We start from the raw sequence: 55,659 nt of genomic DNA on the forward strand, positions 1-55,659 counted from the left end.
CCGAGGCGACCCTGTTCGACGGCCGCCACCCCGGACGCGGCAACCCGGGCCCGCTCTACATGCCGCAAATCATGCACAACGCGCCGGCCGCCGCGATCAGCATCCGCTTCCAGGCCGCGGGCCCCAGCCTGTCCGTGGCGACGGCCTGTGCCTCCGGCGCCGACGCCATCGGAGCGGGAGCCCGGCTCATCCGCGACGGCTCCGCCGACCTGGTGATCGCCGGTGGGACCGAGGCCTGCGTCACCGCGACCGTGCTGATGGCCTTCGATCGGTGCGGCGCGTTGTCGCGGCGCAACGACGCGCCCGAGCGGGCCGGCCGGCCGTTCGACGTGGAGCGCGATGGGTTCGTGCTCGCTGAGGGCGCCGCCTTCGCCATCCTGGAGAGCCTGGAGCACGCCCTGCGCCGGGACGCCCGCGTCCACGCCGAGCTCGCCGGTTACGGCGCCTGCTCCGACGCCTACCACCTGACCGCGCCGTCCGCCCAGGGCGAGGGCGCCTATCGCTGTATGCGTGCGGCGCTGTCCGACGCCGGGCTGGCGGCGGACGAGATCGCTCACGTCAGCGCGCACGGCACCGGTACGCGGCTCAACGACCTGGGCGAGGCGCAGGCGATCGGCCGGTTGTTCGGCTCCGTACGGGTGCCGGTGACCGCCGCCAAAGGGGTCACCGGTCACGCCATCGGCGCGACGGGCGCCATCGAGGCCGTGGCCGCCGTCCTGGCGATGGGCGAGCTGACCATCCCGCCCATCGCCAACCTGGAAACCCCTGACCCGAAGTGCGACATCAACGTCGTGCGCAAGGTTCGCTCCATGCCGCCCGGGCCGGTGATGTCGAACTCCTTCGGCTTCGGCGGCCACAACGCCAGCCTGATCTTCGCACCGATCTGACACAAGGAACTCGCCGTGTACAAGTACGCCCTGGTTACGACCGCCATCTGCGCCGCCCTGCTGGCCGGCTCCACCGCCGCCTCCGCCGACGCGGCGCCCAACGCCGTGCCCAACGCCGTGCCCGTGCCCAACGCAGTGCCCAGCACTGCGCCCGTGCCCAGCGCGACCGCGGACCCCGCCGCCGAGTCCCTCGCCACCGATGCGCTGGGCAAGTTCTGCATGCGGATCCCGGTACGGGCCCTCGCCCAGGCCTTCGCGGACTTCGTCGGCGCGACCGGCCTGGGGAAGGGCCTGGCCGCGATGGTCCCGGCGAAGGCCGAGGCGCCGTCCCTGACGCAGCTCTTCAGCACCGGGCTGCCGAAGGACGTCCCCATCCTGGAGGCCACGCCCTGCTAGACGCCGTCAGATGCCACCGACCGGGCGGCCGTTGTAGGTGCCGAAGCGGCAGGCCAGCCGGGTCGGGCTGGCCGGGTCCAGGACGATCAGGCCGACTCCGGCCAGGCAGTCCAGCATCGAGACGGTCCGTGGGGCCGGCGTGGCGACGGCCGGTCCCGCGGTGACGATCGGAAGTGCGGTGGCCGCGGCTCCGACGGCGAGTACGGCGATAAGACGGCGCATGGTCGTGCTCCATTCACGTAAAGGCACATTTTCGCTACGGAGAGTTACCATGCGGATGTTGTCCAAAACGCGCCGGACGTAGCGTGGTGAAACATTTGACCGCCCGGCGCGGCGCGTACCGAATGACCAGTGTCCGAATTGCCCCCTGCGGACGGCTTACGACACCTAAGGGGACGACACAGGTGAGCACCCAGCTCTTCGACGTGGCGACGATGGCCGGGCGATGGGCCAGAGATCGTCCGGACGACGTGGCCTACCGCATCGACGGGCGGCGGGGGGCCAGGACGCTGACGTACGCGGAACTGGACCAGCTGATCGACCGGACGGCGACCGCCCTGGCGCGGGCCGGGCTGACGGCGGGGACGCGTACCGCGGTCATGGTGCCGCCGGGACGGGAGCTGGTCGCACTGATCTTCGCCCTGCTCCGGCTGCGGGCCGTGCCGGTGCTGATCGACCCGGGGCTGGGCGTGCGTTCGATGAGCGCCTGCTTCGCGGAGGCCGCGCCCGGAGCGTTCGTCGGGGTCGTCCGCGCGCAGGTGGCGCGGGCCGTGCTCGGCTGGGGACGCGGCAGCGTCCGCCTCAGGCTCACGGTCGGGCCGCGCCCCCTGTGGTTCGGCCGCCTGAGCACCGCCCTGTCCACCAGGCCGTCCACCGAGAGGCCCGTCGGGTCGCCCGGCGTCGCGCCCGTCGGATCGCCCGGCGTCGCGCACGCCGGAGCACCTGCCGGAGCGCTCTCCAGCGCGCCCGACGGAGTGCCCTCCAGCGCGGCCGATGGGATGGGGGGTCTTGCCGGGGCGCGGTGGCCGCGGGCGGATGCCGACGATCCGGCGCTGATCGTCTTCACCTCCGGCTCCACCGGCGCGCCCAAGGGGGTGCCGCTGCGGCAGCGGCACCTGGCAGCACAGATCGAGCTGCTGGGTCTCCTCGGCTCCCTGGAACCGGGCTGCACCCTCTACTCGACCTTCCTGCCGTTCGCGGTGGCCGCGCCCGCCATCGGCTGCGGCGCGGTGCTCCCCCGCGTGAACCTGCGTCATCCCGAACGCACCGATCCCGCCGCCATGGCGGCCTCGATCAGACGTCACGGGGTGTCCGGCCTGTTCGCCGCGCCCGCGTTGCTGGACCGGCTGGCCCGCCACTGCGCCGACCGGAACGAGGTGCTGGACACGATCAGGGTCGTGCTCACGGCCGGCGCGCCGCTGCCCGCAGGGGTGCTGCGGCGGGCCCTGCGCTGCCTGCCCGCTGAAGCCGATCTCCGGTCGGTGTACGGGGCGACGGAATCGCTGCTGGTGAGCGTGGCGGACCGGGCCGGGCTGACCGAGACGGCCGAGGCCACCGCGCGCGGCGCGGGCACGTGCCTGGGCGCGCCGCTGCCGGGGAACCGGGTGCGCATCATCGCGATCACCGACGAGCCGATCCCCGCCTGGTCGGACGACCTGCTGGTGCCGCCCGGCACCGTCGGGGAGATCACGGTGGCCGGCCCGGCCGTCAGCGACCCGTACCTCGACCGGCCCCGGGACACCCGGCTCGCCCGCATCGACGAGGACGGCGCGGCGGTGCACCGGATGGGCGATCTGGGCTGGCAGGACGAGAGCGGACGGCTGTGGTTCGCCGGGCGGAAGAGCGAACGCGTGCGCACCCCGGACGGCGACCTCTACACCGACCAGGTCGAGCCGATCTTCAACGAGCTGCCGGGGGTGCGCCGCACCGCGCTGGTCGGCGTGGGGCCCCCGGGCGGCCAGCGGCCGGTGCTGTGCGTGGAGCCCGAGCCCGGCCGGCCCAGGCGCGAGCGCCGCGAGATCGCCGGACAGGTCCGCGCGCTGGCCCCGGAGCTGGGCGAGGTGCTGTTCCATCGGGGGTTTCCGATGGACGTGCGGCACGCCAGCAAGATCCGTCGTGCGGTGCTGGCCCGCTGGGCGGCGCGCGAGCTCGGGGCTGGTGAGCGATGAGGGTTCCTGTGACCGGTGGCCGAGGATTCCTGGGCGGTGGGCGATGAAGGCTCTGGTGACCGGTGGTGGGGGATTCCTGGGCGGGGCGGTGTGCCGGCAGCTGTCCGCACGCGGTGACGAGGTCCGTACGCTGAACCGCGGCCGCTACCCGGCGCTGGACGCGTACGGCGTCGTCCAGATCACCGGCGACCTGCGCGACGCGCGGGCCGTGCGCGAGGCGGCGGCCGGATGCGACGCCGTGGTCCACTGCGCGGCCCTGGCCGGGCTGTGGGGGCCCGCCCGCGACTACCGGACGATCAACGTGGACGGCACGGCCAACGTGCTGGACGCCTGCGTACGCGCGGGCGTCGGCCGGCTCGTGCACGCCTCCTCGCCCAGCGTCGTGCACGACGGCCGCGACCTGGAGGGCGTGGACGAGTCCGTCCCGTACGCCCGCCGTTTCCTGGCCTGCTACCCCGCCACCAAGGCGGCCGCGGAGCGTCTCGTGCTGGCCGCGAACGGCGACCGCCTGGCCACCGTCGCCCTGCGCCCCCATCTCATCTGGGGGCCGGGGGATCCGCACTTCCTGCCGCGGTTCGCCGCAAGGGCGCGGCGCGGCACGCTCGTGCTGCCCAGCGCGCCGGGCAAACGCATCGACACCGTCTACATCGACAACGCCGCCGAGGCCTGCCTGCTGGCGCTGGACCGGCTGGCCCCGGGCGCGAACGTGGCGGGCCGCGCGTACTTCATCGGCCAGGACGAGCCGTGCGGCCTGGCGGAGTGGGTCAACGGCCTGCTCGGCGCGGCCGGGCTGCCGCCCGTGACCCGGCGGGCCCCCGCGCGGCTGGCCTACCTGGCGGCCTGCGTGCTGGAGGCCGGTTGCCGAGTCACCGGGACGACGCCGCCGTTCACCCGGCTCGCCGTCCGGCAGGCCACGACCAGCCACTGGTTCGACCTGTCGGCGGCCCGCCGCGACCTGGGGTACGTGCCGCGCGTCCGCATGGCGGACGGCCTGGCCAGGCTCGCCGCCCACCTCACCGAGCGACAGGAGGCACGGCTGCCATGACCGGCCAGCTGCCCGGATACCCGTTCCGTCCCCGCTGGTTCACCCGGGACGGGCTGAGCCAGCACTACGTGGACGAAGGCGCGGGCGCACCCGTGCTGATGCTGCACGGCAACCCGTCATGGAGCTACCTGTGGCGCCGGCTGATCCTCGCGTTGCGCGGCGAGCACCGCTGCATCGCCCCGGACCACATCGGCATGGGCCGTTCGGACAAGCCGGGCGAGGACCGTTACGCCTTCACGCTCGGCTCCCGCGTCGACGACCTGGACGCGCTCACCGGCCACCTCATCGACACCGGCCGGGCTCCGGAGCACGGCTGGACCCTGGTGATGCACGACTGGGGCGGCCCGATCGGCATGGCCTGGGCCCGGCGCCACCCCGAACGCGTCGCCCGCCTGGTGGTGCTGAACACCGCCGCCTTTCCCAACCCGCACGGCGACCGGGTCAGGCCCGCGCTGCGGCTGCCGTTCTGGCTGTTGCGCGAGACCCGCCTGGGGACGCGCCTGTTCCTGCGGCACCACGCCTTCGCCCGCGTCGCCACGCTGCCGCCCTTCGGCGTGCGCCGTCGCCTGCCCGCCGACGTCCGCGCGGCATTCCTGTCCCCGGACGGCCACACCGGCGGCTTCACCGACGACCGGACCGAGGCGAGGGCCGGCAGCCGCGCCGAAGACCGGCCCGAAGACCGGCCCGAAGACCGGCCCGAAGACCGGCCCGAAGACCGGCCCGAAGACCGGCCCGAAGACCGGCCCCAAGACCGGGCTGGGGCGAGGGCCGGGCATCGGCTGGCGGTTCAGCGGTTCGTGCAGGACATTCCGCTCGGGCCCGCCGACCGCGCCTGGGCGGAGCTGCGGCGGACCGGGGAGTGCCTGGGCGGGTTCGCCGACCGGCCGGTCCTGATCGGCTGGGGCCTGCGCGACCCCGTCCTGGATCCCGCCATGCTCGCCGAGTGGCGGCGCCGCTTCCCCGCCGCACAGGTGCACGCCTACCGCGACGCCGGACACTACGTGCTGGAGGACGCCCACGAGCGGCTGGTGCCCGCCATCGCGGACTTCCTGCGCCCCTGATCCACGTACGCGCCCGCAGGTCAGCGAGGTGGCAGCAGCCGGGACAGCGGGCGCGGCAGCCACCAGTTCCGTTGCCCGAGCAGCCGCATCAGCGCGGGCACCAGGACCATGCGGATGAGCGTGGCGTCGATGACGATGGCCACCGCCACGGCGAACCCGGCCTGCTGGAAGTCCAGCCGCCGGGTGAACATCAGGCCCGCGAACGTCATGGCCATGACGGCGGCGGCCAGTGTGATGGGACGGGCCGTGTGCCGCAGCCCGTGCAGCACGGCGGCGGTGTTGTCACCGGTCTGCCGGTAGTGCTCGGCGATGCGGTGGACCAGGAACACCTCGTAGTCCAGTGACAGCCCGAAGACGATGGTGAAGATGATCAGCGGCAGCAGCACGTTGACGTCGGCCGCCACCGGACGTACGTGCTGGAACCACAGCGTGAGCAGCCCGAACGTGGCGCAGAGGCACAGCACGTTCATGACCACCGCCTTGAGCGGGATCAGCAGGCTGCGGAAGGTGATCAGCAGCAGCACGAACGACGAGAGCAGCACCAGCCCGAGCACCCGCCACAGCCCGGACAGCACGCCCGCGGACAGGTCGCCCAATCGAGCCGCCGGACCGACGGCCAGCACCTGCTGACCCGCGGGCAGCAGCCGGGCCGCCAGCGCGTGCACGTCCCGCAGGAACGCCGCGGACTCGGCGCCGTCCGGGGCGGCCCGGTCGGCGATCAGCACCAGGGTCAGGTCGCGGCCGTTGTCGAGCGCGCTGACCAGCGTGACGCGGTCGTCATTCCGCAGGGCCGCGGTCAGCGCGCTGGTGTCCACCGGGCCGCCGCCCGCCGGATGGGGCAGGGCCACGCTGGTCAGGCTGGCCACCCGGTCGGCCTCCAGCCTGGCCAGCGCGCCGCCGATGTCGGTGCCGGCCAGCGTGTCGCGGTCGTAGTGCAGGCCCAGCCGCATGTCCAGCACCGGCAGCGCGGCCACGAGCAGCAGCGCGGTCGCGGCGAGCGCGTACCGGACAGGATGCCGCATCAGATGCCCGGCCCCCCGCACGGAAACAGGCAGCCGCGCAGGCCGCGCAGGCTGCGCGGCCCGCGCCGCCAAACCGGCCGCGCGCCGCCAGAACGGCATGCCACCCGCGCGCAGCCAAGGCAGCATGCCGCCCGCGCGCAGCCAGGGCAGCGTGCCCCACTCCAGCCGGGCGTCCAGCCTGAGCAGCAGCGCGGGCGTCAGCGTCAGCGCGGCCAGCATGGTCACGAACGCGGCCAGCAGCCCGGCCAGCGCCATCGAGTGCGCCCACGGCACACCGACGAGCAGCAGCCCGCCAGAGGTGATCATGATGGCCAGCGCGCACCAGCACACCGTGCTGCCCGCGGTGGCGACGGCATGTCCGGCGCCGTCCAGGGGCGGGCGTCCCGCGCGGCGGGCCTGGCGGTAGCGCAGCAGGACGAGCAGCGCGTAGTCCAGGCCGAGGCCCAGCGACACGGTGACGGTGAAGGTCAGCATGGTCGAGTCGACGTGCCAGAGCGCGCCGGCCAGCGTCAGCGCCCCCGTACCGGTCAGGATCGCCGCGCCCCCCACCAGCAGCGGTACGGCCGCCGCGCCCACCGCCCCGAGCCCGAGCACGAGCAGCAGCACGGCCAGCGGGACGACCCTGAGCTCCATCGACCGCAGATCGCCCATGTCGGTGTGGGCGAGCTGGGCGAACGCCCGGCTGAGCCCGATGATCGTGACCGTGACCTGGCCGGCGGAGGCGCGGTACGCGGCCTGCTGGGCGGTCGCGAGCTGGCCGGGCAGCCGCCCCTGGCGGGTCAGCTCGTCGCCGTGCACCCCGGCCAGGACGTAGACGTGATGCGGATGCTGCCTTTCGACCGCGGGCAGCGGGAGCAGCGCGCCGATGTCGGGACGGGCGTCCAGGGTCCGCACGGTGGCGTCCAGCGCCCGCTGGTACGGCGGCGCGGAGGAGTCCAGCCGCGCCGAGTCGAAGGCCAGCAGCATCTGCTCGGCCCCCAGCTCGGGGAACCCGCGGGCGATCGCCGCGGCGGCCCTGGCGGACTCGGAGCCGGGCACCTCCATCGAGGGCGGCGCCAGCCGGCTCGCCAGCCCGGGCAGCAGCGCCGCCGAGGCCGCGGCGAGCAGCAGCCACACCGCGATGACGAGCCGCCCGCGCCTGGCCATGGCCCGGCCGAGCCGGCCGAGCGCGCATGCCTCATCGCCCGGGTGTCCGGCCGCGACGACGGCGCGGCCGGACCGGCCGCGGGCGGCGCGGCCGGCGCGGCCGTACCGGCCCGGGGCGATGCCGAGCGGCATGAGCGCTCCTTTCCTGTGTTCACGTTCTGCCAGGTCTGCGGGGCCGCGACAACAGCGGCCGGGAGCAGGCGCGTCACCAGCGCAGCAGCACCGTTCCCACGCTGAGCCCGCTCGCCAGGCCGACCAGGGCGACGAGGTCGCCGCGCCGGACGCGCCCGGCTTGAGTGGCCAGGTGGAGCTGCATCGGGATCGTGGAGGCGGCGAGGTTGCCGTGGTCGACGATGGTGACCTCGGCCTTGTCCTGCGGAGCGCCCATCAGCTCGCAGACCCACCGCAGGGCCGCGAGCGAGGGCTGGTGCGCGCAGACCGTGGCCATGTCCTCCCAGCCGAAGCCGTGCTCGGCCAGCGGCTGTCGCAGCATGCTCAGATCCAGCTTCTTCACCCCGACGGCCAGCCCCACCGAGTCGATGGTGAAGGCCCCGGTGCGGAGGGTGCCCGTGCCGTCGTTGATGAACGGCATCACCGAGGCGTCCCAGTGCGCCGAGCTCGCGAAGAACCGGTGTCCCAGCACCCCCGGAACGTCGCTGGCCTGCATCAGCAGCGCGGTGCCCGAGTCGGAGACGGTGTAGGAGGGGATCGCGGCCACGAAGTCCTTCTCCGACGCCGTCCGCATCGGCATCGTGCAGGTGAGGAACTCGCCGCACGCGATGAGGACGGTCCGATGCCGGCCCGAGGTGATGAACAGGTCCGCGATCTCGATCGCGTTCAGCACGCTGTTGCAGGCGTTGCGCACGTCGAACACCGGGCAGTCGGCGCCCAGCTTGGCGGCCACCATGTGCCCGGTGGCGGGCTCGACCGCGTCGGCCGACACCCCGGCGTAGATGATCAGGTCGATCGAGGGCGGCGTGTGCCCGGTCTGCCGCAGTACGTCGCGGGCCGCGGCCACCGCCAGGTCGGAGGGCAGTTCGCCGGCCGGTGCGACATGCCGTCGCCGTACCCCGCTGAGGCGTTCGATGAGGCCGCGCGGAATGTCCATGCCCGGATTGCGCTCGGCCAGCAGCTCTTCGAGCTGCGGGGTGGTGAGGCTGTCGGCGGGCAGATGCGCCGCCACGGCGGTCACCTGGGAGTAGCGCGGCGCGCTCATGCCGCCCCGCCCGGTGTTCTGTCCTCTGCCTGCAGCTTTGGCATGTATAGCCGCCTTTCCGGGATCAATTGGTGATCACGTTAAGGGCGGGCTGATCGCGTGCAATGCGGGAAACACCCGGGCTTTGAGCAAGTTGCCGGGCTTTTGACCTCCGGCATCCGTCGCGGAGCCGGGGCGGACGACGCGCGGGCATGGTAGATCAGGTGCAGGAGTTCGGCTCGATCCGGGGGATGCCATGGCTGTGACGGAAGTCGGGGAGTGGCTCGCCGGGCGGGCGGTGGCGTTGAGCGGCCTGGCGCCGGGCACGCCCACCGATGACCTGGAGCCGCTGCGGCCGGCGCTGGCCGGGGTCCGCGTGGTGGGGCTGGGCGAGTCCACCCACGGCACCAGGGAGTTCTTCCTGCTGAAGCATCGCCTGCTGGAGTTCCTCGTCGGGCGGCTCGGCTTCACCACCCTGGCGATGGAGGCCAGCGCCTCGGCGTCGCGCGCGCTCAACGACTACGTCCTGCACGGCACGGGGGACGCCGGGGAGACGCTGACCGGTCTGGGTTTCTGGACCTGGAACACCGCGGAGATGCTGGCGGTCGTCGAGTGGCTGCGCGAGCACAACAGGACGGCTGAGGAGTCGCGCAAGGTGCGGTTCGCCGGCATCGATCCCCAGCACGCCGCCGGGTCGCTGCGCGAGGTGCGCGCCTTCCTCCAGGAGGCGGCGCCCGGCCGCGTCGCGGAGCTCACCGGCCCGCTCGCCGGGATCGACGGCTTCCGCCTGGGCTTCGACCGGCCGGTGGCGGGCGGCCTCGACGCGGCGCGCCGCCTGGAGGACTTCCTCGCCGGCGAGGCCGAGACGCTGACCGGTGAATACGGCGCCGGTCGCGTGGACGACGTCCGCTGGCACGCCCGGATCGTGCGGCAGAGCGCCGACCTGGCCGGCCGGCCGTTCCGGCACCACGACGCGGAGCAAACCGTCTCGGCCGCGCGCGACGCCTACCTCGCCGACAACGTGGACCTCCTCCTGCGGGACCCCGGGGCGAAGGTCGCGGTGTGGGCGCACAACGGCCACGTGGGCAAGAGCCGCTACGGCCGCGACGCCGTCATGAAGGGGTCGCACGCAGGCATCATCCCGATGGGGCAGCACCTGGCCCAGCGGCACGGCGCCGCCTACTACGCGCTCGGCCTGCTGTTCGGGCAGGGCGAGTTCCGGGCCCGCCGCAAGCTCTTCGGCCGGATCAGCACCCGCAGGCCGCCGGCCAGGCACCGGGTGCCCGCCGCCGGCACCCCGGCGGCCGTCGAGACGCACCTGGCCGCCGCCCACGACGGCGACCACGTGGTGGACCTGCGCGGCGGCCCGCACCCGGAGGCCGTACGCGAGTGGCTGGACGCAATCCAGCACACGCGGAGCTACGGCGCGGTGGTGGGCGCCTTCAGCTACAAGCTCGCCTTCATGCCCACGGTGCCGGCCGAGGCGTACGACGGCCTCGCCTTCGTGGCCCGCGGCACCTGCTCCACCCGTCTCTGAAGGCCCAGCTCTAGCGATCCTCGGGCGCCGGCTGGACGTGGGTCAGCTCCACGCCCAGGAGGTCGGCCGTCGCCCGCAGGTCGGCCGCGCGCCGGCCGGTGCCGAGCGCCCAGTGGTGCGAGATGCCGCTGGCGCTCCAGGCGTCGGTCCACTCTCCGGGGTCGCAGCCGAAGTCCACCCTGGACGTGGTGTTGCCGATCTGCAGCAGCGGCCCCTCCACGACCTCGCCCTCCGAGACGACGAAGCCGTAGCTGCCGTCCCTGGCCTGCCGCAGCCCGAACGCGGTCACCGGCCCCGGCTTCACGTCGAACTCGACCGACACGCCCCAGCCGCGCTTGCCGTGGTAGACGCCCAGGCCGCGCAGCAGGGGCCGCCGGGCGCTGATGGCCAGGTGGGCCGGGCCGTCGTGGCCCATCTCGACGTGACCGAGACGGAAGTCGAGCGCCTGCAACTCGGTGAAGGAGCCGCCCGCGCCGAGGCGGTCCATGATGAGCATGGCCAGGCTGGTGCGCAGCTCGTACTCACCGGCGGCCGGGATGCCGCGGGCGGTGAGCAGCGACGCGCCGAGGATCATGCCGGCGCCCAGCCGCTCGTGGATCTCGCCGTCCAGCCCCCGGTGGTAGTACGCGAGGCTGTCCAGCTCGAACTCCTCGACCAGCCGGTCCAGCCCGACCGACACGCGGGCCGCCCACGCCAGGTCCTCCTCCTTCACCGAGTCGGCCAGCTCGAACACCTCGCGGGCCAGCGCGATCCGCTCGCCGGTCTCGGCGTCGGAGACCTTCTCCACGCGGACCCGCAGGTCGTCGAACTCCAGCACCTCGACGTGCCCGCCGAAGTTCGCCGACACCAGCGTGAGGTCCGTGGCCACGTCCAGCATGCCCGGATAGAGGTGGCCCATCAGGCCGTGCCGCCCACGGCGCAGCGCGGCGCGCACGCCCGCCGCCCGCACCCACCGGCCGATCCGCGCCCACGCCCGCTCGTCCTCCAGGTACCCCGACACCGAGCGGAACGGGATGCCGAGCCGGGTGAACGCGTTGGCCATCTCGGGCAGCGGGCAGGCCCCGCAGTAGGCCAGCCACTGCCCGGTGTCGAAGGTGGCGTGATCCATCGACTCGGTCGGCTGCAGGTTGATCAGCAGCACCGGCGCGCCGCTGCGCTGCGCGATCGGCACGAGCATGGTCGCGGTCATGTACGTCGTGAGGAACCCGACGATGAGATCGCAGCCCGCGGCGCGCAGCTTCTCGGCCGCGGCCGCGCCCTCCTGGGCGTCGGAGATGAACCCGACGTCCACGATCTCCGCGTCCAGGTCCCGCATCCGCTCCGACACGCGCGCGGCCGAGCGCTGGAGCTGGGGCAGCAGGTCGGGGAACTGCGGCCAGTACGCCCCCAGCCCTCCTGCCACCAGCCCCACCTTGATGCGGGGCGGCGTGCTGCGAGTGAACGTGCTCATCCGGGTTTCCCTTTCGATCAGCGAACTTCGACCTCGATGATGCGGGTGTAGTCGTTCGCGCCGTTCGAGGCCAGGGCGACGATGCGGACCGCGTCCGCGCTCACCGGCGCGAAGTCGGAGCGCACAGTGCCCGCGGTGTTGCCGCGTACCTGCGCGACCGTCTGCCACTGGCCGCCGACCTGCGCCTGGACGTCCCAGTCGCGCAGCCCGACCGACGCGGCGGGATAGCGTTCGGTGTCCAGCGTGTACAGGTCCACCCGCGAGATCTGCCTGGCCGAGCCGAGCGCGACGGAGATGGTGTCCGGCCAGACCCGGCCGGTGGCGTCGTTCCAGCCGTTGCCGCCGGCCCACCCGTTGGACGAGCGGTCGCCGTCGACGATGCTGCAGCCCGGGTAGTTGGCGTTGACGTGCTGGGACGACGCGGTGACGGGGCGGCGCAGCGCGAGGTTGCCGCCGTTGTCGAGGCGGTCCACGGGGACGACCTCGATCGGCACGGACAGCGTCTTGGACGAGGTGCGCAGGCGCAGGCCGTACTCGCCTTCCGCGGTGCCCGGCGGGACGGCGATCAGCAGCTTCGCCCCGAGCTCGTAGCCGGGCGGCAGGTAGCTGGTCAGCATGGAGCGCGAGGCGGTCAGCGGCGGGTCGAGCTCCACCTGCATGGTGGCGTAGAGGGGCTTCTTCGCGTCGCTGCGCATGCCGATCTCGATCTTGGCGGGACAGGCGGGGTCCACGCCGAGCGGGGCGAACAGCCGGTCGGCGCCGGCGATCGGCGTGAGCGCGCCGGTGCCCTTGGAGGTGCCCGGCTTGACCTTGACGGACACGGCCGGCGGGGGAGTGGGCTGGGGATCCCAGGCCGCGGCGGTGGTGGTGAGCGTGACGGCGGCGACTGCGAGCGCTGCGGTGAGGTGACGCATGATCGTTCCTTCCTAGAGCGCGTGCAGGCCGGGGGCGCCGTCGAGGGTGACCAGGCTGGCCCTGGTGGAGACCGGGGCGCCGGGCCGGTCCACGTACGGGACGACCTTGAAGTCGGCCCGCCACTGGCTGCGGGTCAGCTCGCAGGAGACGTAGCCGCGCTGGTAGCTGGAGAACTTCAGATGCGGGTTGGCCGGGTCGGTGCCGCCGGGCGGCAGGCCCGTGCTCGCGCTGCCGTTGCCGCCGCTGCTGACGGACGTGCCGACGAACTCGACGCCGACCGTGGCCGAGGCCGGGTCGTCGAAGTTCGCCTTCAGCTCGCCCGCCATGTTGTAGTGGATGTCGCCGGTGAGCACCACGGGGTTGCTCACCTGGCGCTCGACCATGCCGTTGAGCACGCGGTCCTTGGCGGCCTTGTAGCCGTCCCACAGGTCCATGCTGAGCCGCTGCGCCGGGCCCGGGTCGTAGTCGAGCTGCATCATGGCGATCTGCTGGGCCAGCACGTTCCACTTGGCGCGGCTGGCGTCCAGGCCGTCGAGCAGCCACTTCTCCTGCTCGGCGCCGAGCATCTGCCTGGCGGGGTCGAGGCGCTCGGCGCAGTTCACCTGCTGCCCGTCGCCGCAGACCTGGTCGTCGCGGTACTGCCGGGTGTCGAGCACGTTGAACTCGGCCAGGTCCCCGAAGGCGAACCTGCGGTAGATGCGCGCGTCCGGGCCCTGCACGGCGGGCACCCTGACGGGCATGTTCTCCCAGAAGGCGCGGAAGGCGTTGGCCCGGATGACCAGGTAGTCCTGCTCGCTCACCTCGCCGCCTGGGCCGTAGGGGCCGGCCCAGTTGTCCAGCACCTCGTGGTCGTCCCAGGTCACGATCCACGGCGCCCGGTGGTGCGCGGCCTGCAGGTCGGGGTCGCTCTTGTAGAGGCCGTACTGGACGCGGTAGCGGTCGAGCGTGTCGCACTGCACCCGGAACTGCTCGGGCACGGGCGTGCTCCGGTTGCCGCCGGTCGGGACGATGCCGTACTCGTAGATGTAGTCCCCGAGGTGGAAGACCACGTCGGGGTTCTCGTCGGCGAGGTGGCGGTAGGCGCTGTAGAAGCCGTCCTGCCAGGACGCGCACGAGGCGAAGGCCACCCGCAGCGACTCCGGGCTGCTCCGGAGGGCGGGCGCGGTCTTGGTGCGGCCGACCGGGCTGATCTGGCCGCCGGTGCGGAAGCGGTAGAAGTACTCGCGGCCCGGCCGCAGCCCCGTGGCGTCCACGTGGACCGAGTGGCCGTACTCGGGGGTGGCCCAGGCCGAGCCGTGCCGGGCGCGCCGCGTGAACGCCTCGTCCTCGGCGATCTCCCAATCAACCTTGATCTTGTTGTACGGCATCCCGCCGAGCGGCTCCAGCGGCTTGGCCGCCAGCCGCGTCCAGAGGATCACCCGGTCGGGCAGCGGATCACCCGAGGCGACGCCGAGCTGGAAGGGATAGTCACCCTTCACAGCGGCGTGCGCGGTCCATGGATCGGCCAGGCCGGTCGTGAAGGCCACGGCGAGCGCGCTGCTGCCGAGCCCGAGAAACGAGCGTCGCGAAGGACGATGCATGCTTGCTTCCTCAGCTGGGGGGCCAAAGCCCTCACTTTCTAGCAAGCAGGCAGACTCTTAACAAGATGCAAGTTACAAATAACACCTCTCCGCGTTACATCTCGGCCACCTCGACCTGCGGATGGCGGTCGCGGAGCCGCTGAAGCAGATCGGCGGGCGCGTTCGCGTCGACCACGACGACGTCGAAATCGGCGAGCGGCGCCACCCGGTGCAGCGCCACCCTGGCCAGCTTGGAGCCGTCCACGGCCAGGATGCGCCGGGCGCCAGACCGCAGCATCGCCCGTTTGACCAGCACGATCTCCTGCTCCTGGTGGAAGGCGTAGGTGTCGGAGATGGCCGAGGTGGAGACCACGACCACGTCCGTGCTGACCGCCTCGACCGCGTCCACACATCCCAGGCCGAGAAAAGAATCATGCGTGGCGTGATATTCGCCGCCGAGCGCGATGAGCCTGATGTCGGGATGCCCGGCGAGCAGCCTGATCGCCTCCAGGAAGTTCGTCACCACCGTCAGCGGCGCCAGGTCGCCGAGCTGGCGGGCGACGGCCAGCGCCGTCGTGGAGTCGTCCAGCATGATCGAGCTGCCCGGCTCGATCAGGCCCGTCACCACCCGGGCGATCGCGTCCTTCTCCGCCGTGTGCGCCTTGAGGCGGTAGGCGATGTTGCTCTCCCACACGTTGCTGGCCTGGGCGGTGGCGCCGCCGCGGACCTTGCGCACCATGCCCTGGCGCTCCAGCTCGTCGAGGTCGCGGTGGACGGTCATCACGCTCACGCCGAAGCCTTCCGCGAGCTCGGTCACGGACGCCGAGCCCTGGCGCACGATGTGCTCGGCCATGCCGTGCCAGCGTGCTGACCTGCTGGAGGTGTGCTGCCGCGGATTCACTCTGGATCTCCACCTTCTCGGACGGCTGCGGATCCTACACTTGACACCCAACTTGGGCGACTCATACTCTCCCGGCATCCATCACTTTTAACAATCGTCGGTGTTAAGTTCACAGCCGTTAAAACGTTCGCATAGATGTTCTCTCGGGGGACCACATCTTCCGTATGGACCGAGGAGACAGAACATGTCCGATCTTCTGCACGACGCCAAGGTGAGCCGCGGCCAGTTCTTCCGCCTGATGGGCGGCCTGGCCGTGGCCGCCGCCGCCACCGCGTGCTCGACCCGCCCCGAGACCACCGCGACGGCCGGCGGCGGCCAGGCCACGACCGAGCTGAAATTCATCGGCGTGGCCGACCAGAAGGCGCCGATGGACGAGCTGGTGGCCGCGTACCAGAAGGTCAAGCCGGCCGTACGGCTCAACGTCTCGTACGCGCCCACCGACCAGGTGCAGACCTCCATCCGCACCCAGCTCGGCGCCGGCAACGCCCCCGACCTGCACGTCGTCTACCCCGGCAACGGGAGCGCGATGTCGATGTCCCAGATCGCCAAGGCCGGGCTGCTGGCGGACCTGTCGGCCCAGGCATGGACCCAGACGATCCCCGCCGGGTTCAAGCCCGCCTTCCAGCTCGACGGCAAGACCTACATCTACTCGGCCGGCTCGTCGGTCATCGGAGCGATCTACAACAAGAAGGCCTTCGCGAAGGCGGGCATCGACGCGCCGCCCACGACGTGGACCGAGTTCCTCGCGGTCTGCGACAAGCTCAAGAAGGCCGGGGTGGTGCCGATCGCGCTCGGCGCCCAGACGCCGTGGGTCACCCAGCTCATCACGTACGCGCTGGTGCCCTCGACCGTCTACGCCAAGGATCCGACGTTCGACGACAAGCAGCTCGCCGGGCAGACCACGTTCGCCCAGTCCGGCTGGCGCCAGGCCATGGAGATGTACCTGGAGCTGCAGAAGCGCGGCTTCTTCAACGACAAGCCCAACGGGACCACGTTCGAGCAGCAGACGTCGATGGTGGCCACCGGCAAGGCCGCGATGGCGATCCAGGTGTCGGCCGTGCTGCCGGACTTCCGCAAGGCCGCCTCCACGCCCGACGACCTGTCGATGTTCCCCCTGCCCGGGGCGGACGACGCGGCGTCGGTGTGGATCCCGGCCGGCGTCGTCGTCGGTCTCGGCGCCGCCGCCAAGGGCGCGCACGCCGAGGAGGCCAAGGCGTTCATCGACTTCCTCGGCAAGCAGGAGAGCATCAACGCCTGGGCCAAGGCCATCGCCGCCATCCCGCTCACCCAGGACGCCTCCTCCTCCATCGACCCGGCCGTCCAGTCGTTCCTGCCGTTCACCAAGGACCGCGCGGTGCCGTTCATGGACCAGCGCTGGCCCAACGCCGAGGTCCAGCCGGTGCACTTCGCGGTGATCCAGGAGCTGCTGGCCGGCAAGTCCACGATCGACGAGGCCCTGAAGAAGATGGACGAGGCGTACCAGAAGTGACTCCCCTGACCGCATTCCGACCCAGGCACGTCCGCGCAGGGCGGCGGCGCTTCAACGCCGGCGCCCCGCCCTGGCTGTTCGCCGCGCCCGCCCTCGTGGTGTACGCGCTGGTGGTGCTCTATCCCGCGGTCAGCGGCATGTTCTACGCGTTCACGGACTGGAGCGGAATCGGCCAGGACAAGTCCTTCGTCGGCTTGGCCAACTTCCGCACCCTGTTCGGCGACGAGCAGGCCATGGGCTCGATCGGCAACACGTTGCTGCTCACCGTGGCCATCGTGCTCGTCCAGAACGGCGTCGGCCTGCTGCTGGCGCTCGGGGTGCACGCGAAGCTGAAGAGCCGGGCGCTGCTGCGGGTGATCTTCTTCGCGCCCGTCGTGGTCAGCCCGGTCATGGTGGCCTTCCTGTGGAAGTACATCTACAACCCCGACCCGTCCGCCGGGCTGAACGGCCTGCTCGGGCTGGAGGTGGACTGGCTGGGCGACCCGTCGGTGGCGCTGTGGTCGATCGCCGGCATGGTCGTGTGGCAGTACGCCGGTTACTCCATGGTCATCTTCCTGGCCGGGCTGGAGGGCGTGCCCAAGGAGCTGCACGAGGCCGCCATGATCGACGGCGCGGGCACCTGGCAGCGCTTCCGCTACGTCACCTGGCCGCTGCTGGCCCCCGCCGTGACGATCAACCTGATGCTGTCCACGATCGGCGGACTCAAGCTCTTCGACCAGGTCTTCGCCGCCACGAACGGCGGACCGGGCTACGCCACGGAGACGCTGTCCACGGTGCTGTACAAGCAGGCGTTCGTGTTCGGCAAGTTCGGCTACAGCACCGCGATCGCCCTCGTGCTCGCCCTGTTCGTGGCCGCCGTCTCCCTCGTCCAGGTCTACTACCTGCGCAGCCGGGAGGTGACCGCATGAGAAGGACCTTCCTGCTGGAAATCGTCATGATCGCGGCAGCGGTGGCGTTCATGTTCCCCGTCTACACCCTGATCTCGCTGGCGCTGAAGGACCCCGCGCAGATCTCCCAGTCGCCGCTGGCCCTGCCGAACCCGCCCACGTTCGGCAACTTCACCAGCGCCTGGTCGTCGGCGGCGCTCGGCCCGTCCCTGATGAACAGCACGGTGATCACCGTGGTCAGCCTCATCGCGCTCATCGCGCTCGGCTCGTTCGCCGCCTACTTCCTGGCCCGGGTGCAGACCCGGCTCGGGTACGGGCTGTACATCCTCTTCCTGCTGGGCATCGTCCTGCCGTTCCAGCTCGGCATGATCCCGCTCTACCAGCTCGTGACCGAGCTCGGGCTGATCGGCACGCATGCCGGGATGATCCTCTTCTACACCGGCATCCAGCTCCCGTTCACCGTCTTCCTCTACACCGGCTTCATCCGGGCGCTGCCCCGCGAGTACGCCAGCGCCGCCCAGATCGACGGCGCCTCGCACCTGGTGGCGTTCACCCGCGTCGTCTTCCCGCTGCTGCGGCCCATCACCGGCACGGTGCTGATCCTCAACGCCGTCTTCATCTGGAACGACTTCTTCACCCCGCTGATCTACCTCGGCGGCTCCGGCTTCGAGACGGTCCCGGTCAGCGTGTTCGCCTACGTCGGCCAGTACGTCTCCCAGCACGGCCTCGTCTTCGCCGGCCTGGTGCTCGGCGCGCTGCCGATCGTGCTGGTCTTCCTGGCGTTGCAGCGTTACGTCATCAAGGGCTTCTCGAGCGGGCTCAAAGGATGAACGTCTTCGAGCTGCTCAAGGAGCCGCCCCGCGAGTACTCCCCGGCCGCCATCTGGTGGTGGAGCGGCGATCCGCTGCGCGCGGACCGGCTGCGCTGGCAGATGGAGCGGCTGGTGGCCGGGGGAGTGCGCAACCTCGTCATCCTGAACCTGGCGCCCTCGGGGCCGACGTTCGGGGCCGACGCCGACGACCCGCCGTTCCTGTCCGAGGCGTGGTGGGAGCTGCTCGACGGGGTGTGCGCCGACGCCCACGAGCTGGGCGCGTACCTGTGGTTCTACGACCAGCTCGGCTTCTCGGGCGCCGACCTGCAGGCCCGGCTGGTCGTGGAACGCCCCGAGTTCGCCGGGCAGTGGCTGGCCCCCGACGGGTCGGTGTCGCTGCGCGGCTTCGACTACCTGTCGCCCGAGGCGTGCGCGGTGCTGCTCGACCGGGTCCACGGCGAGTTCGAGCGGCGGGTGGGGCACTGGTTCGGCCGGGTCATCGCCGGGTCGTTCCAGGACGAGCTGCCGACCCTGCCCACCTGGTCGGCCCGGTTCGCCGAGGAGCACCTGGCCCGCCGCGGCACGGCGTTCACGCTCGGCGACCCGGACTGGCAGGCGTACCAGCGGACCAGGGCCGAGCTGGCGGAAGAGGCGTTCTTCCGGCCGCTGGCGCGCTGGCACGAGCGCCACGGCCTGCTGAGCGGCTGCGACCAGCAGGACCCGGCCCGCGCCGGGCACCCGGTGGAGGGCGTGCAGCTCTACGCCGACTACGCGAGCACGCACCGCTGGTTCAGCGCGCCCGGCTCCGACCACCACGGCGACGCCCGCCTGCACTCCTCGCTCGCCCACCTGTACGGCCGGCCGCGCACCTGGATCGAGGCGTTCCACTCCAGCGGCTGGGGCGGCACCCTGGAGGAGACCTTCGACTGGCTGCTGCCCTGGCTGCGGGCCGGCGCCACCCTGTACAACCCGCATGCGGTCTACTACACGACCAGGCGCGGGTGGTGGGAGTGGGCGCCGCCGTCGACCGACTGGCGCCAGCCGTACTGGCGGCACCACCGCGTCTTCGCCGACGCCGTCACCCGGCTGTGCGCGGCCCTGTCGCAGGGCCGCCACGCCTGCGACGTCGCGGTCCTCCTGCCCACCACCACCGCCCAGACGGGCACCGCCCTGGACGGCGCCTCGGTGTCGGCGGGTCCGGGGCCGGACGGGGCTTCCGCGTCGGCGGGCGCGGGGCTGCCCGAGGCTTCCGCGTCGGCGGGTCCGGAGCCGGACAGCGCTTCCGCGTCGGCGGCGCGGGCTCAGCGGGTCTACCGGGAGATCGTGGGCGACATGGCCTGGTTCGCCACCGAGCCCGGTGAGCTCGACCGGCTCTGCCTCGACGCCGACGTGATCGACGACGACTCGGTGCGCCGCGCGACCGTGGACGACGGCCGCCTGTCCGTGTCCACCGAGGCCTACCGCGCGATCATCCTGCCCGCTGCCACGGAGATCGGCGCGGAGGTCGCCGCCCGGCTCGGCGAGTTCGCCGCCGCCGGCGGGCTGCTCGTCGCCGTCGGCACCATCCCCGACGCCCTGCGCGCCGGTCCAGGCGCGGACCGGATCCAGTACGCGGAGTCCGTAGCCGATCTGGGCGCGGCGCTGGCCGGGCTGCCCCGGCGCGTCGAGGCCCCGGTGCCCGCGCTGGTGCGCGAGGCGGGGGACAGCACGCTGGTGTTCCTGACGGCGGCGGCGCCGATGGCCAGCAGGATCAGCGTGGGGCGCCCCGGCGAACGCGGTGTGGACCTCGGCTGGCTGGACGCCGTCATCGACTTCGACCCCGCCAGGTACGCCCGCGACATGCGGATCACCGTCCGGGGCGTCTCCGGCACGCCGCTGCTGGCCCGCCTCTTCGACGGGGGCGAGCCGCGCGCGCTGCCGCACACGCGCGACGGCGACGACGTGGAGGTGGTCGTGCCGTTCGACGACGGGCCGGCCGCGCTGCTGGTGTTCGACGGTACGCACGCCGAGCCCGCACCGCCGCGCGTCCCCTACCCGGTCGAGGTCGACCTCGGGGACGAATGGGACGTCGAGCTGGTCCCCACCCTGGACGACACCTGGTCCGACTTCGGCGGGGGCCCCGGTACAGGTACGGCCGTCGAGTGCTGGACGCTGCGCACGCCGGACGGGGAGCCGGTGGACGTGACGTTCGGGCCGCGAGGGGAGCAGCGGACCGGCGACGGCCCGTGGACACCCTCGGTGTGGTCGGTCTCCCGCGGGCTGCGCAAGGACCCCGTGCACCGGGAGACGCTCGGGCCGAAGGGGCACGTGCCGATGGAGTTCCTGGCGTTCGGCCGGGTCGGGGCGGGGGCGGAGGCGCGCTTCCGCAGCGTGCTCACCGTGCCGCCGGGCCCGGCCGCCTGGCTCTCCGTGGGCGCGGGGGCCGCCAAGACCCTGTGGCTCGACGGCGTGGAACGCCCGCTCGACGACGCCGGGTACGCCGCCGTCACGCGGACGCCCGTCGAGCCCGGCGAGTATCTGCTGGAGCTGCTGCTGGTGCCCGACGAGGAGCTCGACCTGCGGGCCTACGCCTGTCTGGTGACCGCACCCGCCGACGCCGTCCGCCCCGAGTGGATCGCCGGCGCGGCGCTGGAGACGACCGTGCGCGCCACGGCCGGGCCGTACGAGGTGCTGCAGGTGGCCTCGACGGCATCCTGCCGAGTGCTGGTCAACGGCACGGAAGTGGGCAGGCAGGGCGGCTTCGACCCCTACGCCGAGGCTGACATCCCCCGGGTGCGCCGATACGACGTGTCCGGGCTGCTGCGCGCGGGCGACAACACGATAAGGATCGAGTCCGGCGGCTGGGTCCTGGCGGACGGCCTGGCCGTCTCGGGCCCCGGCTGGGTCCTGGCGGACCGCGCCGCCGGCCCCGGCGGGCCGCGTTCGCCCAGGGTGCGCCGACGCCAGCAGGGCGACCCGGCCGCGCTCTACCTGCGGCCCCGCCCGCACCCCCTGCCGGAGGCGGACTGGCTCGACGGCCGCCCCACCGCGCTCCCCGCCACCTTCGCCGTGCCGGACGCCGTGCCGAGTGCCGGGCCGGTGGCGGTGCCGACCACCGGGCCGACCACCGGGCCGACCACCGGGCCGACCACCGGGCCGACCACCGGGCCGACCACCGGGCCGACCACCGGGCCGACCACCGGCTCGGGCGCTGGGCCGGGTGCCGGGGTGCGGACCGAGGTGTTCCTGGTGGATCCGCCGCCCGGCGCGACCGCCGTCGAGGTGAGCGCGCCGGGCCCCGTCGAGGTGCGCGGCCGGCTCGGCGACGGGACCGTCGAGCTGCACGCCACCACGGCCCCCGGCGCGCAAGGGGGAGCGGCGTTCGACGGGCCTGTCCGCTTCACCTGCGGTCCCGGCCGGATGCGGCTGGGCGACTGGGAGGAGCAGGGCCTGGCCGGGTACAGCGGCGGCGTCCGCTACCGCACCACCGTCACGGCCGCCGCCGGACCTGCCCTGCTGGACCTGGGCCGGGTCAGGGGCACGGCGGAGGTGACGGTGAACGGGCGGCCGGGCGGCGTGCGGGTGTGCTCGCCGTACACGTTCGACGTCCGGCTGGACGAAGGCGTCAACACCGTCGAGATCCTGGTGCTCGGGACACTGGGGCCGTACCTGGACGAGATCAGCCCCACGCACTTCGTCTTCCCCGGCCAGCGCAGCACCGGCCTGTTCGGTCCCGTACGCCTGCGTTAGCCCCGGCCGGCGCCGCTCAGCGTGTTCGAGGAAGCGTTCCTCGAACACGGCGGCGCCGGCCGCGGTCCCGGTGCTAGATGGTCACGAAGCCGGTGGCCAGCCCGATGATGCCGACGACGGCTCCCGCGGCGACGATCAGGAACAGGACGAGCTCGGCGGGGGAGAACAGGCGCCTGCCGTGCTCGCGGCGGGTGATGGCGAACAGGATCGCGCCGGGCGCGTAGACGACGCATGACAGCAGCAGGAACTCCAGCCCAGCGGCGAAGACGAGGAACGCCGTGTAGAGGACGGCGAGGGCGGCCACCAGCACCTGCGTGCCGCTGCCGCCGAGCTTGAGCGCGTATCCCGCGGCCAGCAGGTACGGCACCAGCGACAGCGCGCTGGTCAGCTTGAGCGTGAAGGTGAACGCGTCGTCGGAGAACAACGTCACGACCAGCACGGCGGTGATCAGCGCACTGGTCAGCACGAGGGCCGCCGCCGGGGTGCCGTGCCGGTTCTCGCGCCGCAGGAAGGCCGGCATGTCGTCGTCCCTGGCCGCCACGAACAGCACCTCGGCCGCCATCAGTGTCCAGGCCAGGTAGGCGCCGAGCACCGAGACGATGAGGCCGACGCTGATGAGGACCGCGCCCCACGTGCCCACCACCGCTTCCAGCACCCCGGCCATGGACGGCTGGCGCAGCCCCTCCATCCGCGCCTTGGGCAGGGCGGCGTACGACAGGAGCGTGACCGAGGCGAACAGCGCCAGCACGCCGAGGAAGCCGAGCACGGTCGCCCGGCCCACGTCCTCGCGCCTGCGCGCGTAGCGCGAGTAGACGCTGGCGCCCTCGACGCCCAGGAAGACGAAGACGGTGACCAGCATCGTCGCCCTGATCTGCTCCCACAGCGGCCCGTCGCCCCACAGGTTGGCGTGGAAAGCGCCCGACTTGAAGGTGATGGCGAGGATCACCACGAACAGCACGATCGGCACCAGCTTGGCCACGGTCACGATCCTGTTGATCGCGGCCGCCTCCTTGACCCCGCGCAGGATCATGAAGTGGAAGCCCCACACGCACACGATGGACACCGCGACGGCCAGCAGCGTGTTCCCCTCGCCGAAGCCCGGGACGAGCGCGCCCAGCGTGGACTTGATGAGCACCCAGTAGGAGACGTTGCCGACGCAGGCGCTGGCCCAGTAGCCGAAGGCGGAGAAGAACCCGGGGAACTCGCCGAATCCCGCCTTGGCGTAGGCGTAGACGCCGGCGTTCAGGTCGGGTTTGCGCACGGCGAGCGACTGGAAGACGAAGGCCAGCATCAGCATGCCCGCACCGGCGATCACCCACGCGACCACGGCCCCGAGCACGCCGGTGGCCTGGGCGAAGTTGCGTGGCAGCGAGAAGACCCCGGCGCCGACCATCGATCCGACGACCATGGCGGTCATGGTCGTCAGGGACAGTTTCTGGGTCGTGGTGGTGGCGCTGGTGTCAGCGGCGCTCATCGGCTGGCTCCCGCCCGGCGTGGATCTTGGATCGTTCTCCACGATAGGTAGGCGGAGTTCTTTTCACCCCGGATCGTCGCCGCAATTTTCGTTGGGAATTGCGTTTGACGCTCTTTGCCAGAGACGCTGACCTGCGGAAACGCTGGCGGGCGAGTGACATGCCGGGCGGCCTGTGCCGCCTGCGGTCACGTCACTCTCGCCGGCTCGGCGACCCGCTCAGCGGTGACGCCGGCGACGACGGTTGCTCCGGTTGGTGTCGGAGCCGCCGCTCCCTGATCCCGGCAGCGGGTACGGCTCGTACGGCGCCCGGACGCGTAGTAGCACGCCTGGGAAATAGTGCTTGATCGACATGACATCCCCCCGTTCGATCACTCCCTATTCGGACATTCATCCATCTCCAACCCCCGGTATATACCGATGCTTCCCCGAAAAACCGACATAAGGGATATTTCGACCAGGGGTTTACCGTCCGCCGCCCCCGCGGTTGCCTGCGGCGGCCATCCGGCCGCTGCGGGGTCCCAGGGGGTCTCAGGGGGATGCCGGGCCGGGCTGCACGCTCACCTGCCGGCCCACGTCCTCGTCCTCGGCCGCGGCCAGCACCACGTCCATCAGCCCGGGAAAGCGGGCCTGCAGATCCTCCCGCCGCAGGACGACGAAGCACCGCGTCCCCTCCTGCCGGGTGCGCGTCAGCCCCGCATCGCGCAGCACCCGCAGATGGTGGCTGAGCGTCGACTTCGCCACCGGCGCCCGCAGCTCCCCCCACCCGTGCTCACGCCCGTCGGCCAGCACGCGGATCAGCCCGACCCGGATCGGATCGCTCAGCGCGGCCATGACCCCCGTCAATGCGATCTCGCCCACTTCGGGGTGATGTGCCTGCTTCATTCCCCCATGGTAGCTTGTTCGATGTTTCACGAACATCGAATGAGAGGGGTGGGTCATGCCCGACAGCAGGCTGCACGACCGCGTAGTGATCGTGACCGGAGCCGGATCAGGCATCGGCCGCGCCGCCGCGCTCGCCTTCGCCCGCGCGGGAGCGCACGTCCTCGGCGTCGGCCGCCGCCCTGACGCCCTCCAGCAGACCGCCGACCAGCACCCGGGCATCGCCGTCCTGGCCGCCGACCTCACCGCGGCGGACGCGCCCCAGGCGGTGATCGACGCGGCGGCCGGCCGCTGGGGGCGGCTGGACGTCCTGGTCAACAACGCCGGCGTCACCGCCGTCATGCCCCTGGCCGACACCGACGCCACCCGCGTCAACGACCTGCTGGCGCTCAACGTCACCGCGCCGAGCCTGCTCGCCCAGGCCGCGCTCCCGTACCTGCGCGCCCATCGGGGCACGATCGTCAACGTCTCCAGCACGTACGGTCACCGCCCCCTGCCCGGCGCCGCCCACTACGCCGCCTCCAAGGCCGCGATCGAGCAGCTGACCAGGAGCTGGGCGCTGGAGCTTGCCGCCGACGGCATCCGCGTCAACGCCGTGGCCCCCGGCCCCACCGCCAGCGAGGCCCTGACCGCGGCAGGACTGTCCGAGGCCGTCGTCCAGCAGATCGAACAGGACGAGGCCGCCCGCATCCCGCTCGGCCGCCGCGGCACGCCCGAGGAGGTGGCCGCCTGGCTCGTCCACCTCGCGGACCCCGCCGCGACCTGGATCACCGGCCAGATCCTCACCGTCGACGGCGGCCTGGAGCTCACCTGATCCACGCCGCCGCCGACAGCAGGCTGATAGCGGTGTAAGCGCTGGTCAAACGTCCAGTCGAGGATGAGTCAGCACTTGTCACGCCGGTGATGAGCCACCCCGGCGTTTCCTGGGCCGATGGTTATAAACGGAGCTGTCTTGATCTTCGTTTCAACGCGCCGGGGGACAGATTGATGAGCCACGTAGGACGAATGGCGACGGGCACGGGCCTGCTGGCCGCCCTGCTCGTACCGGGACCCGCGGTCGCCGAGCCCGGCCTGCCGCGGCTCGGCCCCACGCCCGCCGTGCCGCAGCAGGCGCTGAACCTGACGCTGGACGGCGCCTCGCTGTCCGTCAGGGACGCGTTCGCGATCCTCGACGGCCGCCCCGTCGCGGCCCGCCTCGCGCCACGGGCGCGGGCGAACATGGTGGAGGCGCGCAGGGGAGCGCTCGCCGCCCTGAGCGGTCAGCGGGTCTACGGCTGGAACCAGGCGCTCGGCCCGCTGAAGGACCGGCCGCTCTCGCCCGAGCAGGCCGAGCAGTTCCAGCGCAACGTCCTGCGTTCGCACTCGTCGGGCATCGGCGAGCCGCTGCCCGACAACGTCGTCAGGCTGGCCCTCGTGCTCAAGGCGAACCAGATGGCCAGGGGCAAGGTCGGGGTACGGCCGGAGGTGCCCGAACGCCTGCTGGCCATGGTCAACGCGGGCGTCGTGCCCCGGATGCCGCAGATCGGCTCGCTGGGCACCGGCGACCTGCAGCCGCAGGCGGCGGCGGGCCTGGCGGCGATCGGCGAGAACGCGCCCGTGCGCTACCAGGGCGCCGAGGGGCCCGCGTCCGCGATCCTGCCGCAGGCCGGGCTCGCACAGAGCTTCACCCTCCAGGCGGGGGAGGCGTTGCCGATCATCAGCGGCAGCACCGTCCTGGCCGCCACGCTGATGGACGCCGTGCGCCGCGCCTCCGTGCTCGCCGACCAGGCGGAAGGGGCCTTCGCCCTGTTCATGGAGGCGACCAGGGCCGAGCGGAGCTCGCTCGACGCGCGTACCCACAGGGAACGGCACATCCCCGAGCAGGACGCCGTCGCCGCGCGGCTGCGCGCGATGGTCGCGGGCTCCGGCTGGATGACGGAAGAGGGCCGCAAGCGGCTGGACCCGGTCAACTACCACCCGCGGGTCCAGGACGCGGTGTCGGTACGCGCGGCCCCGCACATCATGGCCGGCCTGCGGCAGGTGCTCGCCGACGCCCGCAGGACGCTGGTGCGCGAGGCGAACGCCTCCACCTCCAACCCGCTGGTCTTCAAGCGCAAGAACGGCAACGGGTACGAGTTCGTCATGGGCGGCAACTGGGACGGCTCCGTCATGGGCCACGTCGCCGACTCGCTGAACGCCGAGATCACCGACGTCGGAGTGCTCTCGCAGGAGCTGTCCGGGCGGCTGCTGTCGCCCACGTGGAGCTACGGCCTGCCCGCCAACCTCGCCGGCGGGACGGTCGGCATGAACTCCGGGATGGTCCAGATGCAGACCGTCGCGGCCGCGCTGGTCCCGGAGATGCAGGTACGGGCCACACCGGCGGGCACGCTGTCCCGCCCGGTCAAGGACGGCCAGGAGGACCACAACACGATGGCCATGGCCTCGGTCCGCAACCTGCACGAGAACCTCGACCGGCTCGAAGCCGTGCTGGCCGTCCAGTACCTCATGTCGGCCCAGGGCATCGACCTCATCGCGCAGAAGATGTCCGGCCTGTCGCTCGGCACCGTCACGCGCAGCCTGCTGACCGAGATCAGGAGGTACGTCCCGCCGCTGGGCGAGGACCGTTACCTGACCCCCGACCTGGAGCGGGCCGTCACCCTGGTGCACGACCGGCGCCTCGTGCCGGTCACCGGAGGGGCGGCGCGGCGCGCGGCGGTCACCGGACGGCCTTGATCGAGTACATCAGCGGGATGCGCGGCCGTCCCGCGGGCAGCCGGAAGCCCCCGTCGCGGTGCTCCAGGCTCGCGAAGCGCTGGAAGAGCGTGTGGTCGTGCTCGTGCAGGAAGTCGATCCGCAGCCCGGCCGCGGCCAGCGCGGAGACCACCTCGCCCACCGGGTGCTGGAACTGCACGGAGGTGCTGTTCGCCAGCTCGCCGGGGCCGGTGTAGGTGTGCGGCTCGTCCCAGACCTGCGGGCCGGGGGCGAAGTAGTCGTAGGTGACGGTCGACGCGGTGGCTTCGTCCAGCGTGTCGGCGAAGGGGTGGAACTCCGACAGATACAGGAAGCCGCCCGGCTTGAGCAGGGCGGCGACCACCTCGGCCCAGCGCCGCATGTCGGGCAGCCAGACGAGCGCGCCGATGCCGGTGTAGACGATGTCGTAGGCGCCGCCCAGCGCGGCGGGCGCGTCGTAGACGTCGGCGGCGACGAAGCGCGCGTCGAGCCCGCACTCCTGCGCCAGCTCGGTGGCGGTCTCGACGGCGCGCTCCGACAGGTCCAGGCCGCTGACCTGCGCGCCGCGCCTGGCCCAGGCCAGGGTGTCGAGCCCGAAGTGGCACTGCAGATGAGCCAGCGACTTGCCCGTGACGTCGCCGACCTCGTCGATCTCGAAGTCCCGCAGCGGCTCCCGGCCCGCCTTGAAGCCGGGGACGTCGTAGAAGTCGCTGGCGACGTGGATGGGCACGCGGTCGTTCCAGTTGGCGCGGTTGACGGCCAGGTAGTCGATCTCGCTCATGACCGTCGAGCTTAGGGTCCCGCCTGGGTGCGGCCCAACCATATTTCCGGTGCGGCCGCAGCGGGTCAGGAGGCCATGACCTGCGCGGGCGTCCGGGAGGCCGGGTTCGTTCAGGCGCCGGGGATGCGCGCGTCGATCTGCTCGCGGGCGTGCGGGCAGTCGTCGAAGCTGAGCGGGCAGGCCAGGGCGTGCTCGATCAGCTCCTTGGCCGCCTGTGCCAGCGCGATGCGCTGCTCCAGCGCCCGGACATGGCTGGCGAGCAGGTCGGCGTGGTCCATCGGGTCCGGCGTGGACAGCAGGTGGCGGAGCGCGGTCAGGCCCAGCCCGGCCTCCTTGCCCATCCGGATCATCGCGACCCGCCGCAGGTCGGCCGGGCCGTAGCGGCGGTGCCCGCTCCCGTCCCTGGCCGGGGCCAGCAGGCCGGCGCTCTCCCAGTGGCGCAGCACGTGCGCGGGCAGCCCGAACCGGGCGGCCAGCTCACCGATGGTCAGGCCCGCGTTCATGCTGCTCTCGGCCACGCACAGACTCTCCCACAGCCCGGCCTGCCCGGATCAGCCCCGATCAGCCTTCCGCCTGCCAGCGCTCGCCGGTCGGCAGGCTCACCACCCGCAGGTCCGGTCCGGCCAGGGCCACGGCGTCCGCGGCGGTGCCGTTCGTACGGAACAGCGCCGAGAGCGGATCGTGCCCATGAGCATCGTGTACGGGCACCAGCACCCGCGCCCCGAGAGCGGCCGCCCCGGCCACGGCACGGGCGGGGTCCATCACCAGACGCGGGCCGAGACGCGCCTGCAGGCCGTTGACCGGCAGCAGCGTCAGGTCCACCGGCGAGTGCTCGGCCCGGTACCGCTCCAGCGGGGCCACCTCGCCCATCTCCCCGCCGAAGAACACCCGGCCGCCGGCCGTGGCGAAGACGTAGGCGTTGTTGGGCCACATCAGCGTCCGCCCCGAAGGCACCACGCGCATCGACAGGCCGGCCGCGATCTCGCGAGCGTCCCCCCAGCGCACCCGCTCGGCGCGCTGGAAGCCCAGCGCTCTGGCCCGGCGGGCCATCCCCGCCGTGGGCACGTACAGGGGGGTGTGCTCCTTGCCGGGGAACGCGCGCAGCGCGCGCAGGTCCCAATGGTTGGTCGCCAGGTTGGTGACGACGATGGCGGTCAGCGGGCCCAGCTCGGCGATCCGCAGGCCCAGAGGCTCGCCGCGGCGCAGCCACCATCGTTCGGTGAACCAGGGGTCGGTGAGCACCGCGTGCCCGTCCAGTTCGAGAAGGACGCAGGAGTTGACGACTCGGGTGACGGCGATCGTTGCGTTGATCATGTCCTCGACGATGAGGGTTCACGTACACATGAAGTCAAGCGTGCGCCCGGCTCCCGGAGCGGTCCGGGAGCCGGGCGCGGCCGGCGGTCACGTGCGGGTGGTGACGCTCTCCTCGGCGCGGGCCGGCGTGCGAGCGCGCAGCGTCAGCGCGGCGAGCAGCGCGCCGGCGACGGCGATGCCCGCGGCGCCGGCGAACGCCGAGGAGAAGCCGCTGGTCAGCGCGGGCAGGTCGCCGAGCCGCCCGGCGCCGTTGGCGGTGGCGACGGCGGTCATCGCGGCCAGGCCGAGCGCGCTGCCGACCTGGTAGCCGGTGTTGACGATGCCGGAGGCGAGGCCGCCCTCCTCGGGCCGGGCGGAGGAGATCGCCGTGCCGAGTGACGGGATGAAGGCCAGCGACATGCCCAGGGCGGCGACCAGGCTGGCGGGCAGGACGTCGGCGGCGAAGCTGCCGTCCGGGCTGATCAGCGACAGCCAGCCCATCCCCGCGGCGAGCAGCACCAGCCCGGCGACCGTGACGGCCTTCGGGCCGAACCGGCCGATGGCGCGCGGGGCGAGCACGACCATGCCGATCATGATGAGCACGGTCATCGGCACCAGGGCGGCCCCGCTGGGGAAGGCGCTGAAGCCGAGCACCTGCTGCAGGTACAGGTTCAGGAAGAACCACATCGGGATCCACGCGCCGCCGAGCAGCAGCTGGGTGAGGTTGGCGGCGGCGAGGTCCGGGGTGCGGAAGATCGACAGCCGCATCAGCGGCTCACGGCGACGGGCCTGGACGACGACGAACGCGCCGAGCAGCGCCGCCGCCCCGGCCAGCACGAGCCAGGTCTCGGCGGAGCCCCAGCCGGTCTCGGGCGCCCGGACGATCGCGTAGACGGCGGCGCCGAGTCCGCCGGTGACGGTGAGCGCGCCGGCGACGTCGACGGAGCCGCGCCGCGCCCGGGCGGCGGGCATCAGGGGACCGGTGGCCAGCAGCGCGGCGAGCGCGATGGGGATGTTGATGTAGAAGACCCAGGGCCAGCTCAGGTATTCGGTGATGACGCCGCCGAGGAACACGCCGGCGGTGCCGCCCGCCGGGGCCGCGGCGCCGTACAGGGCGAGGGCCTTGGTGAGCTCCTTCGGGTCGTGGCCGAAGAGCATCATCAGCAGGGTGAGGGCGGACGGCGCGATCAGGGCGGCGCCGACGCCCTGTACGGCGCGGCCGGCGAGCTCGATCCACACCTCGGGGGCGATGCCGGCGACGAGCGAGCCGGCGAGCAGGATGAGCCAGCCCGCGCCGAACAGCCGGCGTGCGCCGAACAGGTCGGACAGGCGTCCGCCGAGCAGCAGGAGCCCGCCGAACGCGACGACATAGGCGTTGAAGACCCAGGACAGGCTCTCCTGGGAGAAGCCGAGGTCTTCCTGGATGCGGGGGAGGGCCACGCCGATGATCGACGTGTCCATGATGACGATGAACTGGGCGGTGGCGATCAGGGCCAGGGCGGCCCATCGCCGGGGGGATGGTGCGGACATGAGCACTCTCCAAGCTTTATGCCATACCCGGGTAGGGTATATGGCGCTTTCGCGAAGCCCCCTGCCGGTGCGCTGGAGGGGGTACGGGGCGAGACCATACATACGGGCGGGGGGTATCTGTCAAATCCGACTTGGATACCCCTATGGGGTATGGTACGTTCCCAAGGAAACGACGATCCAATACCGCCTGGGGGCACCAGATGTCCGACTACGCGCTCAACCCGCTGACCACCGTCGAGGCCGGCCAGGCCACCGACTTCCGCTTCACCGTGACGGGCCCCGGCGGCGCGCCGGTGACCGGTTACCAGGTTCAGCACGACAAGAAGCTGCACTTCATCGTCGTCTCGCGGGACCTGACGACGTTCCAGCACCTGCACCCGGAGCTCGGCGGCGACGGTGTCTGGTCGGTACGGCTGACCCTGGGCGACCCGGGCGCCTACCGGGCCTTCGCCGACTTCGCCCCGATCGGGGGCGGCGGCCTGACGCTGGGCGCCGACCTGCTGGTCGCCGGCGACCACGCGCCGAAGGCCCTGCCGGAGGTCCGGCGTACGGCCGAGGTGGACGGCTACACCGTCTCCCTGGCCGGTGACCTGGTGGCCGGACAGGCCGGGCCGCTCACGCTCACCGTGGGCAAGGACGGCCGGCCGGTCGCGGACCTGCAGCCGTACCTGGGCGCGTACGGGCATCTGGTCGCCCTGCGCGCCGGCGACCTCGCCTACCTGCACGTGCACCCGGAAGAGAGCGACCAGGCGGGGCCGGAGATCACCTTCCACGCGGAGGTGCCGAGCGGCGGCGACTACCGGCTGTTCCTGGACTTCCAGCACGCGGGCAAGGTCCGCACCGCGGCCTTCACCGCCCAGGCCGGTGCCGGGCGGCCGGGCGGCGGCGCGGCCCACGCGCACTGATCGCCGCCCGCCTGGAGCGGGTCAGTGGCCGTGGTGATACTGATGCGTCACCGCATGCCCCTTGCCCCGGGAGATCAGCCACTTGTTCACCGGCGTCGTCAGCACGAACGCCACCAGCAGCGACCCGGCCAGCGCGGACCAGAACAGCCAGCTCGTCAGCCCGGCGTCCATCGCTCCTGGCACGGTCAGCATCACCGCGTTGTCCAGGATCTCCATCACCGCGATGGACACGGTGTCGGCGGCCAGCGCGACCTTCAACGCGGTGCGGAAGTCCACACCGGCGCGCAGCACCCCGCGCATCGTCAGCGCATAGCCGAACACGAAGGCCAGCGCCACGGCCAGCACCACCGTGGCGACGCTGGACAGCCCGGCGGCCGTCCCGATGACCATGCCCAGCACCTCGCCGATGGCACATCCGGTCAGGCAGTGCAGGGTCGCCTGCGCCGCCGTCCGCCAGGTGGCGTGGTGACTGCTGTGATCCATGATGACGCTCCTCAGAAACATTATACGGGTACGGGGTATCAAGCATAGACGAGTCCGCGCTGGATACTATAAGCAGTAGTAGGTCAGAAGGTGAAGAGCGAGTGGCAGTGGTGGGCCAGGAACGAGCTGAGGCCCGGCACCAGGGCGACCGCGGCCGGGCCGCTCAGCAGCGCGGCGACCGCCAGCAGCCCGGTCAGCCGCTCGCGCCGCCCGAGCGGGGCCTCCGGGTTGAGCATTCGCCGCACGCGGGAGAGCGCCGTCTCCCCGCCCGCGCCGAGCGTGAACGCGGGCGCGTGCCCGGTGGCCAGCCGGACCAGCGCGGCGGCGATCTGCACGCGCGGATGGCGGCGGGCTGCCACGTCGTCGGCCAGCAGCTCGACCAGCCGGGCGATCTCCGTCCTGGCCTGCCCGAACAGTGGCACCCCAGGAAACGCCCTGGCCAGGGCCTCGGCGGCGGCGAGCACGAGGTGATGGCGGCCGCGGAGATGGGCCTGCTCGTGCGCCAGCACCGCGGCGACCTGCTCGGGAGCCAGCGTGCTCAGCGCGCCCGTGGTGATGACCGTCTGGGCGTGCCGGCCCGGCACGCAGTAGGCCAGCCGCTCGTGGTGGTCGATCACGACCGCGCCCAGCTCGGTGTCACGCCGGCCGAGCAGGCTGAGCAGCGCGGCGTGCGCGCGTCGCTCGCGGCCGGCCCTGAACAGCACGGCCGCGCCGCAGTAGACCGCTCTGGCCGCCACCGAGCCGGCCGCCAGCAGCGCTGCCGCACCCGCCGGAGTCAGCCCCGAGCCGTCGCTCAGCATGTCGGCGCAGACCTCGAACAACCCGGCCAGGCCGTGTCCCACGACCTCGGCGGGCACGGCGAAGGCCAGCGCGGCCAGCACGGCGGAGGCGACCACCGAGGCGGCCGCCGCCTGCCAGACGGCGATCGCCAGCCGTGGCGCCCGGTCGGCCCGGTGCGCGGCCCGCCGCCCGAGCGCGGGCAGCCAGATCGCGGCCACGATCGTGTAGAGCACCAGCACGAGGGCGGCGATCATGCCGCGCCGCCCTTGTGCGGGAACACCTGCAACGCCGCCTCCAGGGCCGTGGCCTCCTCCGGCGTGAGCCGTTCGATGAAGTGGACGAGCGTGGCGGCCTGGTTGCCGCTGCCCGCCAGCGCGCTGCGCATCAGGTCGGCGGTGTAGGCCTCCTTCGAGGCCACCGGCTCGTAGACGTAGGCCCTGCCGACCGGCTGACGCTTGAGCAGGCCCTTGGTGTGTAGCTTGTCCATGACGGTCATCACCGTGGTGTAGGCGATCGCCCGCTCCTGCCGGAGGTCCTCGAACACGTCACGGACGGAGGCCGGGCGCCGCCTGGCCCACATCCGGTCCATGATCGTGGATTCGAGCTCGCCGAGACCGCGCATCATGGCGGCAATCCTACCGGCGATCGTAGATGCCTCGACTGGCCCGTCCAGGCGGCGGGGCCGCGCTGGTCGCCAGGTGCCTCACCGCGGAGGTCGGATCCTCAACGCCGGAGCCGGGCGGCCGTACGGACAGCACGACGACCAGGAGGGGGATGAGCAGCCACGCGTGGCCCCACAGCCCGATCCACGCGGCTTCCGGCGCCGTCACGCCGGACCAGGTCACCAGCGCCACGCAGAGCAGCGTCTCCTGCGCGGCCAGGCGTCTCCTGCGCGGCCAGGATCACCACGGTCAGCGCCAGGACCGTCCTCAGGCGCGTCATCCGGCCGCGCGGCTTCACGGTGTGGCCGGTGGGTCGCCGAGCGCGGCCAGCCGGTCGAGGGCGTCCTGTCGCGGCAGCTCCGCGCCCGCGCGATAGGCCGCACGGTAGCCGTCCTCGCCGAGCCGTTCCGTCAGAACGGCGATCAGCGTACGCAGCTCGGGGTCGCCCTCGTCGAGCAGGCCGCGCACCACCGCGCTCATCCCCAGCGCCGCGGCCGCGCCGGCCGGATCGTCCTCCAGCGCCAGCAGCCCGGCCAGCAGCTCCGCCGTCCAGGCCAGGCCGTCCGCATCGCCTTGGGCGAACGTCACCCGGACGACGTGCGGCAGCAGCGCGCGAGCCGCCCCCGCCGCCCCCGCGGCCAGCCGGTTGGCCATCCTGAAGCCGGCGATCGCGTCGCTGGGCAGCCCTTCGGCGGACGGCAGCCGCCGGGCCAGCGCCTCCATCCTGTCCAGCTCCTCGTCGGCCCGCTCCAGGTCCTTCGCGAGGCGGTGCGCGACGGACAGGGACGCCCGCATGTTCGTCTCGATCCGCCGGTGACCCCGCTGCTTGGCCAGGTGCAGGGCGGCGTGGATGTCGCGCAGGGCGCCCTCCAGGTCCCCGGCGTTCATCCGCTCCCTGGCGAGCCTGGTCTTGGTCCAGTAGAGGTGCATCTCCGTGCCGAGCTCGGAGCCGACCGCGACGGCCCGCTCCGCGACGGCGACGGCCTGGTCGTGCTCGGCCCGCAGGGAGTGGTCGCGGCTGATGCGGAGCAGGCTCATCACCAGGCCCCAGCGGTCGCCGACCGTCTCGAAGCCGCGCAGCGCCTCCTGGCGGGCCTCGGTGCCGGTCAGCAGGTCGCCCTGTTCCACCCGTACGTGGTCCCGTGTCCAGAGCACGCTGGCCCGCACCCACGGATCGGGGGAGCTCAACGCCTGCCGCACCTCGGCCTGGACGAGGTCGGAATCGGCCGCCTCGGACGCCAGTTGCACCATCCGCAGCATCGGCACCGACGGATGGTAGGCCAGCGTCGCCGCCGAGCTCTCCTCCATGCTCCGGTCGCCGGCCAGCAGCGGGCCGGCCGCGCCCTGCACCACGCCGAAGGCGGCGCGCACGTGCCGGGGGAGCGCGTCGCCGAACGCGAGGACCTCGGCCACCGCGCTCGCGTACTGGGTGGTCATGCCTCTGAGCCCCCAGTGCCAGAGCAGCGACCTGACGAACCTGGCCGCCGTCGGCGCGTCCCCGGCGTCCATGGCCGTCCGCAGCCCCAGGGCCAGGTTGTCGTACTCGGCGTCGAAGACGTCCAGCGCGCGGAGCTGGTCTCTGGTACGCAGCAGCGGCTCGTGCTCCTCGGCCAGCGCCAGGAAATAGCCGGTGAAACGCGCGGAGACGTCGTCGCCCGACGCGGTGAGCCGGGCGGCCGCGTACGCCCTGATGGTCTCCAGCATGCGGTAGCGGTCGCCGGCCTGCTGGACGATGGACTTCTCGACGAGGGCGCCGGCCACGTACAGGACGTCGTCCGCCGGAAGGGATTCATCCGCGCAGACCGCCTCCAACGCGGCCAGACTCGCCCCTCCCGGGAACGCCGACAGCCGGCGCGCCAGCACCCGCTCCGGCTCGTCCAGCAGATCCCAGCTCCACTCGACCATGGCCAGCAGCGTGCGCTGACGCGGCAACGCGTTCCTGCTCCCCGAGGTCAGCAACCGGAACCGGTCGTCCAGCCGGCGCGCGATCTGCGCCACGCTCATCGAGCGCAGCTTGGCCGCGGCCAGCTCCAGGGCCAGCGGCATGCCGTCGAGCCCCCGGCAGATCTCCACCACGGCCTCCACCGTGGAGTCGTCGAGCGTGAAACCCGGCCGGACGCTCGCCGCCCGGTCGGCGAACAGGCGCACCGCGCCCGCCGCGGCCGCCTCCGCGAGCTCCGGCTCGCCCGCGGGCACCTCCAGCGGGCCGAGGTGGCACAGCGACTCCCCGGTGATCGCCAGCGGCTCCCTGCTGGTGGCCAGGATCCTGAGCTGCGGCAGCCGTTCCAGCAACCGGCCGGCCAGCTCCGCCGCCGCCTCGACCAGGTGCTCGCAGTTGTCCAGCACCAGGACGGCGTCGCCGACGTCGAGCCGCTCGGCCATCAGCTCCACGGGATCGGCCTGCGGCTGCCCGCCGAACCGGCCGCCGAGCGCGCCGAGCACCGCGTCGGCGAGCTGGTCCGGCGCGCCGGCGCCGGCCAGCGGCACGAACCAGACCCGGCCGCGCTGATAGGCCCGGTCGCGGGTCGCCGCCTCCAGCGACAGCCGCGTCTTGCCCGCGCCGCCCGGCCCGACGATCGTGACCAGCCGGGCGGCGGCCAGCAGCCCGGCGAGCTGGTCCAGCTCGTTCTCCCTGCCGATGAAGCTGGTCAGCCGCGCGGGGAGCCGGCTCGCCGCCGCCTCCGGCTGCGCGACCGGCCGGTCGAGCTCGCCGCGGAGCAGCGCGAGATGGACCTCTCGCAGCTCGGGTGACGGGTCGACGCCGAGCTCCTCGCTCAGTCTGCCGCGGATCTCCTCGTACGCCGCCAGCGCCTCCGACTGGCGGCCCGCCGCGGAGAGGGCGCGCATCCGCAGCTCGGCCAGCCGCTCGCGGAGCGGATGCGCGGCGGCCGCCTGGCCGAGATCCGCCAGCGCCTCGGCGTGCCGGCCCAGCCGCAGCTCGGCGTCGAACCGGTCTTCCGTCGCCGCCACCCGCAGCTCGTCCAGCCGCGTGGCGGCGTTGCGCGCGAACGGCGCCTCCAGCACGTCCGCCAGCGCCGAGCCCTGCCACAGGTCGAGGGCCGCAGCGCTCAGCGCGGCCGCCTCCTGGAACCGGCCCGCCGCCAGCTCCCGCCTGCCCCGCCCGGCGAGCTCCTCGAACCGGTGGACGTCCACGTCCCCGGGCCCCACCGGCACCCGGTAGCCGCCCGCCACCAGCTCCACCGTCCCGGCCCCTGCCAGGGATTTGCGCAGCCGCGACACCAGCCCCTGCAACGCGGCCGCCGCCCCGGACGGCGCCTCCGCGCCCCACAGGTCGTCGAAGAGGGCGTCGGCGGACACCGGACGGCCCGCCTCCAGGGCGAGCCTGGCCAGCAGCATCCGCAACCGGGCGCCGGCGATGCCGACCGGCCGCGCGTCGTCGCCGTAGACCTGAACCGGGCCGAGCAAGACAATTCGCACGCTGACAGCGTGCCATGCCCGCCACCGACGATCTAACGTTCCTACGGCCTGGTGGCGTGGACGTAGTACAGCAGGTAGGGCAGCTCGCCTTCGGACTCCACCTGGAAACCGGCGTCGGGGATCATGGTGCCGAGCAGGTCGCGGGGGCTGTGCCGCATGGCGGGGCCGGTGAACAGCCCGATGAGGCCCTGGGCCAGGTGGTTGCGCGGCGGGCGGAACTCGCCGATGAGCAGCCGGCCGCCGGGACGCAGCACCCGGAACATCTGGCGCAGCGCCTCAGGCCGGGCATCGGCCGGGATGTGGTGCACGGCGAGGCTGGAGACCACCAGGTCGAACGAGCCGTCGGGAAACGGCGGCGCCTGGCCCTCGCTGAGCACGTACGTGCAGTTGGACGGGGCGTGCCGGGTGGCATAACCGATCATCGCCGGGGACGGGTCGAGGCCCGTGACGTGGCCGTCGGCGGTGACGGCCCTGGAGAGGATGCGGCTGAGGTAGCCGGTGCCGCAGCCGACGTCCAGCACGCGGTCGCCCGCTCGCGGCCGGCCGGCGGCGGCCAGGCGGGTGAAGGCGGCGCGACGGCCTCCGGCGAAGGCGATGGAGACGAAGAGCTCGTAGGCCCGGGGGTAGTCGATGGTGCCGCCCGCGTCGGCATGGTCGTGTTCCGCGTGATCGGCGTGGTTGTGCAGCAGCTTTCCGAGTCCCATGGATCTCTCCTCTGATGCTGAACAAGGTGTTCGTTAACGAATAATCCGTTCATAATGGAGAGGGAGTCAACGGGCAGTACGGCCACGCTGTGCCGAACTGAACAGAAAGCGGGAAAGTGTCCGGAGACAGGCGGGTGCGACGTACGCGGCGGATCGTCCAGGAGGCGCTGGTGGCGCTGATCCTGGAGAAGGGCTACGACGCGGTGAGCGTCACCGACATCATCGAGCGCGCCGACGTGGGCCGGTCCACGTTCTACTCGCACTTCACCGACAAGCAGGACGTGCTGTTCAGCAACCTCGACGAGCTCGGCTTCCTCCACCCTGAGCCATCCACTGGGCCGGGGGAGCTTTTCGCGTTCAGCCTGCCGATGTTCGAGCACGTACGCGAGCAGCGTCAGCTCGTACGGGCGCTGCTGGGCCGGCGCAGCGGCGGGCTGGTGCTCGCGCGCGGCGAGCAGTTGCTCGCCGCCGTCGTCAGGCACGAGCTCAGCGCCCCGGGCGGCCGGGCGCCGGACTCGCTCGACCTGCTGGTGACGTGCGTGGTCGGGGCGTTCATGGGGCTGCTGCGGTCGTGGGTGGACGGCGAGACCAGCGCCTCGCCCGCCGAGCTGGACGCCGCCTTCCGCGCGGCCGTCGGGCCTGGTGTGCGAGCGGCGCTGGACCAGCGGTGACGAGTTATGGGCGGATCGCGCCGAGGGGCGGTTGCTTATGGGCGGATCGCGCCGAGGAGGCGGTTGCGCCAGTAGCCGTCGAGAGCGACCACCTTGACGACGTCCCCGGTCTGCGGGGCGTGGACCATCTTCCCGTTGCCCGCGTACATGCCCATGTGCCCGAGCCCCTTGCTGAACAGCAGGTCGCCGGGCTGCAGCGCGTTCAGGGGGACGCGGCGGGCGGCGCCCCAGCTCCACTGCGTCCAGGTGGTGCGGGGTAACGAGACCCCCGCGGAGCGCCAGGCGGCCTGGGTCAGGCCCGAGCAGTCGAAGGAGCCCGGGCCCGTGCCGCCGTACCGGTAGGGCTTGCCGACCTGGGCGAAGGCGAACTGGAGTGCCGCCCGGGCGTTGCCCGAGGCGGAGCCGGTGTACGTGATGCCCGTGCTGCGGGGATTGCCCGTCTGGAACGCGCCCAGCCTGCGCAGGATCCGGGTCTGCTCGGCGACCAGCTTGTCGACCTTGGCCTTCTGGCCGCGTACCTTGTCGCGGGCCGCGTCGGCCTCCGCCAGCACCGTCCGGGCCGCGTCGCGCCTGTCGCGCAGATCCTTGGTGGCCGCCTCGAAAGCGCGCAGCTTCGCCGCCCTGCTCTGCGCCATCTGGTCGAGCGAGGCCATGCCGCCCAGGATCGCCTCCGGGCTGCCCTGGGCGACGAACCGCTCCCAGCCCTGGTAGCCCGCCTGGTAGTCGCTGACCGCCGCCGTGACGAGATCGCGCCGCAGGGCCTCCGCCTGCGCGTCCTTCTGCCCGACCTCGGCATTGAGCACGTCGTACTTCGTCTTGGCGGTCTTGTGCGTCTCGGTGGCCTGGTTGTACTGCTCGACCACCTTGTCGGCCTGTTCGTTCAGCTTGACCAGCTTGGCCCTGGCCTGGGCGGGCGACGGATCGGCCGCGGCCGCGCCGGGGTTGGCGAGCAACGTGGCCGATGCCAGGGTGATGGCCACTGCTGTTCGTCCAAGCCTTTTCGGCACGGTCACTACGATGTCTCCTCGTAAGTCATCAGATCTGGGGCGAGATCGTACAGCAGATCGGGGTGCCTTCGTCCTGGCCGGAGCGGTTCTTCGGGGCGGGCATTGCTTACTAAGCCGGGTAGCGGATGGTGCGGGCGGCTCATGTGTAGATACGCGCATCGGACCGGGTGCGTTCACTTGTTTTCGGTCAGGTGGTGATGGGCAGGCCGGCGGCGGCCGCCGCGTCGAACGCGTCGTCGATGAGCACGACGCTCCGGCCGGCCCTGGCCAGCAGCGAGGCCGCGACGGTGGCGCGGTAACCGCTGCCGCAGTGCACCCAGATCGCGCCCTGCGGGATCTCCTCGATGCGTCGTTCGAGGTCGGGGAGCGGGATGTGGGTCGCGCCGCCGATGTGGCCGGCCCGCCACTCGTTGCCCAGACGCACGTCCAGAACCACCTCAGGCGCAGGTACGGCCGGGCTCGCCCCGGGCGCTCGCGTGGCCGGGCTCAGCTGGGGCGCTCGCGTGGCCGGGCTCGCGCCAGGTGCTTGTGCGGCCGGGCTCGCGTCAGAGTCGTGTGCGGTGTCGGGGAGAGCGTTCGCCAGGTCCGCGAAGGTCGCGGTGGGGAGGCTGCGGAGCTGCGCCGGGTCGGCGGCGAGGTCGCGGGGCCGGCCCGTCGCGGCCGAGGCGACCCGGTCGATGCCGATGCGGGCCAGCTCACGCTGGGCGGCGGCGATCTCCTCCGGCCTCTCGCCGATCAGGGTGACGGGGGAGCCCCAGGCGGCGAGCCAGCCCAGCCAGGTGGACAGCGACCCGTCCAGGCCGAGCCCGATCGTCCCGGCCAGGTGGGAGGCCGCGTACGCCGTACGGTGCCGCAGGTCGATCACCCATTCGCCGGCGTCGAGCCGTTCGCGCAGGTCATGGGCGTCGGGGCGCGCGGGAGGGCGGAGGTCCACCGGCTCAGGGCCGGTCAGGTTGACGGCGCCCACGTGGGCGTAATAGGCGGGGTACGCGTCCAGCCCCGCCAGCGTCTCGGTCACGAAGTCGTCCTCGGCCAGGCGCAGTGCCGGGTTGCTCCGGCTTTCGCGTTCGATGGTGGAGGCGTCGCCCGAGGGCTGGCCGCCCGAGGCTCGGCCGGCCGAGCAGAAGCTGCCGAACCCATGCGTGGGCCAGATCGCCGCACCGCCGGGCAGCAGGCCGGCGAGCTTGCGCGCGGAGGCGTGCTGCTCCCTGGCCAGGGCCTCGGTGTGCTGGTCGCCGAGCAGGTCGGTACGGCCGGTCGCGCCGATCAGCAGGGACCCGCCGGTGAAGACGCCTTCGGCCCCGGCCGGGCGGTCCAGGACGTAGGAGAGGTGGTGGAAGGTGTGGCCGGGCGTGGCCACCACGCGCAGCCGCAGCGCCGGTGACACCTCGACGGTGTCGCCGTCGGCGAGCGGCGTGTGGTCGAACGTCGCCTTGTCCGCCGCCGCGATCCCGTACCGGGCGCCGGTGAGCCTGGCCAGCTCCAGGCCGCCGGAGACGTAGTCGTTGTGCAGGTGCGTTTCGACGATGTGCGTGATGCGGACGCCGAGGCGGCCCGCCAGGGCCAGGACGCGGTCGACGTCGCGTTGCGGGTCGGCCACGACCGCCGTCCGGCCGTCGGTGGCCAGATAGCTGTGATCCCCCAGAGACGAGGTCTCGATGACGTGTACGCCGTTGCCGCTCACACCTGCTCCACTCGCTCGCCTGAACCCCCGGTCGTCCTGCTGCCCGGATATCGCATTACTATCATGCATAGTTGATACTTGGCGCAGGGGGCCAGGAGACGGTTCGGCTCGCTCGGGGTCCAGTACTAGCGGGGTATGCATGAGTGCGCCGGTGGCGTCACTTGGTCAGCTCGTAGAGCTGCGACACCCGGCTGCCTTGCCTGGCGTACACCCACACCCGGGTGGTTCCGGGCACCGGCGCGATATCCATGATCTCGGTCGGCCCCTCGGGCAGCGGATGCTCGCTCCACCGCCCGTCCTTGACATGCAGCAGGTACGGCCGGCGACCCTGGACGGGGTTGGCCGCGATCCACACCCCTCCCTCTGCGTCCGCCCGCGCAACGGTCAGCGCGGTCCCGGGCAGCGGGCGCTCCACCCGTCTCCACTGCCCGCCCTCCCAGTGCAGGACCACGCCCTCCTTCGCCACGTGGTGCATGCACGCCCAGGCTTCTCCACCAGGACCGAACCCACGGCCCAGGCGTCATCACGAGCGGGTACGGCCAGGGCCTGGATCGAGAACCGCGGCCACCCCGTACTGACGCAGCCCGCGGTGGCGGGGCTGGGGGACGGAGCCGAGACCTGGGGCAACGGGTGAACGCTCCACCGCGAACCTTCCCACCGGATGGCCTGGGTCGCGCCGTCCGCCTGCTGGATCGCCCAGACCTGTCCCGGCCCGGAAGCGGCGACCCGCTCCAGCCACGCCGACCCCACCTCACCCTCGGGGTTCCGCATCGGCTTCCACTCGGCCCCATCCCACCGGTGCAGGTACCACCCGCCGACCTCGGCCAGCCACGCCTCTCAGCTCCCCGTACTTGTGCTGTCCGGTGGCGATCCACACGAACGTCAAACGCTCGTGGTAGGGGATCGGCCCCAGGTCCAGTGATTCCATCGGCGAGCCCCCGATAGCACGGCAGTCCCGACGTCGTGGTCGAGTGTGTCATGGTACCTGCCGCTTCCGTGGCCGCACCCGCTGCCCGCCGGCCCTGACGCCGGTGGGCAGTGGCATGCCTGCTCCTGGCCCTTTCGCGGTCGGTCAGGCGGCGCGGCCGATCTTGAGTGCGGCCGCGGTGTCCACGACGCGGCGGGCCTGGTGGCGGGCCGCCTGCAGGATCACCTCGCTGGGCGGGCCGTCGCCGACGACGTGGGAGGTGCCGTACGGGTTGCCCGACTGAAACTGGATGGGGTCGGTGTAGCCGGGAGGCACGATGATGCCGCCCCAGTGGTAGAACGTGTTCCCGAGCGCCAGGAGGGTGGACTCCTGTCCGCCGTGGGCGGTGTTGGAGGCGGTGAAGGCCGAGTACACCTTGTCCGCGAGCTTGCCCTGGAACCACAGGGGGCCGGTGGTGTCGATGAACGCCCTGAGCGGACTGGCCGGGTTGCCGAAGCGGGTGGGGGTGCCGAACAGCACCGCGTCGGCCCAGTCCAGGTCGTCGAGCCCGGCCTCGGGGACGCCGGCGGTGTCCTGGAGGTGCTGGGCCCACTCCGGCCTGGTGCTGATCGCCTCCGGCGGGGCGAGCTCGGCGACCTTGCGCAGCCGCACGTTCGCGCCGGCCTTCTCCGCGCCCTCGGCTACGGCCTGCGCCAGGGTGTGCACGGTGCCTGTGGCACTGTAGTAAATGATCGCGACGTTCACGGGTTCCATGTCCGGGTTTCCTTCCTCAGGATTCGTGGCAGCAGTACGACGACATGGCTCCGCGGAGTGTGAGGTGACGCGCAGACCTCACAGTTCGGCGCGATGTCTCGTCGAACGGGAGTGAGGGACGATCCGACCAAGAAAGCCGGCGACACCGTGAGCAACTCAACCGACGACCATCCCGATCCGGGCCTGAGCGCGATCATGAGCGAGCGACGTCAGCTGATCAACCTCGCCTACCGGCTCCTCGGCTCCCTGGCCGACGCCGAGGACGTCGTACAGGAGACGTATGTCCGCTGGTACGCCATGTCCCGGCAGCAGCAGGAGGACATCGTGTCCCCCGGCGGCTGGCTGACGACCGTCGCCAGCCGCATCTGCCTCGACCTGCTCGGCTCCGCACGGGCCAGGCGCGAGCGCTACGTCGGTGAATGGATCCCCGAGCCGCTGCCCGGCCGTACGGAATGGGTCAGCGGCACCCCGGCCGACCCGGCCGACCGGGTCACCCTCGACGAGTCGGTCAACATGGCCTTCCTCGTCGTGCTCGAATCGATGACCCCGGCCGAGCGCGTCACGTTCGTCCTGCACGACGTCTTCCGCTACACGTTCGTGGAAGTGGCCGAGATCGTCGGCCGCACGCCGGCGGCCTGCCGCCAGCTCGCCTCCTCGGCCCGCCGTCGCATCCGCGCGTCAGAAGGTCCCTCCGCGGCCTCCGCGACCCCCGCCGCCCAGCGCGCCGGGATCGTCAGGGCCTTCAAGCAGGCCTGGGAGGCCAAGGACATCGACGCTCTCATCGGCCTGCTGGCCCCCGACGCGTCGGCGACCGGCGACGGCGGCGGGCGCGTCAGTGCCGAGCTCCGCCCGGTCGTGGGCGCCGAGCAGATCGCGCGCTTCTACGCCGATCGGGCCGGCGCGGCGTTCGACATGACGATCCTGGAGACCACGGTCAACGGTCAGCCCGGTCTGATGGCTCAGGTGGACGGCGTCACCATGTCGGTGCTGGCGTTCGACATCGCGGGCGACCGGATCCAGCGCATCTGGGCGGTGCTCAACCCCGACAAGCTCCGGCCTTGGACGGCGAACTGACGCCCGTGCCCTGTCCTCGTCCGCCCAGCGCCCGGACCGTCACGACACCGAACGCGCCGGGCCTGCCGGACGGTGTCCGCGCGTGGAGCGGCTCTCGAACGCGCCGGGCCTGCCGGCGGGTCAGCGCTTGGAGCGGCTCTCGACCGCACGGCTCCGGAACGTCTGCGCTCCCGCCCGTTGCACCGCCGCCTTGACCAGGCCGAAGATCGCGCCTTGGATCGTGGCCGCGACGAGGATCTCCGTCCAGCCGCGCCCGAGGTCATCGGCGTCCGGCGCGTCGTCCTGGCCCGACGCCTGCTTCCACACCCGTTTGAAGAGCGCGGCCGCGAGCGTGGCGCTCAGCAGGCTCATTCCCAGCGACAGGGCTTTCTCCACCGGGGCCATGTTCGTTCCTTCCGTACGAGTGGTGTGTGCCAATGCCCCGTGTCACGCTCCTAAACACGCGGTTCGGACAGGTCGCGTGCCTACGATGGCCTCGTGGATCTCCAGCAACGGGCGGTGCCTGCATGGACGTGCTGAGCAGCCGCGTGCTGCTGCGGCCCGTCGATCCCGGGCGCAGCCGCCGCTTCTACGCCGAGACGCTCGGCCTGGCCGTGTACCGGGAGTTCGGGCCGCCGGACGCGCCCGGCACGGTGTTCTTCCTGGGCCAGGGATTTCTGGAGGTCTCCGGGAAGGCCGAGTCCCCGGTCAGTGGCGGGCCGTCGATCTGGCTCCAGGTACGCGACGTCCGGCGCGAGGAGGAGCGGCTGCGGCGGGAGGGCGTCCCGATACTCCGCGAGGCTTCGGTGGAGCCCTGGGGGCTGATCGAGATGTGGATCGCCGACCCCGACGGCCACCGGATCGTCCTGGTGGAGATCCCGTCCGATCATCCGCTGCGGCGCGACACCCGGGCGATGTGACCCACGTCATACCGTGACCGGTTGAATCTCACATCTGTGGCAGGTCCTATGTTCGAGGCATGAACGACACGAAAACCCCCATCGCTCTCTACGGTTTCCTCCGCCCCAAGCCCGAGCGCGCAGCCGAGGTCAAGGACCTGCTCGCCGCCCTCGTGGAGCCCACCCGGCAGGAGGCGGGCAACCTCGCGTACCACCTGCACGAGCAGCAGGACGGCCGCCTCTTCCTGTACGAGGTGTGGCGCTCGCAGGAAGACCTGGACCGGCACAACACCCTCTACCCGTCGCTGCGCGACTTCCTGGACAACGTGCTCGACTACCTCGAAGACCTCCCCGAGGGCTATTTCGACACCATGATCAGCCCCTATCCGAGCTCGGACGGCACCCGCTGAAGATTCTTTCCGCCGCCATGTAGAGAACGCGCAGACGGCTCCGACTCCCCGATGAAAGAACGAGAAGCAGCCCACGGCAGGAGTCAGTAAATGAGCAAGGTCACCTGTGACATGGCGATGTCCCTCGACGGATTCGCCGCCGGTCTCAACCAGAGCCTGGAGAACCCGTTCGGCGAAGGGGTCGGTGACAGCCTCACCCGGTGGATGTTCGAGGAGCCGGAGGCCAATGCGGAGGTCATCGAGGCGATCACGGCGGCGGGGGCGTTCATCATGGGCCGCAACATGTTCAGCCCCGGCCGGGGCGACTGGGACCTGGACTGGACGGGCTGGTGGGGGGACGAGCCCCCGTACCACGCGCCGGTCTTCGTCCTGACGAACCACGTGCGCGAGCCGGTGCGGATGGGCGGCGGGACGACGTTCACGTTCGTGACCGACGGGCCCGAGGCGGCGCTGGAGCAGGCGCGCAAGGCGGCCGGCGACGACGACGTCTCGATCGCGGGCGGCGCGCACACGGTGAACCAGTATCTGGCGGCCGGGCTGATCGACGAGTTGCGGGTGCACATCGCGCCGGTGGTGCTGGGGGCGGGGGAGCGGTTGTTCGAGGGCGTGGGGCGCCTCGCGCTCGAACCGGTGAAGGTGGCGGGCACCGGCCTGGTCACCCACGTGACCTACCGCGTGACCCGGTAGCACCCCCGGGTCACGCGGCCGGTCACCCCATCCGCCGCACCCCGCCCGCGATCCAGCCAGGAGGCCGGGTCGTGCTGCGCGGTCGTGCGGCGGTCAGGGCTTCTTGGGCTTCGGCTTGTCCGCCGGGGCCTGCTGCACCTGGTCGGCGGGCGGGGTCTCGACCGTCACGGCCGTGCCGAAGCCGGTGATGTCCATGACGAGGCCCTTCCCGTCGCCGAAGGTGACCTCCAGACGCCGGACCCGGCCCTGGTCGTCCACGTCGACGTTGCCGGTGACCGCCTCCAGCGTGAACGCGAACCGCAGGCCCGCCCAGCCCGGCCCCGAGGCGGAGCCGCTCTCACTGACGCCGGTGGCCGAGCGGAGCCGTTCCAGGGCCGCCTGGGGGTCCAGCGGAGCCAGCTTGACCAGGGCGACGGCCGGCGGCGCGGCCGCCATCTCCGCGTCGTTGCGCGGAGCCACCGTCCACTTCGCCTCCCCCGGATCCTTGCCGTACATCAGGTCGCCGATGAAGCGGGTCTCGGCCCCGTCCCCGGTCCTGGTGATGACGCCCACCCGCTGGGCCGGGTCGAAGGCGCCCTCGAAGGTCTTCGGGCCGGACACGGTGTGGATGCGGTAGCTCTCCTGGCCGGTGTTCTCGACCGCGGCGACCACCTGGGCCTGGGCCGAGGACTGGGCGCCGGGCAGCAGCACCACGACCGCCGCGGCCACGGCCACCACGAGCGCGGCGGCGGCCCCCAGCGACGCGACCGGCAGGGAAATCCTGCGGCGCCGCGGCGGCGCCGGCAGGAGGTCGATCCCCGCAGGCCGGTCCTCGGTCGCCCGGATGAGCAGGGTACGGAGTTCGTGTTCGGTCATGGACGGCTTCTCGTGCCGGCGTCCCACCGGACTCGACTTGGTCATGGACGGCTCCTCGTCTCGGTGTCTCACCGGATCCCACTCCCTTCCTCCTCGATTCGGTTGACCAGCGCGCCCGGCGGGATCAGCCGCCGCATCGCCCGCAGGCCCCGATGCGTGTGGGTCTTGACCGAGCCTGCCGAGCAGCCCATCAGGCCGGCGACCTCCGACTCCGGCAGGTCCGCGAAGAACCGCAGCACCAGGGCCGTACGCTGCCTGACCGGCAGCTTCGCCAGCGCCCCGCGCACGTCCTCGGCCACCGCCCCCGCCTCGCCCACGTCGGCCGGATCGGGCAGATCGGGCAGCTCGGCCCGCGGGATCTCCCGCCGCCACCGCGCCCGCCACCATGATCGGTAGGTGTTCACCATGATGCGCCGCAGGTAGGCGTCCGGGTCGCTGCTGGTGTCCAGGCGCGGCCACACCCGATATAACCGGCTAAGGCAGGACTGCACCAGGTCCTCGGCGGTGTGCCAGTTCCCGGTGAGCAGGACCGCCGTCCTCAGGTGGTGGTCACCCCGCCGGCGTACGAAATCCACGAACTCCGCGTCCACCCGGGCTCCTCTCGTCGGTGACAGCCACCCCTGTCACGCCCCGGGACCGGCCCCCGGTTGACCGGAGAGTGCGATTACCGCACCGGATACCCGGGACGGTCAGCCGGGAGCCGGGCGATGCTCGATGAGCAGCAGCGCGATGTCGTCGGCGCGCCTGCCGGTGTGCGGGGCGTGGTTGACGAGCAGGTCGCAGAGCTCGTGCACGGGCTCGTACTCGGCCCGGGTCAGATGGCCCGCGAGGTCGGCGATGGCGACGTCCAGGTCGATCTCGGGCGTCTCGACCAGGCCGTCGGTGTAGAGGGCGAGCAGGGCTCCCGGCGGGAACGGCGCTTCGAGCGTCGGATAGTCGGCGTCGGGGTCGACGCCCAGGAGCAGGCCGGCCGGCACGTCGATGATCTCGGCGGGCATGTTCGGCGGGCGCAGCAGCGGCGGCAGGTGTCCCGCGCTGGCCACGCAGAGCGTGCGCAGCTGCAGGTCGAAGTGCACGAGCAGGCAACTGGTGAACAGGTCCGTGTCCACGTCGATGAGCAGCCGGTTGGTGTGCTTGAGCACCTCGCCGGGGTTGGCGCCGGCGACGGCGTGGGCGTGGATGGCGGTACGCACCTGTCCCATGAGCGCGGCGGCCGTCATGTTGTGCCCCTGGACGTCGCCGATGACGGCCGCGGCGGAGGTGTCGTTCAGGCGGATCAGGTCGTAGAAGTCGCCGCCGATGCCCACACCGCGGTTGGCGGGCACGTACCTGGCGGCCACCTCCAGATCGGGGAACTCGGGCAGGCTGTTGGGCAGCAGCGTCTCCTGGAGGCTGTGGGCGAGCCGGTCCTTGGTGTCGTAGAGCAGGGCGCGGTCGAGGGCCTGGGCCGTCAGCCCCGCCAGGGCGGTGAGGCTGGCGCACTCCTCGGCGGTGAACACGTGCGGCTGCCCGAAGGCGAGCACGAACGTGCCGACGATCTCGTCGGAGACCATGAGCGGCAGGAACGCCCAGGCGGCCATCTCGTCGCGGTGCATCACGTCCGGGTGGGCCTGGCGCATCTCGTCGAAGTCGGCGAAGAAGGCCGGCTCGCGGGTGCGCAGAACGTGCTCGGCGGGGGTGTCCGAGGTCAGCGGCAGGCCGTCGAACCGGTCGAGGACCTCACTTTCGTAGCCGTGTGAGCCGACGATCTTCATCCGGCGGCCCTCGGCGATCAGGATCGCCATGGCCTGCACCTTGAACACCGGCATCACATGGTCGGCGACCAGCTCGACGATCTCGCGCACGTTGAGCGCCCTGGTCAGCGCCGCGGCCATGTGCAGGAAGTTGTAGTAGGCATCCGCCTTCGCCAGCCCGCCGGACCCGGGCTGCGGCTGCCGCCGGTGCGGATGATCGTCCAGGGTGGGCGTCATGCGCAGGCTGATGCCGGTCGGATCCGGATAGAGGTGGATGTCCAGCGCGCTGCCGTCGGGCCGCCGGGCCGTGCACGACGTGGTCTCCTGGCTCACGACCGCGGCGCGGCAGCGATCTTCGAACACGGGGTCCTTCAGCCAGGACGCCGCCTCCCACAGCGGCCTGCCCAGCAGGCCGGTGACGTCGCCGCCGAGCAGGTCGGCCGCCGTGACGCTGACGAAGGTGATGCGGCCCTCCAGGTCCAGCGCGAGGCAGCCCTCGCGGAGCCGGTCGAGGTAGCAGGCCGCGGCGGAGGCGTCGTGCGGGTCCTGAGGCCGGTCCTGCGCCGGATCGAGGACGCGGGGTTCGTCTCCCGGCAGCCGCGGATCGCCGCTCTCGGCCGCCTGCCGCAGCAGCTCGCCCAGTTCGGCGCAGGCGCGTTCGATGGCCTCGCGCTCGCCGGGATCCAGCTCGTACGGGTGCGAGGCCGGCCAGAGCAGCACCACCGAGCCCCACACGTGCGAGTCCGTCATGATCGGCGCCGCCGCGGCGGTGAACTGGTACGGCAGGGCCAGCGCGGTCGCGGGGAAGCGGCAGGCCAGCTCCTGGTGGCTGGGCACCCAGACGAACTGCCGGCGGCGGGCGGCGGCGGCCACGGGAACACCGGCCGTCAGCCGGACCCTGGACCACGGCTTGACGATCTGGGCCGGCAGGCCGACCTCCGCGTCCATGTACAGGACCTCGTCCGACTCGGCCAGGAGATAGCTCGCGGCGATGTGCGCCCCCGCGTCACGGGCGGCACGGATCAGCACTTCGTCCGACTCCGAGGCGTACCGCGGGTCGGCCCCGCCGGCGTCACCCTGCACGGGCCTACCCCGCTCCACCCTGCGGAGACGTCGGTACACAACCTCCGGGACCGGCCATGGGTCAACTGTAAGTGCGCATAACCGGAGCAAGGGCGCCCATTGCTGGATTCTGATGACTAAGTGGCAGGAACATGGGCTTTTCCCGACGCCCCCATGAGGTCCGCAACACGGTCGCCCCCTGCGGAGGCCGATGATCTGCGCACCCGGCCGGTGAACCGTTGCCCGTGGAGCGGCGTATCCCCGTACATGGGATCTGGTGCGGTCCTGCGGGTGTGGGCGTGCGCGGCCGGGGCCGTCCTGGCAGGTGTGGTGGTGCTGGTGGTCGCGCTCCGGTTCGGCGGCGGCATCGTCGAGACGGAGATCGCCGGGCTGCCCAGCGCCGGGCCGTTCACCGACTGGGGCCTGCCGGTGGCGCGGTTCTGCGTCAACCTGTGCGCGGTCGGCTGCCTGGGAACCCTGCTGGCCGCCGCGGTCCTCGCCCCCGCCACCTCGCCCGAGTCGGCCGGCTGCACCCGCGCGGCCGGTTGGTGGGCGCTCGGCTGGGCCGCCAGTGCCGCCATGAGCTACCTGCTGACCGTGTCCAGCATCATCCCGATGCCGCTCGCCGACCTGCTCGCCTTCCGTGAGCTGCTGAGCTTCGGCGCGTCCAGCCCGCAGGCCCAGGCCATGCTGCTGGTGCTCGCCCTGGCCACGGTGCTGGTGCCGCTCACCCTGCTGCCCCGGGTGCCCGGCTGGGTCCGGCTGGCGACGGCGGCCTTCGCGATCCTGCCGCCCTCGTACGTGGGCCACGCCGCCTCCTCCGGCGACCACGATCTCGCCGTCTCCGCCCTGCTGTCACACGTGCTGGCCGTGTCGATCTGGGTCGGCGGGCTGGCCGCCGTGCTCGTCCACTTCCGGCGTTCCGGCGACCTCGCGCTCGTGCTGGCCAGGTTCAGCACGATCGCCCTGTGCTGCTTCGCGGCGGTCGCCGTCTCCGGCCTGGCGGGCGCGTGGGCGCGGCTGAACACGCCCGCCGACCTCTACCAGAGCCGCTACGGCCAGCTCCTCCTGGCCAAGGTCGCCGTCCTCGCGGTGCTGGGCTGGTTCGGCTGGACCCACCGCCGCCGCACAGTCGCGCGGGCGCAGGAGCGGAGCGTGCGCCACACCTTCGCCCGGCTCGCGGCGGGCGAGGTGGTCGTGATGACGGCCGCCATGGGCCTGGCCGCCGCCCTGTCGCGCACCCCGCCGCCCGTCTCCGCCGGCGGCCACGGTGACCAGGCACTCGGGTACGACCTCGCCCCCTTCACCCTCGGCGCCCTCTTCACCGAGGTACGCCCGGACCCGGCGGTCCTGCTCCTCCTGGCGCTGCCCGCGATCGGCTACCTGCTGGGAGTGCGCAGGCTCGCCTCCTGGCCGACGAGCCGCACCCTCGCCTGGTACGCGGGCCTGGCGCTGATCGCGTTCGTCCTGGTCGGCGGGGCCGACGGCTACGCCCGCGCGATGCCGTCCGTCCAGGCGGTCCAGCACGTCGTGCTCTCCGTCGTCGCGCCCGTTCTGCTGTGCCTGGGCGCGCCCGTCACCCTCGTCTCCCGGGCCACCACCGCCACCTCCCAGTACGGGAACGTCGGCGAGCGCCTCCTGGCCTGGCGCGGCACCCACCCCGCGCTCCTGCTGGCCGCCTGCACGCTGCCCGGCCTCCTGCTGTACGGGACAGCCTGGCTGCCCTGGTCCCTGTCGGCCCACGGCCCCCATCTGCTCACCGGGCTGTTGTTCCTGCTCACCGGGCTGCTCACGTTCTGGGTGGCGGCGGGCGTGGACCCGCTGCCGAGACCGTTCCCGCCGGCCGCGAGAGGCTGGCTGCTGGCCGTGGTCACCGTGGTCCAGCTCGCGCTGGGCGCCGCCCTGCTGCTCGGGCCGCCCGTCGCGGCCGGCTGGTACGTCGTGGCGGCGCCCGCGGGGGCGCCCGGCCTGCTCGACGGCCAGCGCCTGGCCGGGGCCGTCTTCGTGCTGCTGCCACTGCCCCCGATCGCGCTGCTGGCCGTCCGGCTGTGGCGGCCGGGCAGGAATACCGCCGGTCGGGTCGCGGGTAGGTACACCGTCGCGGGCCGATAGTCCCGCCCGCCACATGGCTGGCTGTCCGCCTGCCATACGCCCGGAAGTCCTGCCTGCCATACGCCCAGAAGTCCCGCCCGAGACATGCCCGGTAGTCCCGCCTGCCACATGCCCGGTGCCGTGTCGCTCTTGACACACGGCCCGAGCCGCCCGCTATCTTTGTTCATATGAATAGCTCTTCAGATGGCGGGATGCTGGCCATTGACGGTTGCGCCGTCAAGGTCGTCGACGCCGACCGGGTCACCGCCGTGCGCGAGCGGATGCCCGCCACCGGGGACCTGGCCGACACGGCCGACGTGTTCGGGCTGCTCTCCGACCCCAACCGGCTGCGGCTCCTGGTGGCCCTGCTGGACGGCGAGCTGTGCGTGTGCGATCTCGCGGCGGTGACCGGCCAGAGCGAGTCCGCCGTCTCCCACGCCCTGCGGCTGCTGCGCGCGCACCGCATCGTCGCCGCGCGCCGCTCCGGGCGGATGGCGTACTACCGGCTGGAGGACCCGCACGTACGGATGCTGCTCGATCTGGCGCTCGCCCACACCGAGCACACCGACGCCATCCACCCCGAGCGCGACGGGAGCCCGTGATGGGAACGGGACACGGGCATGGGCACGGGCACGCGGGCGGCCGGCACCGCTGGCGGCTCGGCGTCTCCTTCATCCTGATCGGCGCCTTCTTCGTGGTCGAGCTCGGCTACGGCCTGATCTCGGGCTCGCTGGCGCTCATGTCGGACGCCGGGCACATGGCCGCCGACGTGGTCACGCTCGGCGCGGCGCTGGTCGCGACCAGGATCGCCACCCGCCCCGACACCACGGGCCGGCGCAGCTACGGCTCCTACCGGGCCGAGGTGTTCGCGTCGCTGCTGGCCGTCGTGCTGATGCTGGGCGTCGCCCTGTACGTCGTCGCCGAGGCCGTCGGCCGCATCGGCAGGGCCGCCGAGGTCGCCTCCGGGCCGATGATCGTCGTCGGCGCCGTCGGCCTGGCCGTCAACGTGGTCGCGCTCCTGCTGCTGCGCTCCGGCGCGAGCGAGAGCCTCAACGTCAAGGGCGCCTACCTGGAGGTCGTCGCCGACACGGCGGGCTCGGTGGGCGTCATCGCCGCCGGCTGGCTCGTCGCCGCCACCGGCCAGGCGTACTGGGACACCGTCATCGCCCTGGCCATCGGCGTCTTCGTGGCCGTACGCGCCGTCTCGCTCGGCCGCCAGGTGTTCGCGGTCCTGGGCCAGCACGTGCCCGAGGGCGTGGACGCCGGCGCCGTCGCCGCCGACCTGGCCGCGATCGACGGCGTACGCGACGTCCACGACCTGCACCTGTGGACCCTGACCTCCGGCATGAACGTCGCCACCGCCCACCTCGTCACCGTCGACCAGGGCGACAACCACGCCGTCCTCGACCAGGCCCGCGACCTGCTGCGGCAGCGCCACGGCGTCGCGCACGCGACCCTCCAGGTGGAGCCGGCCGACCACAACGGCTGCGACGAGCTCGGCTGGTGACCTCCGGTCAGCGCGCCAGGTAGGCGAGCCAGCTCCCGAACCGCGAGATCTCGGGAGCGTCCGCCACCGCGTACGTCTCGCACACGAAGCCCGTCACCGCGCTCCCGTCGTCGAGCAGCACCTTGCCCAGCGCCATCGGCGCGGTGAGCCCGTGCAGGAACGGCCCGAGCGCGGCGGGCGGCAGCAACCACAGCTCGCCTTCCAGGGAGAACCCGCCGGCGCTGTCCCTGACGAGCCCCGGCCGGTCGCCCAGCGCGTACATCCGGTATTCCGGCGCGGTGCGCACGCCCCGCGCCAGCCGCGCGCCGGCGGCGGTGAGCTGGTGGTTCAGCGGCTGCCCCGACAGGTGCGCGCCGAAGACCACGAGCGGCTGCCCCGACAGGTGCGCGCCGAAGACCACGAGCGGCAGCGCCGGGGCGGCCGGAGCCACGGGTGGCCCCGGGTCCAGCAGCCTGGCCAGGTCCGCGACGACCTGGTCGGCGAACGGCCGGCCGATGAGCGTGACCCCGAAGGGCCCGCCGTCCGCCTCACCCGCCGGTACGGCCACCGCGCACAGGTCGAGCAGGTTGACGAAGTTCGTGTAGACGCCGAGCCGGCTGTTGACGCCGATCGGGTCGGCCGCGACCTCGGCGATGCCGGGCTGGAACGGCGCGGTGGGCAGCAGCAGCGCGTCGAGTCCGGTCAGCCGCTCCATCGCCAGTGCCCGCAGCCCGGCCAGCCGGTCGCGGTCGTGGGCGAGCCGGTGCGCCGGGATGTCGCGGGCGCCGGTGACGATCGCGCGCACGCTGGGGTCGATCTCCTCGGGCCGGGCATCGATGAACGCGCCGAACGCGGCGTACCGCTCGGCCGCGAACGCCCCGTCGTACAGCAGCGTGGCCGCCTCCAGGAACGGCGTCACGTCGATCGGCACGAGCTCGGCCCCGGCCTTGGCCAGCCGGTCGGCCGCCGCCTGGAACGCCCGCGCCCATGACGGCGACAGCTCGGGGAGCGGCCGGTCGGGCAGGGCGATCCGGGGGACCGGCGGCGCGGCCAGCGGCGCGTCCGGCGGCCAGGGCCGCTCCGGCGGATCCGCCAGCACGTGCGCCGCGAACTGCGCGAGCGAGACCGTGGCGGCGAACACCGTGACGCAGTCGAAGGGCCGCGCGGCCGGCACCACGCCCCCGGTCGGGACGAGCCCCAGCGTGGGTTTGACCCCGGCGATGCCCTGGAAGGCGGCGGGCACCCGGCCCGAGCCCGCCGTGTCGGTGCCGAGCGCCAGGTCGGCGATGCCCAGCGCGACCGCGACCGCCGACCCCGAGCTGGAGCCGCCCGACACCAGCTCGGGATCGTGTACGGCGCGCACCACCCCGTACGGGCTGCGGGTGCCGACGAGGCCGGTCGCGAACTGGTCGAGGTTGGTCTTGCCCAGCACGATCGCGCCCGCGGCCACCAGCCTGGCCACGGCGGGCGCGGAGACGCCCGGCGTGTAGGCGTAGGCGGGACAGGCGGCCGTGGTGGGCAGCCCGGCGACGTCGATGTTGTCCTTGACCGCGACGAGCAGGCCCGCCAGCGGCAGATCCGCGCCCGCCGCCGCACGGGCGTCCACCCGCGCCGCGTCCGCCAGCACCTCCTCGCGGTCGCGCAGGGTGATCCAGACCTCGGGCCGGTCGCACTCCTCGATGCGCGCGTAGGCGCGGCGGACGCGTCCGGTCGTGGTCACAGAGCCGCCAGGAGCCGGTCGGAGGTGGCCACCGCGCCGAAGACGCCGCCCTGCATGGTGACCATCTTCACGGCCGCCGCGTAGTTGCCCTCGTCGGTCGCGCCGGTGCAGTCGGTCAGCAGCAGGCACTCGTACCCGCGGTCGTTGGCCTCGCGCATCGTGGTGTGCACGCAGACGTCGGTGGTGATCCCGGTGAGCATCAGGTGCGTGATCCCGCGCGTGCGCAGCAGCAGGTCCAGGTCGGTGGCGTAGAAGGCGCCCTTGCCCGGCTTGTCGACGATCAGCTCGCCGTCGACCGGCGCGACCTCGGGGACGATCTCCCAGCCGGGTTCGCCGCGCACCAGGATCCGCCCGGCCGGTCCGGCCGAGCCGATGCCCGCGCCGATCCGCTGCGAGCGCCACAGCTTGTTCGGGGGGCAGTCCGACAGGTCGGGCCGGTGCCCTTCGCGGGTGTGCACGACGGTGAACCCGCGCTCGCGGACCGCCGCCAGCACTTTGGCGGTGGGCCCGAGCCCGGCCCTGGTCAGCGAGAGGTCGTAGCCCATGGCGTCCACGTATCCGCCGGGGCCGCAGAAGTCGGTCTGCCAGTCCACGCACACCAGGGCGGTCCGCTCGGGCGACAGCGCCCCGTCGTACGGCCACGCGTACGGCTCCGCTTCGACAGCGATGGTCATCGTTCACTCCTTGCCGGTCAGGGCGGCGGCGACGGCTGCGGACGCGCCTACCGCGCCGAAGATCCCGCCGGACATCTCGATCGTGGACACCGCTCCGGCGCGCAGGTCGG

The 55,659-nt window shown here is 72.6% G+C and carries 52 protein-coding genes (2 of these 52 cut by a window edge); 22 read left to right on the forward strand and 30 right to left on the reverse strand.

The window, feature by feature from the left end:
- Both ABEA43_RS34985 and ABEA43_RS34990 read left to right on the forward strand, forming a co-directional pair.
- Window positions 1-887, forward strand: partial view of a beta-ketoacyl-[acyl-carrier-protein] synthase family protein gene (locus ABEA43_RS34985; RefSeq protein WP_345568656.1) — the 3' portion only. 340 nt of this gene lie to the left of the window's left edge; 887 of the gene's 1,227 nt are visible here — the last part of the coding sequence; its start codon lies off the left edge, out of view; its stop codon occupies window positions 885-887.
- Window positions 888-902: 15 nt separating this feature from the next.
- Window positions 903-1,283 carry a hypothetical protein gene (locus ABEA43_RS34990; RefSeq protein ID WP_345568658.1) on the forward strand — a complete coding sequence of 127 codons (381 nt, stop codon included), beginning with the start codon at window positions 903-905 and terminating at the stop codon, window positions 1,281-1,283.
- A 6-nt stretch (window positions 1,284-1,289) separates the two neighbouring features.
- Here the strand turns inward: ABEA43_RS34990 and ABEA43_RS34995 are convergent, their stop codons facing one another.
- Complete coding sequence (locus tag ABEA43_RS34995; RefSeq protein ID WP_345568659.1) at window positions 1,290-1,505, reverse strand: hypothetical protein; 216 nt, start codon at window positions 1,503-1,505, stop codon at window positions 1,290-1,292.
- 182 nt (window positions 1,506-1,687) lie between these two features.
- Here ABEA43_RS34995 and ABEA43_RS35000 point away from each other — a divergent pair, with 182 nt between their 5' ends.
- Genes ABEA43_RS35000 through ABEA43_RS35010 form a run of 3 tightly spaced genes read left to right on the forward strand, consistent with a single transcriptional unit; the run spans window position 1,688 to window position 5,557 of the window.
- The gene (locus tag ABEA43_RS35000; RefSeq protein ID WP_345568660.1) at window positions 1,688-3,451 is read left to right on the forward strand and encodes a fatty acid CoA ligase family protein; all 1,764 of its coding nucleotides are present in this window, start codon (window positions 1,688-1,690) and stop codon (window positions 3,449-3,451) included.
- Window positions 3,452-3,494: 43 nt separating this feature from the next.
- Entirely contained in the window at window positions 3,495-4,496 is a 1,002-nt protein-coding gene (locus ABEA43_RS35005; RefSeq protein ID WP_345568662.1) for an NAD-dependent epimerase/dehydratase family protein, read from the forward strand.
- Window positions 4,493-5,557, forward strand: coding sequence for an alpha/beta fold hydrolase (locus tag ABEA43_RS35010; RefSeq protein WP_345568664.1), 1,065 nt, complete (start codon window positions 4,493-4,495; stop codon window positions 5,555-5,557). Before ABEA43_RS35005 ends, ABEA43_RS35010 begins: the two co-directional genes overlap by 4 nt.
- 20 nt (window positions 5,558-5,577) lie before the next feature.
- On the opposite strand, the gene ABEA43_RS35015 is transcribed toward ABEA43_RS35010, so the two are convergent.
- Together ABEA43_RS35015 and ABEA43_RS35020 are read right to left on the reverse strand one after the other, a co-directional pair.
- Window positions 5,578-7,857, reverse strand: a complete 2,280-nt coding sequence (locus ABEA43_RS35015; RefSeq protein WP_345568665.1) for an MMPL family transporter — start codon at window positions 7,855-7,857, stop codon at window positions 5,578-5,580.
- Window positions 7,858-7,930: 73 nt separating this feature from the next.
- Window positions 7,931-8,941, reverse strand: coding sequence for a 3-oxoacyl-ACP synthase III family protein (locus ABEA43_RS35020; protein ID WP_345568666.1), 1,011 nt, complete (start codon window positions 8,939-8,941; stop codon window positions 7,931-7,933).
- Between the two features lie 235 nt (window positions 8,942-9,176).
- On the opposite strand from ABEA43_RS35020, the gene ABEA43_RS35025 reads away from it, so the two are divergent.
- Window positions 9,177-10,457: an erythromycin esterase family protein gene (locus tag ABEA43_RS35025; protein ID WP_345568667.1), complete on the forward strand. Its 1,281-nt coding sequence runs from the start codon at window positions 9,177-9,179 to the stop codon at window positions 10,455-10,457.
- Between the two features lie 10 nt (window positions 10,458-10,467).
- Here ABEA43_RS35025 and ABEA43_RS35030 read toward each other — a convergent pair whose 3' ends face one another.
- The 4 genes from ABEA43_RS35030 to ABEA43_RS35045 form a co-directional block, all read right to left on the reverse strand.
- Window positions 10,468-11,907, reverse strand: coding sequence for an L-fucose/L-arabinose isomerase family protein (locus ABEA43_RS35030; protein WP_345568668.1), 1,440 nt, complete (start codon window positions 11,905-11,907; stop codon window positions 10,468-10,470).
- Window positions 11,908-11,924: 17 nt separating this feature from the next.
- A complete protein-coding gene (locus ABEA43_RS35035; RefSeq protein ID WP_345568669.1) occupies window positions 11,925-12,821 on the reverse strand; it encodes a discoidin domain-containing protein in 897 nt (298 codons plus the stop codon).
- 12 nt (window positions 12,822-12,833) lie between these two features.
- Window positions 12,834-14,402: an alkaline phosphatase D family protein gene (locus tag ABEA43_RS35040; protein ID WP_345568671.1), complete on the reverse strand. Its 1,569-nt coding sequence runs from the start codon at window positions 14,400-14,402 to the stop codon at window positions 12,834-12,836.
- Between the two features lie 94 nt (window positions 14,403-14,496).
- A complete protein-coding gene (locus tag ABEA43_RS35045) occupies window positions 14,497-15,282 on the reverse strand; it encodes a DeoR/GlpR family DNA-binding transcription regulator (RefSeq protein WP_345568673.1) in 786 nt (261 codons plus the stop codon).
- A 184-nt stretch (window positions 15,283-15,466) separates the two neighbouring features.
- On the opposite strand from ABEA43_RS35045, the gene ABEA43_RS35050 reads away from it, so the two are divergent.
- From ABEA43_RS35050 to ABEA43_RS35065, 4 genes are read left to right on the forward strand one after another with little or no spacing between them, the layout of a single operon-like run.
- Window positions 15,467-16,771 (forward strand): extracellular solute-binding protein, encoded by a 1,305-nt coding sequence (locus ABEA43_RS35050; RefSeq protein ID WP_345568674.1) that lies wholly within the window; start codon window positions 15,467-15,469, stop codon window positions 16,769-16,771.
- The gene (locus ABEA43_RS35055; protein WP_345568675.1) at window positions 16,768-17,679 is read left to right on the forward strand and encodes a carbohydrate ABC transporter permease; all 912 of its coding nucleotides are present in this window, start codon (window positions 16,768-16,770) and stop codon (window positions 17,677-17,679) included. The genes ABEA43_RS35050 and ABEA43_RS35055 overlap by 4 nt, the downstream gene beginning before the upstream one ends.
- A complete protein-coding gene (locus tag ABEA43_RS35060; protein ID WP_345568678.1) occupies window positions 17,676-18,488 on the forward strand; it encodes a carbohydrate ABC transporter permease in 813 nt (270 codons plus the stop codon). The genes ABEA43_RS35055 and ABEA43_RS35060 overlap by 4 nt, the downstream gene beginning before the upstream one ends.
- On the forward strand, window positions 18,485-22,198 hold the full coding sequence (locus tag ABEA43_RS35065) for a hypothetical protein (protein WP_345568679.1): 3,714 nt from the start codon (window positions 18,485-18,487) through the stop codon (window positions 22,196-22,198). The genes ABEA43_RS35060 and ABEA43_RS35065 overlap by 4 nt, the downstream gene beginning before the upstream one ends.
- A 73-nt stretch (window positions 22,199-22,271) precedes the next feature.
- Here ABEA43_RS35065 and ABEA43_RS35070 read toward each other — a convergent pair whose 3' ends face one another.
- Together ABEA43_RS35070 and ABEA43_RS35075 are read right to left on the reverse strand one after the other, a co-directional pair.
- Window positions 22,272-23,672 (reverse strand): basic amino acid/polyamine antiporter, encoded by a 1,401-nt coding sequence (locus ABEA43_RS35070; protein WP_345568680.1) that lies wholly within the window; start codon window positions 23,670-23,672, stop codon window positions 22,272-22,274.
- 528 nt (window positions 23,673-24,200) lie between these two features.
- On the reverse strand, window positions 24,201-24,554 hold the full coding sequence (locus ABEA43_RS35075) for an ArsR/SmtB family transcription factor (protein ID WP_345568682.1): 354 nt from the start codon (window positions 24,552-24,554) through the stop codon (window positions 24,201-24,203).
- Window positions 24,555-24,609: 55 nt separating this feature from the next.
- On the opposite strand from ABEA43_RS35075, the gene ABEA43_RS35080 reads away from it, so the two are divergent.
- Together ABEA43_RS35080 and ABEA43_RS35085 are read left to right on the forward strand one after the other, a co-directional pair.
- Window positions 24,610-25,365 (forward strand): SDR family NAD(P)-dependent oxidoreductase, encoded by a 756-nt coding sequence (locus ABEA43_RS35080; RefSeq protein ID WP_345568683.1) that lies wholly within the window; start codon window positions 24,610-24,612, stop codon window positions 25,363-25,365.
- Window positions 25,366-25,556: 191 nt separating this feature from the next.
- Window positions 25,557-27,263, forward strand: a complete 1,707-nt coding sequence (locus ABEA43_RS35085) for an HAL/PAL/TAL family ammonia-lyase (protein ID WP_345568684.1) — start codon at window positions 25,557-25,559, stop codon at window positions 27,261-27,263.
- On the opposite strand, the gene ABEA43_RS35090 is transcribed toward ABEA43_RS35085, so the two are convergent.
- The 4 genes from ABEA43_RS35090 to ABEA43_RS35105 all read right to left on the reverse strand — a co-directional run bounded on the left by ABEA43_RS35090 (window position 27,247) and on the right by ABEA43_RS35105 (window position 30,864).
- Entirely contained in the window at window positions 27,247-28,041 is a 795-nt protein-coding gene (locus ABEA43_RS35090) for a class I SAM-dependent methyltransferase (protein WP_345568685.1), read from the reverse strand. The genes ABEA43_RS35085 and ABEA43_RS35090 overlap by 17 nt on opposite strands.
- 110 nt (window positions 28,042-28,151) lie before the next feature.
- Window positions 28,152-28,559 (reverse strand): MerR family transcriptional regulator, encoded by a 408-nt coding sequence (locus ABEA43_RS35095; RefSeq protein WP_345568686.1) that lies wholly within the window; start codon window positions 28,557-28,559, stop codon window positions 28,152-28,154.
- Between the two features lie 43 nt (window positions 28,560-28,602).
- Window positions 28,603-29,355 (reverse strand): MBL fold metallo-hydrolase, encoded by a 753-nt coding sequence (locus tag ABEA43_RS35100; protein ID WP_345568688.1) that lies wholly within the window; start codon window positions 29,353-29,355, stop codon window positions 28,603-28,605.
- Between the two features lie 87 nt (window positions 29,356-29,442).
- On the reverse strand, window positions 29,443-30,864 hold the full coding sequence (locus ABEA43_RS35105; RefSeq protein ID WP_345568690.1) for an MFS transporter: 1,422 nt from the start codon (window positions 30,862-30,864) through the stop codon (window positions 29,443-29,445).
- A gap of 200 nt (window positions 30,865-31,064) precedes the next feature.
- Here ABEA43_RS35105 and ABEA43_RS35110 point away from each other — a divergent pair, with 200 nt between their 5' ends.
- Window positions 31,065-31,769, forward strand: a complete 705-nt coding sequence (locus ABEA43_RS35110) for a hypothetical protein (protein ID WP_345568691.1) — start codon at window positions 31,065-31,067, stop codon at window positions 31,767-31,769.
- A gap of 21 nt (window positions 31,770-31,790) precedes the next feature.
- Here the strand turns inward: ABEA43_RS35110 and ABEA43_RS35115 are convergent, their stop codons facing one another.
- From ABEA43_RS35115 to ABEA43_RS35140, 6 genes are all read right to left on the reverse strand, one after another.
- Complete coding sequence (locus ABEA43_RS35115; protein ID WP_345568693.1) at window positions 31,791-32,252, reverse strand: DUF4396 domain-containing protein; 462 nt, start codon at window positions 32,250-32,252, stop codon at window positions 31,791-31,793.
- 83 nt (window positions 32,253-32,335) lie between these two features.
- Window positions 32,336-33,286: a M56 family metallopeptidase gene (locus tag ABEA43_RS35120; protein WP_345568695.1), complete on the reverse strand. Its 951-nt coding sequence runs from the start codon at window positions 33,284-33,286 to the stop codon at window positions 32,336-32,338.
- Entirely contained in the window at window positions 33,283-33,657 is a 375-nt protein-coding gene (locus ABEA43_RS35125; RefSeq protein WP_345568697.1) for a BlaI/MecI/CopY family transcriptional regulator, read from the reverse strand. Before ABEA43_RS35125 ends, ABEA43_RS35120 begins: the two co-directional genes overlap by 4 nt.
- Window positions 33,658-33,667: 10 nt before the next feature.
- The gene (locus tag ABEA43_RS35130; protein WP_345568698.1) at window positions 33,668-33,886 is read right to left on the reverse strand and encodes a hypothetical protein; all 219 of its coding nucleotides are present in this window, start codon (window positions 33,884-33,886) and stop codon (window positions 33,668-33,670) included.
- A gap of 102 nt (window positions 33,887-33,988) precedes the next feature.
- On the reverse strand, window positions 33,989-37,132 hold the full coding sequence (locus ABEA43_RS35135; RefSeq protein ID WP_345568699.1) for an ATP-binding protein: 3,144 nt from the start codon (window positions 37,130-37,132) through the stop codon (window positions 33,989-33,991).
- 41 nt (window positions 37,133-37,173) lie between these two features.
- Window positions 37,174-37,836, reverse strand: a complete 663-nt coding sequence (locus ABEA43_RS35140; RefSeq protein ID WP_345568700.1) for a class I SAM-dependent methyltransferase — start codon at window positions 37,834-37,836, stop codon at window positions 37,174-37,176.
- A 134-nt stretch (window positions 37,837-37,970) separates the two neighbouring features.
- Between ABEA43_RS35140 and ABEA43_RS35145 the strand changes: the two genes are divergently transcribed.
- A complete protein-coding gene (locus tag ABEA43_RS35145) occupies window positions 37,971-38,507 on the forward strand; it encodes a TetR/AcrR family transcriptional regulator (protein ID WP_345568701.1) in 537 nt (178 codons plus the stop codon).
- Window positions 38,508-38,542: 35 nt separating this feature from the next.
- Here the strand turns inward: ABEA43_RS35145 and ABEA43_RS35150 are convergent, their stop codons facing one another.
- The 3 genes from ABEA43_RS35150 to ABEA43_RS35160 form a co-directional block, all read right to left on the reverse strand.
- Window positions 38,543-39,514, reverse strand: coding sequence for a C40 family peptidase (locus tag ABEA43_RS35150; RefSeq protein WP_345568702.1), 972 nt, complete (start codon window positions 39,512-39,514; stop codon window positions 38,543-38,545).
- A 187-nt stretch (window positions 39,515-39,701) separates the two neighbouring features.
- Complete coding sequence (locus ABEA43_RS35155) at window positions 39,702-41,198, reverse strand: rhodanese-like domain-containing protein (protein ID WP_345568704.1); 1,497 nt, start codon at window positions 41,196-41,198, stop codon at window positions 39,702-39,704.
- Between the two features lie 157 nt (window positions 41,199-41,355).
- The gene (locus ABEA43_RS35160) at window positions 41,356-41,673 is read right to left on the reverse strand and encodes a hypothetical protein (RefSeq protein ID WP_345568706.1); all 318 of its coding nucleotides are present in this window, start codon (window positions 41,671-41,673) and stop codon (window positions 41,356-41,358) included.
- On the opposite strand from ABEA43_RS35160, the gene ABEA43_RS35165 reads away from it, so the two are divergent.
- Complete coding sequence (locus ABEA43_RS35165; protein WP_345568708.1) at window positions 41,665-41,832, forward strand: hypothetical protein; 168 nt, start codon at window positions 41,665-41,667, stop codon at window positions 41,830-41,832. The genes ABEA43_RS35160 and ABEA43_RS35165 overlap by 9 nt on opposite strands.
- Before the next feature lie 438 nt (window positions 41,833-42,270).
- Here ABEA43_RS35165 and wrbA read toward each other — a convergent pair whose 3' ends face one another.
- Complete coding sequence (wrbA, locus tag ABEA43_RS35170; protein WP_345568710.1) at window positions 42,271-42,879, reverse strand: NAD(P)H:quinone oxidoreductase; 609 nt, start codon at window positions 42,877-42,879, stop codon at window positions 42,271-42,273.
- A 147-nt stretch (window positions 42,880-43,026) separates the two neighbouring features.
- On the opposite strand from wrbA, the gene sigJ reads away from it, so the two are divergent.
- Window positions 43,027-43,953 carry an RNA polymerase sigma factor SigJ gene (sigJ, locus tag ABEA43_RS35175; RefSeq protein WP_345568712.1) on the forward strand — a complete coding sequence of 309 codons (927 nt, stop codon included), beginning with the start codon at window positions 43,027-43,029 and terminating at the stop codon, window positions 43,951-43,953.
- A 120-nt stretch (window positions 43,954-44,073) separates the two neighbouring features.
- Here sigJ and ABEA43_RS35180 read toward each other — a convergent pair whose 3' ends face one another.
- Window positions 44,074-44,337, reverse strand: coding sequence for a DUF4235 domain-containing protein (locus ABEA43_RS35180; protein ID WP_345568713.1), 264 nt, complete (start codon window positions 44,335-44,337; stop codon window positions 44,074-44,076).
- A 122-nt stretch (window positions 44,338-44,459) separates the two neighbouring features.
- Between ABEA43_RS35180 and ABEA43_RS35185 the strand changes: the two genes are divergently transcribed.
- The 3 genes from ABEA43_RS35185 to ABEA43_RS35195 all read left to right on the forward strand — a co-directional run bounded on the left by ABEA43_RS35185 (window position 44,460) and on the right by ABEA43_RS35195 (window position 45,928).
- Window positions 44,460-44,852, forward strand: a complete 393-nt coding sequence (locus ABEA43_RS35185) for a VOC family protein (RefSeq protein ID WP_345568715.1) — start codon at window positions 44,460-44,462, stop codon at window positions 44,850-44,852.
- 59 nt (window positions 44,853-44,911) lie between these two features.
- Entirely contained in the window at window positions 44,912-45,241 is a 330-nt protein-coding gene (locus tag ABEA43_RS35190) for a putative quinol monooxygenase (protein ID WP_345568717.1), read from the forward strand.
- A gap of 90 nt (window positions 45,242-45,331) precedes the next feature.
- Complete coding sequence (locus ABEA43_RS35195) at window positions 45,332-45,928, forward strand: dihydrofolate reductase family protein (RefSeq protein WP_345568718.1); 597 nt, start codon at window positions 45,332-45,334, stop codon at window positions 45,926-45,928.
- Window positions 45,929-46,021: 93 nt separating this feature from the next.
- On the opposite strand, the gene ABEA43_RS35200 is transcribed toward ABEA43_RS35195, so the two are convergent.
- The 3 genes from ABEA43_RS35200 to ABEA43_RS35210 all read right to left on the reverse strand — a co-directional run bounded on the left by ABEA43_RS35200 (window position 46,022) and on the right by ABEA43_RS35210 (window position 49,599).
- Window positions 46,022-46,828 (reverse strand): hypothetical protein, encoded by an 807-nt coding sequence (locus ABEA43_RS35200; RefSeq protein ID WP_345568719.1) that lies wholly within the window; start codon window positions 46,826-46,828, stop codon window positions 46,022-46,024.
- Between the two features lie 23 nt (window positions 46,829-46,851).
- Complete coding sequence (locus tag ABEA43_RS35205; RefSeq protein ID WP_345568720.1) at window positions 46,852-47,373, reverse strand: SigE family RNA polymerase sigma factor; 522 nt, start codon at window positions 47,371-47,373, stop codon at window positions 46,852-46,854.
- Between the two features lie 99 nt (window positions 47,374-47,472).
- Window positions 47,473-49,599: a SpoIIE family protein phosphatase gene (locus tag ABEA43_RS35210; RefSeq protein WP_345568722.1), complete on the reverse strand. Its 2,127-nt coding sequence runs from the start codon at window positions 49,597-49,599 to the stop codon at window positions 47,473-47,475.
- Between the two features lie 246 nt (window positions 49,600-49,845).
- Here ABEA43_RS35210 and ABEA43_RS35215 point away from each other — a divergent pair, with 246 nt between their 5' ends.
- From ABEA43_RS35215 to ABEA43_RS35225, 3 genes are all read left to right on the forward strand, one after another.
- On the forward strand, window positions 49,846-51,690 hold the full coding sequence (locus ABEA43_RS35215) for a bifunctional copper resistance protein CopD/cytochrome c oxidase assembly protein (protein WP_345568724.1): 1,845 nt from the start codon (window positions 49,846-49,848) through the stop codon (window positions 51,688-51,690).
- 167 nt (window positions 51,691-51,857) lie between these two features.
- A complete protein-coding gene (locus ABEA43_RS35220; RefSeq protein ID WP_345568725.1) occupies window positions 51,858-52,271 on the forward strand; it encodes an ArsR/SmtB family transcription factor in 414 nt (137 codons plus the stop codon).
- Window positions 52,271-53,176: a cation diffusion facilitator family transporter gene (locus ABEA43_RS35225; protein WP_345568727.1), complete on the forward strand. Its 906-nt coding sequence runs from the start codon at window positions 52,271-52,273 to the stop codon at window positions 53,174-53,176. The genes ABEA43_RS35220 and ABEA43_RS35225 overlap by 1 nt, the downstream gene beginning before the upstream one ends.
- A gap of 7 nt (window positions 53,177-53,183) precedes the next feature.
- On the opposite strand, the gene atzF is transcribed toward ABEA43_RS35225, so the two are convergent.
- The 3 genes in view from atzF to ABEA43_RS35240 are tightly spaced (at most 3 nt apart) and all read right to left on the reverse strand, a layout consistent with a single transcriptional unit that may run on beyond the window.
- On the reverse strand, window positions 53,184-54,875 hold the full coding sequence (gene atzF, locus ABEA43_RS35230) for an allophanate hydrolase (protein ID WP_345568728.1): 1,692 nt from the start codon (window positions 54,873-54,875) through the stop codon (window positions 53,184-53,186).
- Complete coding sequence (biuH, locus tag ABEA43_RS35235) at window positions 54,872-55,549, reverse strand: biuret amidohydrolase (RefSeq protein WP_345568730.1); 678 nt, start codon at window positions 55,547-55,549, stop codon at window positions 54,872-54,874. Before biuH ends, atzF begins: the two co-directional genes overlap by 4 nt.
- A 3-nt stretch (window positions 55,550-55,552) precedes the next feature.
- Window positions 55,553-55,659, reverse strand: the end of a protein-coding gene (locus ABEA43_RS35240) for an isochorismatase family protein (RefSeq protein WP_345568731.1). Its footprint extends 463 nt past the window's final position; only the last 107 of its 570 coding nucleotides appear in the window; the start codon falls outside the window, past its right edge; the stop codon is at window positions 55,553-55,555.

Source organism: Nonomuraea rosea, assembly GCF_039539705.1.
Taxonomy (GTDB): domain Bacteria; phylum Actinomycetota; class Actinomycetes; order Streptosporangiales; family Streptosporangiaceae; genus Nonomuraea; species Nonomuraea rosea.

What these genes read in the sequence shown, in the direction of transcription:
- ABEA43_RS35010 (WP_345568664.1), top strand. Translation starts at nt 4,493, where the DNA reads ATGACCGGCCAGCTGCCCGGATACCCGTTCCGTCCCCGCTGGTTCACC.
- ABEA43_RS35195 (WP_345568718.1), top strand. Translation starts at nt 45,332, where the DNA reads ATGAGCAAGGTCACCTGTGACATGGCGATGTCCCTCGACGGATTCGCC.
- ABEA43_RS35030 (WP_345568668.1), bottom strand. Translation starts at nt 11,907, where the DNA reads ATGAGCACGTTCACTCGCAGCACGCCGCCCCGCATCAAGGTGGGGCTG.
- ABEA43_RS35140 (WP_345568700.1), bottom strand. Translation starts at nt 37,836, where the DNA reads ATGGGACTCGGAAAGCTGCTGCACAACCACGCCGATCACGCGGAACAC.
- ABEA43_RS35035 (WP_345568669.1), bottom strand. Translation starts at nt 12,821, where the DNA reads ATGCGTCACCTCACCGCAGCGCTCGCAGTCGCCGCCGTCACGCTCACC.
- ABEA43_RS35115 (WP_345568693.1), bottom strand. Translation starts at nt 32,252, where the DNA reads ATGGATCACAGCAGTCACCACGCCACCTGGCGGACGGCGGCGCAGGCG.
- wrbA (WP_345568710.1), bottom strand. Translation starts at nt 42,879, where the DNA reads ATGGAACCCGTGAACGTCGCGATCATTTACTACAGTGCCACAGGCACC.
- ABEA43_RS35100 (WP_345568688.1), bottom strand. Translation starts at nt 29,355, where the DNA reads ATGATCAACGCAACGATCGCCGTCACCCGAGTCGTCAACTCCTGCGTC.
- ABEA43_RS35070 (WP_345568680.1), bottom strand. Translation starts at nt 23,672, where the DNA reads ATGAGCGCCGCTGACACCAGCGCCACCACCACGACCCAGAAACTGTCC.
- ABEA43_RS35110 (WP_345568691.1), top strand. Translation starts at nt 31,065, where the DNA reads ATGTCCGACTACGCGCTCAACCCGCTGACCACCGTCGAGGCCGGCCAG.
- ABEA43_RS35020 (WP_345568666.1), bottom strand. Translation starts at nt 8,941, where the DNA reads ATGAGCGCGCCGCGCTACTCCCAGGTGACCGCCGTGGCGGCGCATCTG.
- ABEA43_RS35105 (WP_345568690.1), bottom strand. Translation starts at nt 30,864, where the DNA reads ATGTCCGCACCATCCCCCCGGCGATGGGCCGCCCTGGCCCTGATCGCC.
- ABEA43_RS35085 (WP_345568684.1), top strand. Translation starts at nt 25,557, where the DNA reads ATGGCGACGGGCACGGGCCTGCTGGCCGCCCTGCTCGTACCGGGACCC.
- ABEA43_RS35090 (WP_345568685.1), bottom strand. Translation starts at nt 28,041, where the DNA reads ATGAGCGAGATCGACTACCTGGCCGTCAACCGCGCCAACTGGAACGAC.
- ABEA43_RS35125 (WP_345568697.1), bottom strand. Translation starts at nt 33,657, where the DNA reads ATGATGCGCGGTCTCGGCGAGCTCGAATCCACGATCATGGACCGGATG.
- ABEA43_RS35005 (WP_345568662.1), top strand. Translation starts at nt 3,495, where the DNA reads ATGAAGGCTCTGGTGACCGGTGGTGGGGGATTCCTGGGCGGGGCGGTG.
- ABEA43_RS34995 (WP_345568659.1), bottom strand. Translation starts at nt 1,505, where the DNA reads ATGCGCCGTCTTATCGCCGTACTCGCCGTCGGAGCCGCGGCCACCGCA.
- ABEA43_RS35080 (WP_345568683.1), top strand. Translation starts at nt 24,610, where the DNA reads ATGCCCGACAGCAGGCTGCACGACCGCGTAGTGATCGTGACCGGAGCC.
- ABEA43_RS35025 (WP_345568667.1), top strand. Translation starts at nt 9,177, where the DNA reads ATGGCTGTGACGGAAGTCGGGGAGTGGCTCGCCGGGCGGGCGGTGGCG.
- ABEA43_RS35050 (WP_345568674.1), top strand. Translation starts at nt 15,467, where the DNA reads ATGTCCGATCTTCTGCACGACGCCAAGGTGAGCCGCGGCCAGTTCTTC.
- ABEA43_RS35190 (WP_345568717.1), top strand. Translation starts at nt 44,912, where the DNA reads ATGAACGACACGAAAACCCCCATCGCTCTCTACGGTTTCCTCCGCCCC.
- ABEA43_RS35015 (WP_345568665.1), bottom strand. Translation starts at nt 7,857, where the DNA reads ATGCCGCTCGGCATCGCCCCGGGCCGGTACGGCCGCGCCGGCCGCGCC.
- biuH (WP_345568730.1), bottom strand. Translation starts at nt 55,549, where the DNA reads ATGACCATCGCTGTCGAAGCGGAGCCGTACGCGTGGCCGTACGACGGG.
- ABEA43_RS35220 (WP_345568725.1), top strand. Translation starts at nt 51,858, where the DNA reads ATGAATAGCTCTTCAGATGGCGGGATGCTGGCCATTGACGGTTGCGCC.
- ABEA43_RS35040 (WP_345568671.1), bottom strand. Translation starts at nt 14,402, where the DNA reads ATGCATCGTCCTTCGCGACGCTCGTTTCTCGGGCTCGGCAGCAGCGCG.
- ABEA43_RS35120 (WP_345568695.1), bottom strand. Translation starts at nt 33,286, where the DNA reads ATGATCGCCGCCCTCGTGCTGGTGCTCTACACGATCGTGGCCGCGATC.
- ABEA43_RS35185 (WP_345568715.1), top strand. Translation starts at nt 44,460, where the DNA reads ATGGACGTGCTGAGCAGCCGCGTGCTGCTGCGGCCCGTCGATCCCGGG.
- ABEA43_RS35160 (WP_345568706.1), bottom strand. Translation starts at nt 41,673, where the DNA reads ATGCACCACGTGGCGAAGGAGGGCGTGGTCCTGCACTGGGAGGGCGGG.
- ABEA43_RS35215 (WP_345568724.1), top strand. Translation starts at nt 49,846, where the DNA reads ATGGGATCTGGTGCGGTCCTGCGGGTGTGGGCGTGCGCGGCCGGGGCC.
- ABEA43_RS35060 (WP_345568678.1), top strand. Translation starts at nt 17,676, where the DNA reads ATGAGAAGGACCTTCCTGCTGGAAATCGTCATGATCGCGGCAGCGGTG.
- ABEA43_RS35065 (WP_345568679.1), top strand. Translation starts at nt 18,485, where the DNA reads ATGAACGTCTTCGAGCTGCTCAAGGAGCCGCCCCGCGAGTACTCCCCG.
- ABEA43_RS35225 (WP_345568727.1), top strand. Translation starts at nt 52,271, where the DNA reads ATGGGAACGGGACACGGGCATGGGCACGGGCACGCGGGCGGCCGGCAC.
- ABEA43_RS35200 (WP_345568719.1), bottom strand. Translation starts at nt 46,828, where the DNA reads ATGACCAAGTCGAGTCCGGTGGGACGCCGGCACGAGAAGCCGTCCATG.
- ABEA43_RS35180 (WP_345568713.1), bottom strand. Translation starts at nt 44,337, where the DNA reads ATGGCCCCGGTGGAGAAAGCCCTGTCGCTGGGAATGAGCCTGCTGAGC.
- ABEA43_RS35075 (WP_345568682.1), bottom strand. Translation starts at nt 24,554, where the DNA reads ATGAAGCAGGCACATCACCCCGAAGTGGGCGAGATCGCATTGACGGGG.